Source organism: Solidesulfovibrio fructosivorans JJ] (assembly GCF_000179555.1).
GTDB lineage: Bacteria > Desulfobacterota > Desulfovibrionia > Desulfovibrionales > Desulfovibrionaceae > Solidesulfovibrio > Solidesulfovibrio fructosivorans.
The window spans coordinates 54,801-110,594 of sequence record NZ_AECZ01000012.1; the positions used below are offsets into that span (position 1 = coordinate 54,801).

50 protein-coding genes, 1 tRNA gene, 2 pseudogenes and 1 riboswitch (2 of these 54 running past the window's edge) are annotated in these 55,794 nt (G+C 61.0%); of the genes and pseudogenes, 18 read left to right on the top strand and 35 right to left on the bottom strand.

Going from position 1 to position 55,794, the window contains the following annotated elements:
* The 4 genes in view from DESFRDRAFT_RS10295 to DESFRDRAFT_RS10310 are tightly spaced (at most 46 nt apart) and all read left to right on the top strand, a layout consistent with a single transcriptional unit that may run on beyond the window.
* A protein-coding gene (locus DESFRDRAFT_RS10295) for a ParA family protein (protein WP_005993648.1) crosses the window boundary here: on the top strand, positions 1-64 show its 3' portion. 701 nt of this gene lie to the left of the window's left edge; the window shows 64 of its 765 coding nt (coding positions 702-765); its start codon lies beyond the left edge, outside the window; the stop codon is at positions 62-64.
* The gene (locus DESFRDRAFT_RS10300; protein ID WP_005993650.1) at positions 61-780 is read left to right on the top strand and encodes a chemotaxis protein CheW; all 720 of its coding nucleotides are present in this window, start codon (positions 61-63) and stop codon (positions 778-780) included. The genes DESFRDRAFT_RS10295 and DESFRDRAFT_RS10300 overlap by 4 nt, the downstream gene beginning before the upstream one ends.
* A gap of 12 nt (positions 781-792) precedes the next feature.
* Positions 793-1,161 carry a response regulator gene (locus DESFRDRAFT_RS10305; protein ID WP_005993653.1) on the top strand — a complete coding sequence of 123 codons (369 nt, stop codon included), beginning with the start codon at positions 793-795 and terminating at the stop codon, positions 1,159-1,161.
* Between the two features lie 46 nt (positions 1,162-1,207).
* Complete coding sequence (locus tag DESFRDRAFT_RS10310; protein ID WP_005993655.1) at positions 1,208-4,252, top strand: chemotaxis protein CheA; 3,045 nt, start codon at positions 1,208-1,210, stop codon at positions 4,250-4,252.
* A gap of 227 nt (positions 4,253-4,479) precedes the next feature.
* On the opposite strand, the gene DESFRDRAFT_RS10315 is transcribed toward DESFRDRAFT_RS10310, so the two are convergent.
* From DESFRDRAFT_RS10315 to DESFRDRAFT_RS10335, 6 genes are all read right to left on the bottom strand, one after another.
* Positions 4,480-5,217, bottom strand: a complete 738-nt coding sequence (locus DESFRDRAFT_RS10315; protein ID WP_005993656.1) for a DUF2231 domain-containing protein — start codon at positions 5,215-5,217, stop codon at positions 4,480-4,482.
* Entirely contained in the window at positions 5,198-5,647 is a 450-nt protein-coding gene (locus DESFRDRAFT_RS10320) for a response regulator (RefSeq protein WP_005993657.1), read from the bottom strand. The genes DESFRDRAFT_RS10315 and DESFRDRAFT_RS10320 overlap by 20 nt, the downstream gene beginning before the upstream one ends.
* 234 nt (positions 5,648-5,881) lie before the next feature.
* Complete coding sequence (locus DESFRDRAFT_RS22700) at positions 5,882-6,055, bottom strand: hypothetical protein (protein WP_005993658.1); 174 nt, start codon at positions 6,053-6,055, stop codon at positions 5,882-5,884.
* Between the two features lie 16 nt (positions 6,056-6,071).
* Positions 6,072-8,276 carry a SpoIIE family protein phosphatase gene (locus DESFRDRAFT_RS10325; RefSeq protein WP_005993659.1) on the bottom strand — a complete coding sequence of 735 codons (2,205 nt, stop codon included), beginning with the start codon at positions 8,274-8,276 and terminating at the stop codon, positions 6,072-6,074.
* Between the two features lie 37 nt (positions 8,277-8,313).
* Complete coding sequence (locus DESFRDRAFT_RS10330) at positions 8,314-10,491, bottom strand: ATP-dependent helicase (RefSeq protein ID WP_005993660.1); 2,178 nt, start codon at positions 10,489-10,491, stop codon at positions 8,314-8,316.
* On the bottom strand, positions 10,470-11,795 hold the full coding sequence (locus DESFRDRAFT_RS10335) for an alkaline phosphatase family protein (protein ID WP_005993661.1): 1,326 nt from the start codon (positions 11,793-11,795) through the stop codon (positions 10,470-10,472). Before DESFRDRAFT_RS10335 ends, DESFRDRAFT_RS10330 begins: the two co-directional genes overlap by 22 nt.
* Before the next feature lie 86 nt (positions 11,796-11,881).
* Here DESFRDRAFT_RS10335 and DESFRDRAFT_RS10340 point away from each other — a divergent pair.
* Positions 11,882-11,968: transfer RNA gene (locus tag DESFRDRAFT_RS10340), tRNA-Leu, on the top strand.
* 549 nt (positions 11,969-12,517) lie between these two features.
* Positions 12,518-14,605: a PP2C family protein-serine/threonine phosphatase gene (locus DESFRDRAFT_RS10345; RefSeq protein ID WP_005993662.1), complete on the top strand. Its 2,088-nt coding sequence runs from the start codon at positions 12,518-12,520 to the stop codon at positions 14,603-14,605.
* 100 nt (positions 14,606-14,705) lie between these two features.
* Here the strand turns inward: DESFRDRAFT_RS10345 and DESFRDRAFT_RS10350 are convergent, their stop codons facing one another.
* The 8 genes from DESFRDRAFT_RS10350 to DESFRDRAFT_RS10385 all read right to left on the bottom strand — a co-directional run bounded on the left by DESFRDRAFT_RS10350 (position 14,706) and on the right by DESFRDRAFT_RS10385 (position 21,847).
* On the bottom strand, positions 14,706-16,040 hold the full coding sequence (locus tag DESFRDRAFT_RS10350) for an MFS transporter (RefSeq protein WP_233489596.1): 1,335 nt from the start codon (positions 16,038-16,040) through the stop codon (positions 14,706-14,708).
* Complete coding sequence (locus tag DESFRDRAFT_RS10355; RefSeq protein ID WP_005993665.1) at positions 15,970-17,346, bottom strand: sensor histidine kinase; 1,377 nt, start codon at positions 17,344-17,346, stop codon at positions 15,970-15,972. The genes DESFRDRAFT_RS10350 and DESFRDRAFT_RS10355 overlap by 71 nt, the downstream gene beginning before the upstream one ends.
* Complete coding sequence (locus tag DESFRDRAFT_RS10360; RefSeq protein WP_005993667.1) at positions 17,333-18,010, bottom strand: response regulator; 678 nt, start codon at positions 18,008-18,010, stop codon at positions 17,333-17,335. The genes DESFRDRAFT_RS10355 and DESFRDRAFT_RS10360 overlap by 14 nt, the downstream gene beginning before the upstream one ends.
* A gap of 76 nt (positions 18,011-18,086) precedes the next feature.
* Positions 18,087-18,608 (bottom strand): hypothetical protein, encoded by a 522-nt coding sequence (locus tag DESFRDRAFT_RS10365; protein ID WP_005993669.1) that lies wholly within the window; start codon positions 18,606-18,608, stop codon positions 18,087-18,089.
* The gene (locus DESFRDRAFT_RS10370) at positions 18,605-19,372 is read right to left on the bottom strand and encodes an ABC transporter permease (RefSeq protein WP_005993671.1); all 768 of its coding nucleotides are present in this window, start codon (positions 19,370-19,372) and stop codon (positions 18,605-18,607) included. The genes DESFRDRAFT_RS10365 and DESFRDRAFT_RS10370 overlap by 4 nt, the downstream gene beginning before the upstream one ends.
* Complete coding sequence (locus DESFRDRAFT_RS10375; protein WP_005993673.1) at positions 19,369-20,280, bottom strand: ABC transporter ATP-binding protein; 912 nt, start codon at positions 20,278-20,280, stop codon at positions 19,369-19,371. Before DESFRDRAFT_RS10375 ends, DESFRDRAFT_RS10370 begins: the two co-directional genes overlap by 4 nt.
* Before the next feature lie 17 nt (positions 20,281-20,297).
* Positions 20,298-21,092: a COG4705 family protein gene (locus DESFRDRAFT_RS10380; protein WP_005993675.1), complete on the bottom strand. Its 795-nt coding sequence runs from the start codon at positions 21,090-21,092 to the stop codon at positions 20,298-20,300.
* A gap of 188 nt (positions 21,093-21,280) precedes the next feature.
* Complete coding sequence (locus DESFRDRAFT_RS10385) at positions 21,281-21,847, bottom strand: PepSY domain-containing protein (protein ID WP_005993676.1); 567 nt, start codon at positions 21,845-21,847, stop codon at positions 21,281-21,283.
* Positions 21,848-22,363: 516 nt separating this feature from the next.
* Here DESFRDRAFT_RS10385 and DESFRDRAFT_RS21290 point away from each other — a divergent pair.
* Positions 22,364-22,689: pseudogene (locus DESFRDRAFT_RS21290) on the top strand (5-methyltetrahydropteroyltriglutamate--homocysteine S-methyltransferase); the annotation flags it as partial.
* Between the two features lie 51 nt (positions 22,690-22,740).
* Here the strand turns inward: DESFRDRAFT_RS21290 and DESFRDRAFT_RS10390 are convergent.
* The 6 genes from DESFRDRAFT_RS10390 to DESFRDRAFT_RS10415 form a co-directional block, all read right to left on the bottom strand.
* Entirely contained in the window at positions 22,741-23,547 is an 807-nt protein-coding gene (locus DESFRDRAFT_RS10390) for an ABC transporter ATP-binding protein (RefSeq protein ID WP_005993678.1), read from the bottom strand.
* On the bottom strand, positions 23,544-24,554 hold the full coding sequence (locus tag DESFRDRAFT_RS10395; protein ID WP_005993680.1) for a FecCD family ABC transporter permease: 1,011 nt from the start codon (positions 24,552-24,554) through the stop codon (positions 23,544-23,546). The genes DESFRDRAFT_RS10390 and DESFRDRAFT_RS10395 overlap by 4 nt, the downstream gene beginning before the upstream one ends.
* Positions 24,551-25,420 (bottom strand): ABC transporter substrate-binding protein, encoded by an 870-nt coding sequence (locus DESFRDRAFT_RS10400; RefSeq protein ID WP_005993681.1) that lies wholly within the window; start codon positions 25,418-25,420, stop codon positions 24,551-24,553. Before DESFRDRAFT_RS10400 ends, DESFRDRAFT_RS10395 begins: the two co-directional genes overlap by 4 nt.
* A complete protein-coding gene (locus tag DESFRDRAFT_RS21295) occupies positions 25,417-26,241 on the bottom strand; it encodes an adenosylcobinamide amidohydrolase (protein ID WP_081458455.1) in 825 nt (274 codons plus the stop codon). Before DESFRDRAFT_RS21295 ends, DESFRDRAFT_RS10400 begins: the two co-directional genes overlap by 4 nt.
* Positions 26,141-28,147, bottom strand: a complete 2,007-nt coding sequence (locus tag DESFRDRAFT_RS10410) for a TonB-dependent receptor plug domain-containing protein (protein ID WP_005993685.1) — start codon at positions 28,145-28,147, stop codon at positions 26,141-26,143. Before DESFRDRAFT_RS10410 ends, DESFRDRAFT_RS21295 begins: the two co-directional genes overlap by 101 nt.
* Positions 28,148-28,255: 108 nt before the next feature.
* A riboswitch (cobalamin riboswitch) is annotated at positions 28,256-28,452 on the bottom strand.
* 85 nt (positions 28,453-28,537) lie between these two features.
* Positions 28,538-28,804: a hypothetical protein gene (locus DESFRDRAFT_RS10415; protein WP_043794474.1), complete on the bottom strand. Its 267-nt coding sequence runs from the start codon at positions 28,802-28,804 to the stop codon at positions 28,538-28,540.
* 513 nt (positions 28,805-29,317) lie between these two features.
* Here DESFRDRAFT_RS10415 and DESFRDRAFT_RS10420 point away from each other — a divergent pair.
* The 7 genes from DESFRDRAFT_RS10420 to DESFRDRAFT_RS10450 all read left to right on the top strand — a co-directional run bounded on the left by DESFRDRAFT_RS10420 (position 29,318) and on the right by DESFRDRAFT_RS10450 (position 37,179).
* Complete coding sequence (locus DESFRDRAFT_RS10420) at positions 29,318-29,782, top strand: MarR family winged helix-turn-helix transcriptional regulator (RefSeq protein WP_005993687.1); 465 nt, start codon at positions 29,318-29,320, stop codon at positions 29,780-29,782.
* 60 nt (positions 29,783-29,842) lie between these two features.
* Positions 29,843-32,308, top strand: a complete 2,466-nt coding sequence (locus tag DESFRDRAFT_RS10425) for an efflux RND transporter permease subunit (RefSeq protein ID WP_005993689.1) — start codon at positions 29,843-29,845, stop codon at positions 32,306-32,308.
* A gap of 64 nt (positions 32,309-32,372) precedes the next feature.
* Positions 32,373-33,206 carry an outer membrane lipoprotein-sorting protein gene (locus DESFRDRAFT_RS10430; RefSeq protein WP_005993691.1) on the top strand — a complete coding sequence of 278 codons (834 nt, stop codon included), beginning with the start codon at positions 32,373-32,375 and terminating at the stop codon, positions 33,204-33,206.
* Positions 33,206-34,495: a hypothetical protein gene (locus DESFRDRAFT_RS10435; protein ID WP_005993692.1), complete on the top strand. Its 1,290-nt coding sequence runs from the start codon at positions 33,206-33,208 to the stop codon at positions 34,493-34,495. Before DESFRDRAFT_RS10430 ends, DESFRDRAFT_RS10435 begins: the two co-directional genes overlap by 1 nt.
* A 57-nt stretch (positions 34,496-34,552) precedes the next feature.
* Entirely contained in the window at positions 34,553-35,143 is a 591-nt protein-coding gene (locus tag DESFRDRAFT_RS10440) for a methyltransferase domain-containing protein (protein ID WP_005993693.1), read from the top strand.
* A gap of 55 nt (positions 35,144-35,198) precedes the next feature.
* Positions 35,199-35,747, top strand: a complete 549-nt coding sequence (locus tag DESFRDRAFT_RS10445) for a hypothetical protein (protein ID WP_005993694.1) — start codon at positions 35,199-35,201, stop codon at positions 35,745-35,747.
* Positions 35,748-35,970: 223 nt separating this feature from the next.
* Positions 35,971-37,179: an IS256 family transposase gene (locus tag DESFRDRAFT_RS10450; protein WP_005993695.1), complete on the top strand. Its 1,209-nt coding sequence runs from the start codon at positions 35,971-35,973 to the stop codon at positions 37,177-37,179.
* Positions 37,180-37,384: 205 nt separating this feature from the next.
* Here the strand turns inward: DESFRDRAFT_RS10450 and DESFRDRAFT_RS21300 are convergent, their stop codons facing one another.
* Positions 37,385-38,272, bottom strand: coding sequence for a LysR family transcriptional regulator (locus DESFRDRAFT_RS21300; RefSeq protein WP_005993696.1), 888 nt, complete (start codon positions 38,270-38,272; stop codon positions 37,385-37,387).
* A gap of 137 nt (positions 38,273-38,409) precedes the next feature.
* Between DESFRDRAFT_RS21300 and DESFRDRAFT_RS10455 the strand changes: the two genes are divergently transcribed.
* Together DESFRDRAFT_RS10455 and DESFRDRAFT_RS21305 are read left to right on the top strand one after the other, a co-directional pair.
* Positions 38,410-38,781 carry a hypothetical protein gene (locus DESFRDRAFT_RS10455; RefSeq protein WP_199533118.1) on the top strand — a complete coding sequence of 124 codons (372 nt, stop codon included), beginning with the start codon at positions 38,410-38,412 and terminating at the stop codon, positions 38,779-38,781.
* Positions 38,782-39,592: 811 nt separating this feature from the next.
* A complete protein-coding gene (locus DESFRDRAFT_RS21305; RefSeq protein WP_005993697.1) occupies positions 39,593-41,878 on the top strand; it encodes a PocR ligand-binding domain-containing protein in 2,286 nt (761 codons plus the stop codon).
* A gap of 357 nt (positions 41,879-42,235) precedes the next feature.
* Here DESFRDRAFT_RS21305 and DESFRDRAFT_RS22530 read toward each other — a convergent pair whose 3' ends face one another.
* The 3 genes and pseudogenes from DESFRDRAFT_RS22530 to DESFRDRAFT_RS22925 all read right to left on the bottom strand — a co-directional run.
* Positions 42,236-42,397, bottom strand: coding sequence for a hypothetical protein (locus DESFRDRAFT_RS22530; RefSeq protein WP_005993698.1), 162 nt, complete (start codon positions 42,395-42,397; stop codon positions 42,236-42,238).
* Between the two features lie 317 nt (positions 42,398-42,714).
* Entirely contained in the window at positions 42,715-45,024 is a 2,310-nt protein-coding gene (locus DESFRDRAFT_RS10470) for a TonB-dependent receptor (RefSeq protein ID WP_005993699.1), read from the bottom strand.
* An 838-nt stretch (positions 45,025-45,862) separates the two neighbouring features.
* Positions 45,863-45,946, bottom strand: a pseudogene (locus DESFRDRAFT_RS22925) (site-specific integrase); the annotation flags it as partial.
* 88 nt (positions 45,947-46,034) lie between these two features.
* Between DESFRDRAFT_RS22925 and DESFRDRAFT_RS10480 the strand changes: the two are divergent.
* Positions 46,035-47,152, top strand: a protein-coding gene (locus DESFRDRAFT_RS10480; protein ID WP_407918615.1) for an IS3 family transposase whose coding sequence is annotated in 2 segments (ribosomal slippage) — positions 46,035-46,292 and positions 46,295-47,152 — 1,116 coding nt in all. Because the reading frame shifts where the segments join, the coding sequence is not laid out codon by codon here.
* A 118-nt stretch (positions 47,153-47,270) separates the two neighbouring features.
* Here the strand turns inward: DESFRDRAFT_RS10480 and DESFRDRAFT_RS10485 are convergent.
* From DESFRDRAFT_RS10485 to DESFRDRAFT_RS10505, 5 genes are all read right to left on the bottom strand, one after another.
* Positions 47,271-47,483 carry a helix-turn-helix domain-containing protein gene (locus DESFRDRAFT_RS10485; RefSeq protein ID WP_005993702.1) on the bottom strand — a complete coding sequence of 71 codons (213 nt, stop codon included), beginning with the start codon at positions 47,481-47,483 and terminating at the stop codon, positions 47,271-47,273.
* 25 nt (positions 47,484-47,508) lie between these two features.
* On the bottom strand, positions 47,509-48,186 hold the full coding sequence (locus DESFRDRAFT_RS10490) for an RES family NAD+ phosphorylase (RefSeq protein WP_005993704.1): 678 nt from the start codon (positions 48,184-48,186) through the stop codon (positions 47,509-47,511).
* Positions 48,183-48,632, bottom strand: coding sequence for an MbcA/ParS/Xre antitoxin family protein (locus DESFRDRAFT_RS10495; RefSeq protein ID WP_005993706.1), 450 nt, complete (start codon positions 48,630-48,632; stop codon positions 48,183-48,185). Before DESFRDRAFT_RS10495 ends, DESFRDRAFT_RS10490 begins: the two co-directional genes overlap by 4 nt.
* Positions 48,633-48,781: 149 nt before the next feature.
* On the bottom strand, positions 48,782-48,994 hold the full coding sequence (locus DESFRDRAFT_RS23265; protein WP_081458459.1) for a tyrosine-type recombinase/integrase: 213 nt from the start codon (positions 48,992-48,994) through the stop codon (positions 48,782-48,784).
* 232 nt (positions 48,995-49,226) lie between these two features.
* Entirely contained in the window at positions 49,227-50,114 is an 888-nt protein-coding gene (locus DESFRDRAFT_RS10505; RefSeq protein WP_005993707.1) for a LysR family transcriptional regulator, read from the bottom strand.
* Between the two features lie 299 nt (positions 50,115-50,413).
* Here DESFRDRAFT_RS10505 and DESFRDRAFT_RS10510 point away from each other — a divergent pair, with 299 nt between their 5' ends.
* On the top strand, positions 50,414-51,259 hold the full coding sequence (locus DESFRDRAFT_RS10510) for a DUF169 domain-containing protein (RefSeq protein ID WP_005993709.1): 846 nt from the start codon (positions 50,414-50,416) through the stop codon (positions 51,257-51,259).
* 219 nt (positions 51,260-51,478) lie between these two features.
* On the opposite strand, the gene DESFRDRAFT_RS10515 is transcribed toward DESFRDRAFT_RS10510, so the two are convergent.
* The 6 genes in view from DESFRDRAFT_RS10515 to DESFRDRAFT_RS10540 are tightly spaced (at most 27 nt apart) and all read right to left on the bottom strand, a layout consistent with a single transcriptional unit that may run on beyond the window.
* Positions 51,479-52,207 (bottom strand): FeoA domain-containing protein, encoded by a 729-nt coding sequence (locus DESFRDRAFT_RS10515; RefSeq protein WP_005993710.1) that lies wholly within the window; start codon positions 52,205-52,207, stop codon positions 51,479-51,481.
* Positions 52,201-54,357 carry a heavy metal translocating P-type ATPase gene (locus DESFRDRAFT_RS10520; protein WP_005993711.1) on the bottom strand — a complete coding sequence of 719 codons (2,157 nt, stop codon included), beginning with the start codon at positions 54,355-54,357 and terminating at the stop codon, positions 52,201-52,203. Before DESFRDRAFT_RS10520 ends, DESFRDRAFT_RS10515 begins: the two co-directional genes overlap by 7 nt.
* A complete protein-coding gene (locus DESFRDRAFT_RS10525; protein ID WP_005993712.1) occupies positions 54,354-54,593 on the bottom strand; it encodes a hypothetical protein in 240 nt (79 codons plus the stop codon). Before DESFRDRAFT_RS10525 ends, DESFRDRAFT_RS10520 begins: the two co-directional genes overlap by 4 nt.
* Positions 54,574-54,912, bottom strand: coding sequence for a YtxH domain-containing protein (locus tag DESFRDRAFT_RS22705; protein ID WP_005993713.1), 339 nt, complete (start codon positions 54,910-54,912; stop codon positions 54,574-54,576). The genes DESFRDRAFT_RS10525 and DESFRDRAFT_RS22705 overlap by 20 nt, the downstream gene beginning before the upstream one ends.
* A 13-nt stretch (positions 54,913-54,925) precedes the next feature.
* Positions 54,926-55,315, bottom strand: coding sequence for a magnetosome protein MamC (locus tag DESFRDRAFT_RS20755; protein ID WP_005993714.1), 390 nt, complete (start codon positions 55,313-55,315; stop codon positions 54,926-54,928).
* Between the two features lie 27 nt (positions 55,316-55,342).
* Positions 55,343-55,794, bottom strand: partial view of a hypothetical protein gene (locus tag DESFRDRAFT_RS10540; protein ID WP_005993715.1) — the 3' end only. Its footprint extends 706 nt past the window's final position; 452 of the gene's 1,158 nt are visible here — the last part of the coding sequence; the start codon falls outside the window, past its right edge; the stop codon is at positions 55,343-55,345.

Consider the following 55,794-nt stretch of genomic DNA (forward strand, 5'->3'; position numbering starts at 1 on the left):
GGCCCCGGGCAGCCGGGGCGCGCGCGAATACGGCGAGTTGGCCAAAGAGGTGTTGTCCCTGTGAGCGGCCCCCTGGAGGAATATTTCAAGGAACACGTCACGCTGCCCGAGAAGGGGCAGGGGGCGTTTTCCGATGCCGAGCGGGCCTTTCTGGCGCGCTACATGGGTGAGGATTTCGAGGCGGCCCTGTCCCGCGAGGGGCTTGACAAGCCCGCCCGGGTGGAAACCGTGGCCGGGGCGCTTGCCTCCGGGCCCGGCGACGAAGTGGCCCCGGCGTCGCAGGCCGCCGGGGCGGACGCCCCGCCGGAGCGGGACGCGGACGCGGCCCTGGAAGCCGGCCTGCGCCGCGCGGAGTCGCTCAAGCTTGTCGGGTTCCGCCTGGCCGGGCAGGAGCTGGCCGTGCCCATCGCCCAGGTGCAGGAAGTGCTGCGGGCCATGCCCGTGACCAGGCTGCCGGCCGCGCCGCCCCAGATCCTCGGCATCCTCAATCTCCGCGGCCGGGTGGTCCCCATGGTGGATTTGGCCGCGATCGCGGATTTTTCCGGTGCGCGGGGTGAAAACCGCTTCATCATCGTGTGCCGTTGCCGGGAGATGCTGGTGGGACTGATGGTGGAAACCCTGTCCACCATGTATCAGGCACGGGGAGAGGAGATCGAATGGGGGGTCGAGGCGCGGGTGGGCGTGGCCTCGGACCTTGTTTCCGGGCTGCTCAAGGTCGGCGAGGGGCTGGTCGCCATTCTCTCCGTTGACAGCCTTTTCCAAAAGGTTTTGAAGAGTTGAGGAGGTAGGTCGATGCCCAAGCATATCCTCATCGTGGACGACTCCAAGACCGTGCGCAACCTTGTGGCATTCATCATGCGCAAGGAAGGCTTCAAGGTCACCGCGGCCGAGGACGGCCTCGACGGTCTGGAGAAGCTGTACACCGATCCGCAGGTCGATCTCATCATCACCGATATCAACATGCCGCGCATGGATGGCATCACCTTCATCAAAACCGTGCGCGAGCAGGATGCGTATCGGGATATCCCCATTGTGGTGCTCTCCACCGAGGGCGAGGAACGCGACATCCATGCCGGGCTTTCCATCGGGGCCAATTTGTATATGGTAAAGCCGGCCCAGCCCGAAGTCATGGTGCGCAACGTGAAGATGCTTTTGGGGTAGGTAGAGTGACGTCCCGAATCGACGTCGATAGCCGTGAGGTGCCTTGATGAGCCAGGATTTCATGGATCCGGAATTGTTTGCCGACTTCATCGTGGAAGCGCGGGAGCATCTCGAAACCATCGAGCCCAATCTTCTCGAATTGGAGCGCAACCCCGGAAACCTAAGCCTCCTCAACGACATTTTTCGCCCCATGCATTCCCTCAAGGGGGCCTCCGGCTTTCTTGGCCTCAATGCGATCAACGGGCTGGCCCACAAGGCCGAAAACATCCTCGACGAGCTGCGCAAGGGCAACATTCCCGTCACGCCCGAGATCATGGACGTGATCCTGGCCGCCACGGACCTGCTGCGCACCATGATCGAGAATCTGGAGCAGACCGGGGTCGAGGGCGACGTGGACACCGCGCCGGTCATCGCCCGCATCGCGGCCCAGCTCGAGGGCGGGCCGCCGGCCGCGCCCGAGGTGCCGGCCGCGCCCACCGATTTCCCGGCCGAGGATGTCGCCCCGCCCGCCGCCGAACCGACTCCCGAACCCGAACCGGAACCCGGGGCCGCCCCGGCCGTCGAGTCCGCACCCGCCGCCGGCAACGGCGCGGCCGCCGCGGCCGCCGAGAAGATCGCCAGGATCACCGAGGAGCTGCCGCCCTTCGTTCCCGACACCTACCAGCTCACCTCCATCGGCGAGGGCCATATGGCCGATTTCCTGGAAGAGGCCCGGGAAATCATCGAGCGCTTAAACGCCGCCCTGCTCGAACTCGAATCCGCCGGCGAGGGCCGCTCGGAAAGCATCAACGACATTTTCCGTTATTTCCACAACCTCAAGGGCAACAGCGGCATTATCGGCCACAAGGATTTAAACGCCCTGACCCATGAGGCCGAAACGCTGCTCAACCGCGTGCGCAAGGGCGAGATCGCCACCAGCCCGCTGATGGTGGATCTGCTTTTGGCCGTGGTCGATCAGGTCGAGGCCCTTGTCAGCGACATCGAGCCCGCCACGAGCATGGCCACGCCGCTCGACATCCGGCCGCTGGTGGCCCGTCTCAAGCAGGCCACCGAGGACGGCGAGGTGTTCGAGTCGCCGAGCGCCGGGACGGCGGCCGACCAGCCGGAAGAGGAAGGCGAGGCCGCGTCCGAGGCGGAAGGCGAACCGGAACCCGCGCCGCAGGAAGCCGGCCCCGCCGCCAAGGAATCCGCCAAGCCCGCCGCCACGGGCTACGACCCCGAGGACGTGGCCGTCTTCGAGTCCACCATCGACCAGCAGATCGTATATATGGGCCAGGCCCTGGCCGGGCTGGCCGAGGATCCCGAATCCAAGGAGATGGAGGACGGCCTTTACCGCGCCCTGGTCACCATCCAGAATTCCTCGGGCTACATGGGGCTTTCCGACCTCAAGGTCCAGGCCGAGCGCACGGCCGGCCTCGTGGACCAGGCCCGCAAATCCGGTCTTTCCTTCGACATCCTGCTCGACATGCTGCGCCAGGAGTGCTCGATCCTGGGCGACATGCTCACCGCCGCCCTGGCCACGCTTCGCGGCGGCAAGGCCCCGGCCGCGCCCAAGGCGGCCCCGCTGCCGGCCAGCGAACCGGCTCCCGCGCCCAAGGCCGAGCCCAAGGCCGCGCCCAAGGCCGAGCCCAAGGCCGCGCCCAAGGCGGCTCCCGCGCCGGAATCCGAACCGGCCCCCGCTCCCAAGGCAAAACCCAAGGCCGAACCCCAGCCGGAAGCCAAGCCCACGCCGCCTCCCGCCGCCAAACCCGCGCCCGAGGCGAAACCGGCGGCCAAGTCCGCGCCGGCCCCCGCGTCAAAGCCGGCGGCCAAGCCCGCCAAGCCTGCCGCCCAGGCCGCGCCCGCCGCCCAGGCGGGCGAAGCCGGCGGCAAGCCCAAGGTGTCGGCCACCATCCGCGTGGACCACGAAAAGCTCGACCATCTGATGAACCTTATCGGCGAGCTCATCATCAACCGCAACCGCTTCGCCATGCTCGCCCGCTCCCTGGAAGAGGGCAAAAACGACGTGGCCCACATCGGCCAGCAGCTGACCGAAACCACCTATTCCATGGCGCGTATCTCCGACGATCTGCAAGACACGATCATGAAGGTGCGCATGGTGCCGGTCTCCACGGTCTTTTCCCGCTTTCCGCGCCTGGTGCGCGACCTGTCGCGCAAATCCGGCAAGGAAGTGAACCTCATCACCGAAGGCGAGGAAACCGAACTCGACAAGTCCGTGGTCGAAGTCATCGGCGACCCGCTGGTGCACCTCATCCGAAATTCCGTGGACCACGGCATCGAGACCGAGGCCGAGCGCGTGGCCACCGGCAAGCCGCCGGTGGGCCGGGTGTGGCTTCGCGCCTACCACCGGGGCAATTCCGTGGCCATCGAGATCGAGGACGACGGCAAGGGCATCGACCCGGCCAAGATGCGCGAAGTGGCGGTCAAAAAAAATCTCATGTCGCCCGAGGAGGCCAAGGCCCTCGACGACCGCGACGCCATCGACATCATCTTCATGCCCGGCTTCTCCTCGGCCGAGAAGATCACCGACATCTCCGGCCGCGGCGTGGGCATGGACGTGGTGCGCACCAACATCAAGAACCTCAAGGGCACGGTCAACGTCACGAGCGAAGTGGGCAAGGGCACCAAGTTCACCCTGTCCCTGCCGCTGACCCTGGCCATCATCGACGCGCTGATGGTGGTGGTCGCCGGCCAGATTTACGCCATCCCGCTCGATTCCGTCTCCGAGACGACCAAGATCGAACTCAAGCGCATGACCGAGGTCAACAAGCGCAAGTGCGTGACGCTTCGCGGCGAGGTGCTCGGCATCGTGGAACTGGCCGAAATCCTCGAGCTGCCGCCTGAAGAGAGGGAACGGGAAATCGTCCCCATCGTCATCCTCCAGGACAACGAGCGCCGCCTCGGACTTATCGTCGACCGGCTGCTCGAGCGCCAGGAAATCGTCATCAAGCCGCTCGGGGCCTATCTCTCGGAATTCGATATGCGCGGCATCTCCGGCGCGACCATCATGGGCGACGGCTCGGTCGTGCTCATCCTCGACCCGCACGAAATCTACATGATGTCCACCCCGGGCGTTCGCTCGAAAGGGTAGGCAAGCATGCCTCCGGCGGCCAGGGGGAAACTTTTTGAAAAAAGTTTCCCCCTGGACCCCCTTCCAAAACTTTTAATGGGAATAACCAGTGAGCCCCTATCCGACGCGAATCGGATAGGGGCTCTTGTTTGGCGGACCCTATGAAAAGTTTTTGAAGGAGGGGGTCCGGGGGAGGGGACTTTTTTCAAAAAGTCCCCTCCCCCGGAAGCCTTTCCTCTTCTCCTCCCCTAGTCTTCGTGCGGCGGGAAGGTCAGGGCCGCGCCGAACCAGCCGATCAGCGAGACCAGCGGGAAAAGCGCCAGGACCACGATGATGAAGCCGGGGTGGCTGCCGGGGTGGGCGAGCATATCCGGGGCCTTGAGATGGGCCACGAAGGCCCACAGCGCGGCCAGGAAGAGGATCGGGGTGGCGATGAGCTTGACGATGACGGGGGGGATGCGGGCGGAGGCGTAGTTGAGCCACCAGGTGAAAAGCCCGGTGACGATGGCCACCGGCGTGAAGACCACCGCCGCCCCGAGCAGCACGAGCAGGGCCGCGTCGAATCCGGCCCAGCCGGTGACGAGCGCCAGCACCAGGCACAGCGGGGCCAGCACGCAAAAGGCGATGGGAAAGTGCACGGTCATGGGGTGGGGGTGGCGCTTGAGCATGGGAAACCGCGTCATGTACTTGGAAATCCAGGCCGGCACGCGGTTGGCCACGGGTTCCGGGGCCAGAACAGGCGCTTCCAGGATGCCGACGCGGGGGAAACGCGTGAGCAACTCGGCGGAATGCGGGGCCTGGGCCAGGTCGAGGCCCATGTCCATGCCGGCGTGGTGCCGGTTCATGTGCTTGCCGTCTTTCCACCGCTTGCTGGATGAAATGTCGTAGACCACGCCTTTGTAGGCCACGTAGGCGGGCTTGCCGTCGCTGCCGTCGTAGCCGGCCAGTTCTTGGGGCGTGAAATGTTTATCGGGCGTCTGGCTCATGCATCGCTCCTGGATGACGTTTGTGGGGGGCGTCGATGAGATCGAATTTGCGCAATTCGTCGAGCACGGTGTCGCAGCTGAAGGGCTTGGCCAGAAAGGACATGGCCTGGCCCTGGAAAAAGGCGCGGTAGACGGTCACGTCGTCGTCCTGGGCCGAGATCATGATGACCTTGGCCGCGTCGGATGACGAGACGCCCTGTTGGTGTTCCAGGTGGCGCATGCCTTCAAGCGCCTGGTGGCCGTCCATGCCGGGCATCAGGACGTCGACGAAAATGAGGTCGTAGGGATCGCCCGCGGAGAGCGCGCGACCAAAGGCGGAAAGCCCGTCCTTGCCGTTGGCGGCCGTGTCGCAGGCGGCATACGGGGACAGGATTTCCCGAAGGAAACAGGTGTTGACTGGATCGTCGTCGACGATGAGCGCTCGCAGCATGTGGCTTCCCGAAGCTGGCGGACATCCTGCCCGCCTCGCCGGAGAACCCTAACACAACATTGCGCCGCGTCAACACAATCCACGAGACTGAAAAGGGAAGTGCGAGGGGAGGGAATTACAAAAAGGAAGCGCGAAAGGGGAAATCCCTTAAAAAAGGGGGCCCCCTCTCGCGCGGGCCCTTTTCCCGAATTTTTTCCCACGGGCGTTTTCATGGGGAAGAGACCTCGGACAGGGTTACTTCCGCCCCTCGAGACCGGCCGGGTGTCCAGCCAGGCCGCAATACCCCGTATCCGGGCCGGCGGCGCGCCACATCATGCACATGGTTCCCTGGCAGAACTTCAGCTTGTCGTCGTGGGTGGTTAAAAGCGGACAGTATTTGAACTTGGCTTCCTTTTCGGTCACGGGCATGGGGCGTGCCTCCTTTTTAAGCCTGGTCGGTTACGGCGACGACGACCAGGGTCACGTCGTCGTCCAGGGATTTCGCCCCCCGGAAGGCGTCCAGGGCGGCGAACAGGGCGTCGAGAACGGCTTGCGCTCCGTCCGGGGCGGCTTTGGCCAGGATGTCGCGGGTGCGCTCCTTGCCGAACATCTCCCCGGCGGCGTTTTCGGCCTCCCACAGGCCGTCGGAACCGATGAGAATGACCTGCCCCGGGGCCAGGGCCGCCGCGCCGGTTTCAAAACGGGCCTCCTCGGCCACGCCAAGGGCCATGCCCCGGGCGGTGAGCGCATCGATGCCGCCGGTCGCCGGATCGTAGCGCATGGCCGGGTCGTGGCCGCCCCGGGCGAACGTCGCCGTGCGGGCCGCCGGGTCGATCTCCATGTAAAAAAGCGTCATGAACCGGCCGGTGCCGTAGACGTCGCGGGTGAGTTCCCGGTTGACGTCGCGAAGCACCTCGCCGGGCGCGCCCGGGTGCTTGGCCCTGGGACGCAGCAGCGCCCGGGCCGTGGTCATGAGCAGGGCCGCCTCGAGGCCGTGCCCGGACACGTCGCCCAGGGCGATGGCGAGCCGCCCCGCCTTGTCGCCCTCCAGAGGAATGAAATCGAAATAGTCGCCGCCGGTCTCGTCGCAGTAGCGGCTGGCGGCGGCGAACCGAAGGCCCGGGACCATCGGCGGTTCGGCCGGCAGCAGGCTGTGCTGGATTTCGCTGGCCAGGGCCAGGGTTTCGCTGAGGCGCACATGGGCCTTCAGGCGCGGGGCCATGGCGTTGAACATGCGGCCCAGCTCGCCGATTTCGTCGCGGCCCGTGGCTTCCACCCGGGCGTCGAAATCGCCTTCGGCCAGCTTGCCGGCGGCGTCGGTCAGGGCCCGGATGGGGCGGGTGACGGCCTGCGAGGCGCGAAGCGAGATGAAGATCAGGGCCAGCATGACGGCGGCCACGACGAAGGTGCCGAAGGTGAAAAGGTTCATGATGCTGCCCTCGACGTCTTCGCCCACTGCCCGGGAGGCGGCCAGGACGTCGGCCACCGAGGCGATCTGCATGAGCGCCTCGCCCTCGGCCGTGCGGGCATAGGCGGCCAGGGAGTCGCGGCCGTCGTAGGTCAGCCGTCGCACGCCGGAAACGCCCTTTTCCACGTCCTCGGCCATGGCGGCAAGCGTTGCCGTATCCGGCGAGGGCAGGGGCGACGGCGTAACGAAGGCGTGCCAGCCGTGTCCGTGTTCCAGGCGCTTTTGCCCGGCTTCGACCATGAGCGTCGGCCGGCCGGCCGTGTCGCGGTCGCTTATGACCAGAAGCGACCGCACGTTGCCGGAAAAGTGGCTCGGCATGCTGACCGAGGCGAGTAGGGTGTCGAGGGGGGTGAGGATGGCCGCGACCCCGGCGGTGGTGCCTTCCGGGCCGACGATGCGGCAGGAGACGGCCACGGCGATGCGGCCCGTGCCCGGTTCCGCCTGGGGTGGGGTCCACACCGGCCCGGGGAGTTCCATGGCGGCTTGATACCAGGGGGCCCGGGTGGGGTCGAAACGCTTGGGCGATCCGGCCAGGGCCGGGTAGATGGCCATGAGCCCCGAAGGAAGGGCCGTTATCTGGAAGTGGGCCAGCCGGCCGGCCAGGGCGGCGATGCGGCGGCTCGGGGCAAGCAGGGCGGCCAGCCGTCGCGGCTCGGGCGCGTCCAGGGCATTCGCGGCGTTCGAGCCCGCCGGCAGACGCAGGGTGATGCGGTCCGGGTCCACGGGAAGGGGCGTTTGCGTGCCGGCCGGGGACAGGCGGAAGTAGTCGGGCAGGTCTTTGAAACCGATCGGGGCGTCCGGGGACGTTTCCGCATCGTGGCTTCGGCCCATTCCCATGCCCATTCTCATGCCCATATGCGCGCCCCGCATGGCTTCGACCGTGACCACGTCGTCCGGGTCCGGTGCCGGGGGCTCGGGCGCGGCCAGGAGGTTTTCGGCGGCAAGTCCCTGCATGGTCACGGCCACGGACAAGGTCTTTCGCCGACTGTCGAGGAGCCGGGCGTGGTCTTCCACCAGCCGGCGCAGCCGTGTTTCGGCCTCGGCCACGAGTTGGGCGGCCACGCGCCCGGCCAGCTTGTCGGCGAGACGGTGCAGGGCGAACTGGCTGTTGGCGCGCAACAGCACGATCGGCGTGAGCGAAAGGGCGGCCAGAAGCCAGAACAGTTTCCAGCGGATGCGCACGGGCGTCCTCGGGCTTGGCGGTCAAGGGTCGGCGATTTTAGGAAGCATCCTCCATTTCCAGGTAATCGGCAAGGATGACCTTGGGGCCGAAATCCGGGAAATTGACGCGGCACTTGCCGTCGTCGAGCATGGCGATGATCTTGCCCCGGCCGAAAATCTTGTGGCGGCAGTAGCCCATCTTGCCGGTCGGGGCCTTGCGCGGCGCGGGGGCTCCCGTCAAGTGGGGCGCTTCGGCCGGGCGCGTCAGGCGGGAGCGCACGGCCGTGGCCGGGGCCGAAGGCGGCGGGCAGGCGGCAAAGGCGGCGGCCGAACCGCCGCCGAGCCGTTCCCGGCGCTCGGGAAGCGTCCCCGGGGGCAGCTCGCGCAGGAAGATGCTCGGCAGGGCGGGAGCGCAGCCGCCGGTCTGGCGCTGGTAAATAGTCTCCGGCGCGAAAAGGGTCAGGTGTTCCCGGGCCCTTGTGCAGGCCACGTATAACAGCCGGCGCTCCTCTTCCAGGTCCTCGGGCCGGGACAGGGCGTGGCGCGAGGGAAAGCGTTCGTCCACCAGGTCGATGACCAGCACGGCCGACCATTCGAGGCCTTTGGCCGAATGCACGGTGGAAAGCACCACGTGGTCCTCGCGGGTCTTCTTGCGGTCCTCGTCCGGGTTTTCGAGCACGAGGTCGGCCAACATGGCGTCGAGGTCGGCGTAGGCGGCGGCGATCTGCTGGAGCTGCTCCAGGCCTGCCTGCCTGCGCGGGTAGTCCTCGGGGTATTTCTCGGCCAAAAGCGGCGCGTAGGCCTCGATGACCCGTTCCAGAAGCTGGGCCGGGGAGGGGGGTAGGGCGCGCAGGGTGTCGAGGAATTCGATCAGCGCGCGAAATTCCTGCGATTTGGCCGCCATCTTGCCGAGTACGGCCCGGTCGCCGGACTGGATGGCGTTGAAAATCTTGGTGGCGGTCTTGGGGCCGATGCCTGGCACGAAGGCCAAAACGCGTGACCAGGCCGGAAAATCGGCGGTGTTGCGCACGAGCCGCAGGTAGGACAGCACGTCCTTGACGTGGGCGGCGTCGGAGAATTTCAGTCCGCCGAACTTCTGGAAGGGGATGCCGGTTTTGCCGAGCTCCACTTCCAGGGCATAGGATTGGTAGCCGGCGCGAAAAAGCACCGCGATCTCGTGCAGCGGATAGCGGGACGAAAGTTCGCGAATTTTGGCCGCGGCCATGGCCGCCTGGGTCAGGTCGGAAAAGGGCCGCAGCAACTCGGGCTGGGGCCCGTCCTCGCGGGTGGTGAAGAGCTTTTTGTCGTACTTGCGGCCGGCGTTTTGCAAAATGGCGTTGGTAAGCGACAGGATCGGCTGGGTGGAGCGGTAGTTCTGCTCCAGCTTGACCACGAGCGTTCCCGGGAAAAGTTCCGGGAAATCGAGGATGTTGTCCACTGTCGCCCCGCGAAAGGCGTAGATGGACTGGGCGTCGTCGCCAACGGCCATGACGTTGCCCGAGGTGGGGGCGAGAAGGCGCGTCAGCCGGGCTTGGACCCGGTTGGTGTCCTGGTACTCGTCCACCATGACGTAGCGGTGGTGCTGCCGCAGGTAGTCGAGCAGGTCCGGATGCTCGGTCAGGGTGCGCTCCAGGGTGAAAAGCAGGTCGTCGTAGTCGAGCAGGCGGTTTTCGGCCTTGAACGCCGTGTAGCGCTCGCCGATCCTGGCGATGTCCCCGGCGTAGGGGAGCAGGTGGAAGGCCTCGCGCGAGAGCACGTCGCCGACGTCGAGCTCCTTGTTGCGGGCCTTGGACAAAAGCCCGAGCACCGCGCTCTTGCGGGGAAAGGAGCGGTCGCCCTTGCCGATGCCGAGCGTGTCCTTGGCCTGGCCCAGGATGTCCTCGGAGTCGGCCTGGTCAAGCACGGTGAAGCCGTCGGGAAAGCCGGCCGCGGCATGGTAGCGCCGCAGCGTGGCGAAGGCGAAGGCGTGAAACGTGCCGCCGGACACGCTGGCCACGCCGCTTGGGCCCATGGCTAAAAGCATCCCGGCCCGGGTAAGCATCTCCTGGGCGGCCTTGCGCGTGAAGGTCAGAAGGAGGATCGCGGCCGGATCCACGCCGTCGGAGACCAGATGGGCCAGCCTGTAGACAATGGTGCGGGTCTTGCCGGACCCGGCCCCGGCGATGACCAGCATCGGGCCTTCGGTGGTGAGGGCCGCCTGGCGCTGGGCCGGGTTCAAATCGCGTTCGAAATCCATGCCGGCTCGTTTTGCTCGGGAAGATTGAAGAAGTCGGCCACGAGGCGTCCGGCCTCGGTGGTGGTGGCCGGGCGCGCGCCGGCCGTATCGCACCAGATGGCCCCGTGAGCGCTGTGGCAGCCGGTGCGGCCGAAGCGGCCGAAAATTTTCGTTCGGTCGAACTTGCCGGTCAGGCTCATGCCCGGCCGGCCGACACAGACGAGATTGGGCGCGCGGCGCAGTTGCGGACCGTCGTAGATTTCCTCGGCCAGATGCACCGCCTCCATGACGGGTTCGCCTTCGTAGCTCAGGGTCAGCAGTTCGTCGCGCAGCTCCCGGGCCAGCTTTTCGGCCACATGCTCGTGAAAGACGCCCCGGGCGAAGCGCTCCTTGATGTTGATGTAGATGCGGCCCGGGTCCAGGGCGAAGGCGGCGGTCTGGTGCGGGGCGATGCGGGCGTCCCACTCGTTTGCCGCTCCGGGATGGGTTTTGAGCAACCCCTTTCCGGCCAGCCAGACGTTGAGGTCCACTTCGGTCACAAGTTCGGTGAAGCCGTGGTCGGCCAGGGCGATGAGCCGCTTTTCGCCGGGCAGGCTGTCGTAGCGGTCGAGCAGGTGGCCAATGGCCTTGTCCCAGTCGGCGAAGAGGTCGAGGACCGCCCCATGCAGGGCATGTTCGGGATGGGCCACGGCCGGGAAGAAGAAGTGGAACAACCGGTCCGTCTCGGTCAGGACGAGCATGAAGCAATCGAAGTCGCCGCCGGCCCAGAGCATGTCCAGGCCGGCCCGGCGCGAGGCCAGTGTCTGCCGCAGCCCCCGGGCCAGTCCGTCGAAATCGGCCGCGCCCCTGGTCGTGTCGGCCTCGATGCGGTAGCCGGCCAGGCGCAGGTTGTTGGCCAGTTCGGGCGGATAAACGGCCCGGGAAAAATCGGTTTCGGGAAAGCCGGCGATGATCGCGCCGTTTAAGGGCTTTACCGGCGCGGCGCAGGGGAAATTGATGATCTTGGCCGTGAGCCCGGCGGCGCTTAAGCGGTCGGGCAGGGTCGGGACGCGGATGGCCGTGGCGTCGAGGGGGCCCAGGGTGTAGGCGGCCGGATCGATGCCGACGAAGCCGAAGACGCCGTGGCGGCCGGGGTTGGCGGCGGTTGTAAACGAGGTCCAGTTGACGGGCGAGAGTTCGGGCAGCTCGGCTTCGATGGTGGCCGGGTGGAGCTTAAGGAGCCGTTGCAAGTTGGGGAGCCTGCCGGTTGCGGCCAGTGAGGTGGCCAGATCGAGGGGCAGGCCGTCGAGTCCGAGGACGATAAGGCGTTTACGGTCGTGCGGCATGGGGGAGTGGTAGCAAAAACGCGGGACGAAGGCTACGGCATGAATTGACGCGACGTGGGCTCATGGGGCAAAGAAATCGTTTGCGTGCCCGAGTGGCGGAATTGGTAGACGCCAGGGACTTAAAATCCCTTGTTCTTCGGGACGTGCCGGTTCGATTCCGGCCTCGGGCACCAAAATTTCAATGGGTTACTGACTCGATCAGTAACCCATTTTTTGTTGTCTTGATTTTTCGCTCCAATTTTTTTCCACTCGCTCCAGGAAATGGCTCAGGAATTTCCATTCGGAAACCCCCTTTTGTCCTGGGGTATGCTTGGGAGACGTGTATGGAGCCACGGCAAATCATCGGCACCTTGTTCCGCATCGAATCCCCCGGCCCCCTTACCGCTTGATCATGAGTGGAAGTGACCTGCCCGGGACTTTTCGGACCAGTCAATTCTTGGGGGTGCCTCCCTGGGTTTGACGTATTGTTCAGCGTCTAGGCAAAGGCTCGCGGCGTCTCTTCCCGAGATCCAGGGGAGATTTTTTAGCATCCGTCGTGTGCAAGAAGGATATCAAATGCTATTGCAACGCTGTATAGTATATGCAAGCAATGCTTTATGGTGGTCGCTGTACCTTGGCCATTGAGTGCTGTGCAAGAATATTCAGTAAAGTTTGCTTGCTTGATGGGGTAACGCTACCATGATCAACTTAGTGAAGAATCTTTTTCTAGCAGGTTTTTCCCTATGCGCATCCGTACCAAGCTTTTGATTTTCCTTCTGGCGCTTGTTCTGCCGCCGTTGATCGTTGTCAGCACCTATGCCGTGTGGGAATCGCAGAATCTTGGGCAAAAACTGGCTGACGGCGCTGAGGAGAACCTTGTTCGGACGGCCCAGCAGCACCTCCAGCTCTCTTTGGCGGTCATGCGTTCGGATATGCGCAGTCGCCAGCACAAACTGGAGCGTTCCCTGAATCTTGTGGTCAAGGAAGCCGAGGCCTTGTTGATCGGCCCGCCTCGTCATGCGAAACCTGCCATCTTCGATACAGAATCTGAGCGGCAGGCCGTTTTGCCCTCAAGTCTGGTACGAGAGGGGGAAGAAGCCGCCCCGCTTGTTTTCCATGCTCCGCCCGATATGGACCACAGTGTCTATTTGGAGGATGCCGGTCGCCTGCTTGGGCTGGAGCCGGCCTTTACGGTACTTTTTCCGAGAGAGGGCGGGGTGCGCCCCCAGGGCTGGGTTCGGCTGGCTTCCGGGTTGGGCTGCTACGTTCCAGAACAAAAGGAGCTTCCTGTTCCACCCCCGTCTCTCGATACCGCTTGGCACGATGTCTCGCAGGGTATCGTGCGGGGACAAATCAAACGGGCCATTGGTCAGTCCGATGGGCAGGTCACGGCGACGTTGCGAAAAGGCATATACTTCCCGGACGGCCGACTGGCCGGGGTTGCCGGCGTCGAGTCTCCCATTTGCAGTGCAGCCCCTGATAAGAAATGGTCTTCCCTCTTCGATATCCAGATGCGGTTTTTGCTGCTGGAGGCCAGGAGTACACCGGCTGGCGGCAGTGCGTTGCATCTTGTCGGAAACGGAGAGCTCCAGGGGCGCAATCTCGTCTGGGAAACCCCGCACGATGGGCAGCAGCTGCACCCCGGACAATCCCCAAACGAGGCATTGCTCATCCAGGACATCCAGGCCGGGCGAAGCGGTGTCCGGGATGTGCGGCTTGCCGGAGTGCCTGTATTTCTCGCCTATCAGCCGCTCTTGGATGGCTTGACGCTCGCTGTCGCGGCTCCCCGGGATGCGATCCTTGCGCATGCCGACCGGGCCGAAGACGCGATCATGGGGCAAACCTGGAAAATCTTATCGTTAACGGCGGCGGTCGCCGTACTCGCCATCTCGGCCGTCGTGTTGCTGGCCGTAAGCGGCTCCAGGGTAGTGACGCGTCCGGTTGCCGCGTTAGCCACAGCCGCCAAGCGGTTGGCGGAGGGTGACTTGGCGACGAGCGTGTCGGTTGCGGGGCGCGATGAACTCAGCGACCTGTCCCGGGCTTTCAATGCGATGGTCCCGCAACTGGCCGAGCGGTTGGTGCTCAAACAGGACATGGAACTGGCCATGGAAGTGCAGCAGACCTTGCTTCCGCGTGAGGCCCCCGTTTTGCCGGGACTCGATATCGCGGCGGCGAGCGTCTTTTGCGATGCGACTGGCGGGGACTACTATGACTTTCTGACCTATGCCGCCGCGGACGGACCGTGTTGCGACATCGTCATAGGAGACGCGACCGGGCATGGCATTGCGGCGGCCCTGCTCATGACCACCAGCCGGGCTCTTTTGCGCGGGTGCGCCACACAACAGGTGTTGCCCGGGGCGCAACTCGCCAAAGCCAATACCCTGCTCTGCCGGGATACCGATATGACGGGACGATTTGTCACCTTGTTCTACCTGCGACTGGAAGCCGGAGGGATTGCGCCAGCGGGAAAACTCCTTTGGGCAAGGGCTGGTCACGATCCTGGCATGCTGTTCGATCCGAAGACGGACACGTTCCGCGAGCTTCAGGGCAAGGGAATCGCTTTGGGCGTTTCTCCGGACTACCTCTATGAAACATTCTCTTGTGGAGGATTGCTTCCCGGCCAAGTCCTTGTCCTGGCAACGGATGGAGCCTGGGAGGCGAGAAACGGTCAGGGAGAAATGTTCGGCAAGGAGCGCTTCAGGGACGTCGTGCGTCGGTATGCCGCGAGGACATCCAAGGATCTCGTGGAGGCCTTGCAGCAGGCCATTCGGGAATACCAAGGGGGTGCGCCGGTCGAAGATGACGTGACCGTGGTGGTGATCAAAGCATAGGGGAGGCAGTGTATCGGTGAGGCATACTTGATGACCTTTCTTGGTCGGGAGCGCCTCTTTGCCTTGGAAAATGGCTGCGGCGCATGGCGGAGAGGTTGCTTTATGGCGAAGGAGCCGGCTTGGCAGTGCGCATGATCAGGCGACGACTGAGAAGAAAAAGCAATACGGCAAGGAGAGCGATCGAGCCGCCGAGTATGAAGGGAGCTTTCGGGCTGATGCTGTCCCAAAGCAGCCCGGCCACAATGCTTCCGGCTAGTGAAGAAAAGCCGAGGGACATATGAAAGATGCCCATGGCCGTCCCTTTGTGCGCTTCGTCGATGTTGTCTCGAATGAGGGCCTTGCCGATGCCTTCGGTGAGGCCCATGAACAGGCCGTAAAAGGGAAACAGCAACCAGACGGCGGACATCCCTGAAAAAGCAAAGCCAAAATAGACGATGGAGTAGAGCATCCAGCCGGAGACGACCATGCGCCATCTCCCGAAACGATCGCTCAACAAACCGAGAGGGTAGGAACTGAGGGCATAGACGGCATTGAAAAGGGTGTAGGCAAATATGGTTTGCAGATCGGACAGGCCGAGATTTTTTGCCCGCAAAATGAGAAACGTGTCGCTGGAATTGGCAAAAGCGAAAATGCCAAGCAAGCCGAGGGTGATCCAATAGCCCTTTGAAAGTTTCGGCAATGCTCTCTTTTGTCGGGGAATGCAGGCCCCTGCCGTCGTATCCAGTCGATTTCGTGTGTGCCGCTCTTTGAGGCCGAATGTCAGCCAGACAGCGGCGATGCCAGGAATCGTGGCAATGAGGAATATTGTCCGATACCGCCCTGGAAGAAGCGCCAGCAACCCCATGCTGCAAAGAACGCCGATAATGGCTCCGGACGTGTCCATCATCCGGTGGAAGCCATAAGCCTTGCCTCCTCGGGAGGCCTCCACCGTATCGGCAATGAGCGTGTCGCGGGCGGTCGTGCGAAGCCCTTTCCCGAACCGGTCGATGGATCTGGCGAGAAAAACAAGCGGCCAGGAGAAGGCCAGGGCCATGAGCGGTTTCGACAACGCCGCCAGCCCGTATCCCCAGCGAATATAGGGCACGCGACGCCCGATTCGGTCGCAGTGCCAGCCGGAAAGGCCCTTCATGAGGCTGACGATGGCTTCGGCCACGCCTTCGATGATGCCTAAGACGACAACCGGAGCGCCGAGCGCCGTGGTCAGGAAAAGCGGCACCACGGGATAGAGCATTTCGGAGGCGACATCCGTAAAAAAGCTCACCCAGCCCAGCTTTATGACGGTCTGGGGTAGGGAGATATTGGAGATTTTCGTTTTCATGGTGTCTTTTTGCGGGCGGACCTCTTGTTTTCGGTGCGTGTCATCCTCATGAAACAGGAAAGCGCACACGGAATCGAAGGCCAGGGGCGGCATCCGAAAGTTCCATCGTTGCGTCATGAATATCCGAGACGGCCTTGACCAGGGCCAGTCCCAGACCGGAACCGCTGGTGCTGCGGCTCCGGTCCAGGCGGTAGAAACGTCTGAAGACGTTTTCCCGTTCCTCCGGAGGAATGCCGGGCCCGTTGTCGCTGACCGAGGCCAGGATACCGGCCGGCTCCCGGCTGACGGACAAGGCGATTTGCGTGCCTTCCGGGCAATGGCGGATGGCGTTTTCCAGGAGGTTCGCAAACATCTGGGTGAGCAGCGCCCGGTCGCCCCGGACGATCGCCCCCGAGGCTATCCGGGTCACGATGGTTTGCCCCCTGTCCTCGGCCACGGCGACGTAGGCCTCGGCCAGGGTCTCCATGATTTCGGAGAGATCGACCGGTACAAACGCTTTTCGCCTCGCCCCGGATTCGATCTGGGCGATGCCCAGGATGGCGGAAAAGATGGACAGGATGTTGTCGGTGTCGCCGATGGCCGCGTCCAGAACCTCCTGGCATTCGGCGCCCGTGACGTGCCGCAGCCTGGCCCCTTCGAGGTGTTGCCGCAGCCGCGCCAGGGGCATGCGCAGGTCATGGGCGATGTCGCTCGAGACCTGGCGCAGGCTTTCCATGAGTTCCTGGATGCGGTCGAGCATGCCGTTGAGATTGGCCGCCAGTTGATCCAGTTCGTCGTTCGTGGCCCGGGTGGGAACGCGGTCCTCCAGGTTGCCGGCCATGATGGCCCGCGTGGTGCGGTTTACGGCGTCGATGCGGCGCAAAAATCCCATGGAGACCAGGATGCCGCCGCCTATGGAGAGCAGTAAGACACTGCCCATGCCCCAGCCAAAGGCGCGCAGGATGGCCTCCTTGGCTTCGTCAATGCGGTGGTCGTCTTCGCCGACCAGGAGATACGCGCCGCCTGGAAGCTCGCGGCCAAAGGCGATGACCTCGTGCTCACGGTCCTCGTCGTGGTCGGATTTCCCTGGCTTTTCCCTTGGTCGAGGCAAGGTCGTAAATCCCGCCACCTGCTCCGTGCGTTCCATGTTGCCGGCCAACTTGCGACCGGAAGCGTCCAGGAGCAGGGCATAGGTCGGCGGCAGGCCGGACTTGCGCAACCGTTCTTCAAGGGACTGGATCAAGTCAGCCATGCCCCCGGTGCGCAACTCTTCGGAAAGGGTCGCGGCCTCCCGCCTCAGGGCGTCATGGACTTGTTGCTGGAGGGCCTGGCTGGCAATCCAATAGATAATGCCGAAGACCAGGGTGGCCGAAACGGAGAACAACCCCGCGAAGAGCGCGGCCAGCCGGAAGCTGGTGTTGCGAAAAAGCCTACTTCGGACCATGCAGCATATACCCCGCGCCACGGACCGTGTGGATGAGATCGCAGCCGAACCCCCGGTCGACCTTGGCCCGCAACCGACTGATGTTGGTTTCCACGACATTGGTCTGGGGATCGAAATGGAAATCCCAGACTTTTTCCAGGAGCATGGTCCTGGTCACGATCCGGCCGGCGTTGCGCACAAGGTATTCCAGCAGTTTGAATTCCAAGGGCTTCAAGTCCAGGCTGTGGCCGGCCCGGCTGGCGGTGCGGGTCAGCAGATCCAGCTCCAGATCGGCGATGCGCAGTTGCGTGGTCACGTCGGCCAGCGGGGGCCGCCTGGCCAGCGCCTGCACCCGGGCGAGCAGTTCCGAAAAGGCGAACGGTTTGACCAGATAGTCGTCGCCCCCGGCTTCCAAGCCCTCGACGCGGTCCTCGATGCTGCTTCGGGTGGTCAGAAAAAGGATCGGCGTCTTGGTGCCCGCCCCCCTGATCGTTTTCACAATGGCCAAGCCGTCCAGGCCAGGGAGCATCCGGTCCACGATCATCACGTCATAAGGACCCTCCGCCGCCAAGAACAGCCCCTCGCGTCCTTCGGCGGCATGGTCCACCACATAGCCCTGTTCCTTGAGCCCCTTGGCCACATAGGCCGCGGTTTCGGCATCGTCTTCGATCAAAAGTATTTTCATGGCACGTCCTCGTTGCCGGCAAAAGGGAATACAGAGTACCTCGGGGGCGTATCGCCTGGCAACGCACGGTTGCCTTTTAGCGGCTGCGACGCCACCGCCAGACGAGCACCCCCCCGAGCAGCAAAGGAATTCCCAAGGCCACCGGCAGCACTCTGGCGGAGGCGACCACGGGCTTGCCGCGCACCGTAAACGCCGCAACCGGGCTGGTGACAAGCTCCCGGGTCTCCCGGCTGGCCAGGCAGACCACCAGGCGGTAGTGCCCGGCCGCGATCAGTCGCATGGGCCAGGTCGCGTTTACGGTCTGCCCTGGCTCCAACGTGGCGGCCGTCACGGCTTTGTGGGCGCTCCAATCTTCCAGATCCACGGGCTGTTCCTTGCCTGGGTCGGTCTGGAGCAGACTGATCCAGGCCACCAAGCCATGCTCCGGCATTGTGCCCGTGTTGCGGATGGACGTTTGAAAACTGAGCCGGTCGCCCATCCGGGGCGTGTCGGGATTGCCGGGAGCGGGCGTCAAACTCACGCTCAGGCCCGCCGACGCGGGAGTGGCTCCCCAAAAGACCAGTATCGCCAACACGCCCAGGATCCGTAAGGTGTTCATAAGCCGCCTCCGCTGCGCAGCAGACGTTGAAAGGCATGGCGGGCAAACAGGACGAAAAGCGCCAGCCAGGCAAGGATTACCAGGGCGTGGGCCCATTGGGACAGGAGGGAGGCGGAATCGATGACGACCGCGTCGTAGGCATTGATAGCCGCCGCAAAGGGATTGATGGCGTCGAAGGCCATGCCCACCGTTGTCTGGCGCAGACTCGGCCCGAAGATGAGGGGGCTGGCCGCCAGGAGCAGCAGGACAAAGCTGGTCAAGAGTCCGCTTCGGGAGGAATCCAAGCGCGCCCCCAGGCCGAGGGCCAGACAGCCGAACCCGATGACCACCGGGGACCCGAACAGGGCCAGGACGGCGATACCCCCCATGAGGTTTTGTCCGGTGCTGCCGACCGCCCAAAGATATGGCAGGGCGAGCGCGAACAGCACGGCCCAGACGATGACGATACCGCCGAGTTTGCCGAGCAGGATGCTCTCCGGGGCCACGGGCGTCAGCAACAACGGGGGAAGGCTGCCGCGATCCCGTTCGCCGGCCAGGGCATCCACGCCGAGGATCACGGCGAGCAACGCCCCAAGGGCCGTGATCAAGCCGGCCATGTCATAGACGACCTGGGCGTTGTCGAGCAGGCTCAATTCGGTATCGCTGACCAGCAGCAGACAGAAGATCGAAAGCGCCACGGCCATGGCCACGAGCCAGGCGAGGCCACGCGGGCTTCGCAGCAACGTTCCCGCCTCTTTTCGGGCAATGAGCATGGAGCTGTTCATGTCGGCCTCCCCTCGGTCATGGTGAGGTAAAGGGATTCCAGACCGCCGCCTTCCCGCATGACTTCCGCCACCGGCCAGCCCGCGAAAAGCATCTCCCGCCAAGCGTCGGCGGCCGGGAGCCCCGGTTCGATCTCCACCAACCATGCGTCGCGATCCCTCGCCAGGATCGACACATGTCGCGGCATTCTCGTTGCCGGCGGCAACTCCCCGGACCATTTGATCCGGTAACGCACCCGGCCGCCCTGGCTGTCCAGAAGTTCGGATACGGCCCCTTCGATGACCGTGCGGCCTTCCATCAGGATGCCGATACGGCCGCAGAGGCGGTCCACGTCGTCAAGCAGGTGGGTGCAAAGCAGGATGCCGATGCCCTGGCCGGCCAGATCGCGCAGGAGGTCATGGAGCTCCCGGCGTCCGCGCGGATCGAGTCCGTTGGTCGGCTCGTCGAGGATCAGGAGCTTCGGGGCGGGCAGCAGCGCCCGGGCCAGGGCCAGCCGTTGCCGCATGCCGCGCGAGAACATGCCGATGATCTGGCCGGGCTTCGGCGAAAGCCCCACCGTTGCCAGTTTGCGGTCGATTTCCACCGAGGCCGGATGGCGCTCGTAGAGTCTCGAGAAAAAATCGAGGTATTCCGAGGCGGTCATCCAGTCATAAAAGCCGAACCGTTCGGGCAGCACGCCCAGTGCGCCGTGAATCGCCCGGGCGTCGGTTTGCGGATTGCGGCCAAGGACCCGAACCGTGCCGCTGTGGGGAGGCAAAAGCCCCAGCATGGCGGCGATGGTCGTACTTTTCCCCGCCCCGTTGGGGCCGAGCAGGCCATAGATGTCCCCGGCGTCGCAGGCGAGGTTGACGCCACGGAGCACGTGTGTGCCGCCGCGATGCAGATGCAGGTCGTTTATGGACAACAGCATGGCGAGCCTCCTTGCTGTCAGGCGTTGATCCGTTCGTCGTCAGCCCTGACCGCTTCCGGGTGACAGCCCGGACGGGTCGAGGTGAAAAGGAGGATGCAGGTCAGCATGCCCCCCACCAGAATGAGCGACGACGTTATCCGGCTGAAGTGGAGCCCGCCGCTGGCAAAGGGCTTGGTGAGCAGATCGCCGACGGTCGCGCCAAGAGGCCGCGTCAGGATGAAGGCCGCCCAGAACAGGAACGTGCGCGAGATTTCCGTCTGGAAGTAAAGGACCGCCAACACCAGCAAGGCGAGGCTGAAGACGACGGCGCCTCCGCCGTAGCCCAGGCCCGAGGTGTCGGCCAGAAAGTCGCCCAGCGCGGTGCCCAGGGTGTTGGAAAAAAGGATGGTCACCCAGTAGAAGAGCTCGACCTTGGGCGTGTGGATGTCACTGACCGACACCGAGCCGACGGAAAGCCACCACAGTCCGAGGATCAACAGCAGGGCCGTGAAAAGCAGCGACGAGCCGCCGACATAGCCGATGCCCAGGGACCGGTCGGCAAAATCCGCCATGGTCGTGCCGACCGTGGTGGTGGCGACGATGACGGCCCAATACAAAAAGCGGTTGAAGGTCTTGGACCGTACCTGCCAAATGGCGACGACCACGAAAAAGGCGAAAAAGATCACCGTGCTGACGGCATAGCCCAGGTGCATGGTCATGGAGAGGGCATCGCCGCCCGTTTCGCCAAGGGTCGTGGCCAGGATCTTGATGATCCAAAAGGTCAGCGTGACCTCTGGGACCTTGCTCATGTGCCGCTTAAGGGTGTCATTCATGGCTGGCTCCTTACGGCCTCTGCCGTGATTGTTGGTTGCTTCCCGCCGGTCATGCCAAGCATGGTCGCAGCGCCCCTCCGCCTCGTTCACGCGTTCCACGGTCGCGGCGGGATGATGCGGGCAGTTTCCCCGGGGAGCCCTGTCAGTGGCTTTCGCATGACGGGGCCCGCCCGTTATGTGCCCTCCGGCTAATCGTCGTCCTCGTCATTGTGGAGCCTGGTCTTGATGATCTGGCCGGAGGTCCCGTCGATGACGATTTCCTGCGAGGCCCCATTCTTGACCAGCGCGATCTCGAAACGGGGCTTGCCGTGCTTGTCCTTGAAGCCGGCTTCGATGGCTTTGCCGCCGGTTTGCTGTTCGGCCATGGTTACAGCCGCGCGCAGCGTAAGCTTCGACGCTTTGATCCCCGTCTGTTCATCGGCTTCATCGTCGAACAGGCGGCTGAAAAAGCCTTCCTGGTTGGTGCCCAGGATATTTCCGGACATCGGGTCGACAAGCGTTATTGACTCTTTGCCATTGGACAGGGAGGCGACGACGTAAACCGGCGTCCGGTTACGCATGTGGTATTCGGCCTTGACGACCTGCCCGCCGTTTTTTTGTTCGACGGTGCCGATTGCCTGGATCAGGGAGGTCTTGACGCTGGCAAATGCCGCGATGTCTTTTGCGTGTTCCCGCTCGGCCCTGGCCGTGCCGCCGAAGAATCCGGTGAGACAAAGTGCCGTAGCGATGATGCTGACCATCTTGAAGTGTTTCATGGCATGATCTCCTTTCGGGGTTACCCCGAGTGAACGCTGCTGCGTTCGTTGGAGACAACATAGGAGGGGGAGATCACGGAGAAGTGGGGGAGACTATACACTGGCGTAATATTTGCGGTCATAAAGCCAGTCGCGCTTGTTGATCGTTTCAATATGCCTGTGGCCTTCGAAAGGTTAAAAAGGTGAACCTCCTTCTCAGGAGGTCCACCTTCCCCACCTATACCGCTGCTGTCTCCTTCAGCTTCTGCCACGCACCGGTCCCGACGACGCATCTGAAGCCCTCGCTCACCTTCGGCACCTCTCCTTGCTTTCCCATAAACCGATCCCAAAGCATTTCAATATCATCGAGAAGGACCGCGAGTTCGATGAGGTGTAACGCGCTTCGGAAGGAATAGTTCCTGCGAAGCGGGATATAGAATTCCTGGGTATCCGAAGTAAAATCTTTGCAAAATCAGCAGGAAAAGTAGAATCGCCAGCTTCAGCTGGCAGCACCCGCCACTGATGCGCCAACTGAGTATCGTACTGGCGATCGCCGCCATGGACGCTGACGTCATCAGCATTGAAGCCAGCCGAAGCCGCATGGAATTGCTCTCAGTGTTTGCCGACTTCCACTATCCTAATGAGATCGGACCGGGCTCTACGACATCCACAGCCCGCGCGTGCCTTCCGTCGAAGAAATGGAGGCCATGCTGCTCCAAGCGGCAAAGGTCATCCCAGCCGAACGCTTGTGGGCCAATCCGGATTGCGGCCTCAAGACCCAGGACTGGCCGGAAACCCTGGCCGCTCTGAAAAACATGGTGGAAGCGGCCAGACGCGTGCGGACAACTCTTCGCATGTGCTAGGCCGTTTCGGGATAAGCGCATCCTCAACCGCTCATCGGAGTAACTGCATCGTTATCCCGATGAACGGGAAAAGCATCCCCCTGGCAAGGCCGTGACACGAGGTGTTCCCGTAAACGGATTGCTGTCAACAGCTAGGTTCCAGTCATAAGCGTCGGCCAGATGGCCTTCGCTGAGCACGTCAACCGGGCATCCCTCCGCGATGAGGGTTCCCTCTCGAACAAGCAGCATCCTTTCCGCATAGGCCGAAGCCAAGTTCAGGTCATGCGACACCATCACGACAGTCAGGCCGTGTTCGAGGCGGATATGTTCCAGCAAGTCCATTACGCGCATCTGATGTCCTGGATCGAGACTGGCCGTCGGTTCGTCCAGGAGGAGCACATCCGGTTCCCGACACAGCGCCTGGGCCAAGAGCACCCGGGCGCGTTCACCTCCGCTCAAGGTTCCCAGTCCTCGCTTTGCCAGATGCGCCACATTGGTCATATCCATGGACCGCTGCACCGCTTCCTTGTCTCGCCGTGTCTCCAGGCCCAACCAGCCCATCCGAGGGGCTCGTCCCAGCCGGACCGTCATCTCCACCGTAAATGGAATGTCCGCTTCGGGAGACTGTGGCAGATGCGCGACGGACCTCGCCATTCGTGCCGGGGGAAGGCTGGAGAGAGCGACACCCAGAAGCGTTATTCGCCCCTGGCAGTGCCGCTCGTGCCCGGCCAGGGCTCGCAGCAGCGTGGATTTCCCTGATCCGTTCGGCCCGACGATGATGCAGCATTCCCCTTTTTTCACGGTCAAATCGAGAGGACCAAGGATGCGGCGGCCAGAAATATCGACCGTTAGGCCCTGGACGGCATAGACTGTGGTCATGCCCCGCTCCGCCTGAGAAGATAGAGGAAGATCGGTGCGCCGAGCATGGCGGTGAGCACGCCCACCGGCATGGCCCCTTCATGAGAGAGCAGTCGAGCCAGAAGATCACACGATACGAGAAAGCACGCACCGAACAACAGGGAGCCAGGCACCAATACCCGTTGGTCATGACCGCAGATCAGCCGTAGGATATGCGGGCAGACGAGCCCCACGAACCCGAGCAGTCCGGTCTGGCTGACGACGGTCGATGTCATCAGTGCGGCCGCGACAACGAGCAGGGCTCGAACCTGCCGGACTCGCACTCCGAGATTAGCGGCCGCCTCGTCGCCAAGGAGCAGAAGGTTCATAGGCTGGGACAGGACGAACACCACCCCGGTTCCGGCAACGACGCAGGGGGCAAGAACCGTCAGGGAATTCAGGGTGGCCGAAGACGTATCACCCATGAGCCAGACCAGGGTGGCGTGCAGTGTGTGATCTCTGGCCACGGAGAGGAAAAACATGATGGCGGCCGAACAGAAGGCATTGACCATAACGCCGGATAGAACCAGGGAAGTGACGGACACGCGGCCTTCCCGCAGTGAGAGGACCACGGTGAGCGTGAAGGCTGCCATGGCTCCGGCAAAGGCGAGAGGGCCGGCTCCCAGGAGGAAGGGCAACCCGAGCAGCACGCCACCCACCGCGCCCAAGCCCGCTCCGCCGGACACGCCGAGGATATAGGGGTCAGCCAAAGGATTGCGCACCAGCGTCTGAAAAACGAGGCCACTAAGGGAAAGCGCACCGCCAGCCAGGGCCGCCAGCAGGGTTCGAGGCAGGCGCAACTTCCAGACAATGGCCAGGATGGTCGGATCGCAGGTCTCGCGTCCCAAAAGCACCGGCAGCACCTGATCCAGGGCGAGAGAACTTGATCCCACGATCAGACCGGCGACCAGGACCGCTATGAGCAGTCCACCAAGGGGCAGACACGTCAGGAGCAGCCGAAGGGGCAAGGAGGCATCTCTCTGTCTCATGGTTGTTTTTCCGTCGCCGGAACCGGCGGAATATGCAGCAACCGGGCTAATTCTTCCAGGCCCTGGGTCAATCGGGGGCCGGGACGGTCGAACAGGTCGGAATCCAGGATGAAGATACGACCGCTGTGCACGGCGGGCACCTCGGGCCAAGCGTTCCATCGTGTCCTGGCCGCTTCGAAGGCTTCACGGCCCATGGTGGGGATGAGAACGACATCAGGTCGGAAGGCTACAGCCTGTTCAGGCGTCAGTTGCGGGTATCCTCGCATGGTGGCACAGACGTTTTTTCCTCCAGCCAGTTCGATAAGTTCGTTGATGAACGTTCCCCCGCAAGCGGCATACATGGGGGCATAGCCGATCTGGTAGAGCACCGACGGTTGGAGGCCGTCGCCCCGTTTCCGGGTGATACGCGCCACGGTTTGGCGCATGGCGTCGGCCAATGCCACGGCCCTTTCCGAAGCGGCAAGGAGGTTTCCGATCTTCTCAATGGAGGCAAAGACGGCCGCAAGCGTATTTGTATCCAGGATATGGACAGGGACGCCAAGAGAGATAAGCCGTTCGGTGGTCTCCTGGGGTGTCATACCCTCCACGGCCAGACAGCAGTCGGGGCGCAGGGCCAGGATGCGCTCCAGGTCGGGGTGTGCATACGACCCCACCCGGGGAAGACGCTTGGCCACTTCCGGAAAGTCGCTGTACGTGGATGCCCCGACGAGTAGGTTTCCGCGATCCAGGGCGTAGACGATTTCCGTCAGGCTGGGGGCCAGGGCGATGACGCGCACGGGAGACCCCGCCGTCGCCTGTGACGGGAGAAACCAGGGGAGCCAGCAAACAGCCAGGATGGCCGCGGAAAGACGCAGTGCGGTCTTCATCTGTTCACTTCCCAGGCAATGGAGGAGGAAAGCGCTTCCATGACTGCCCTGCCCAACATCTCCCCGAAAAGGACATGCTTGCCGCACCAGCGAAGCGGGGGGCCCTCCCCACAGGCCAAGGTCGCACAATCGGTGCCCGTGCCTGTGGCTACAAGCCCGCTGACCGCGCTTTTGATACCATACTCCGAGAGCACGGCGGCCTTCGCTTCGGTCATGATCATGAGGGCCTCCAGCAGGGCCGCATCCGTGAGCTTGGCATTGGTAGCCGCCAGGATATTGATAGTACCCGCCGGCAATGCGTGGTCGTTCTTCTCCTGGTAGTCGGCCCTGTCTCCGGCCCGTCTGGCGTTGGCCAGGCCAGCCGTCAATATGACCCCCACAGCCACTCCAGCCTCATTGCGCCACGCCCAACGACAGGAATCCATAGAGGCAGCGGTCATCATGCCAATGGTCGGGCTAGACCAGTGGTGTTCGCGACAATACCGATCAAGGGTCGTCTCGGGAGGTGGATACTCACTCGGAGCGCGTGACCCGTCCTCATGAACGCGAAGGATGAACATATTCCTGGCCCTGGTCAGGCCTCCTCCAAGAGGGGACCAGCCACACGTCCGCCACCACCCCGGCAATATCAAGCGCACATAGTGGTCTGTGCGCTCCAGACTCAGGTCGGCCAATTCCGGGGGGGCCCCGGGGATTGCCGTCACGGGCCGATCCGCCGGCTTAGAATTCGTAGCGGACCCCGACACCAAACGTCCTCCCAGGCATGGGATAACCATCGACATAACTGTACCGTTCATCACCGAGATTGTTTGCAAACACATACGTCTCCAGTTTTTTGGCTGGACGTATGGAGAGTCTAGCATTCATGACGAAAAATGGGTCTTTGTCCACGACCTTGCCATAGTTGGCGGAATGCGTATCCCAGTCATACACCTTCTGGGGCCCCTGCCACTGCCCGTTCAGGTTGAGGGTGACCCGGGAGTCAAATCCGAACTGCACACCAGGGTTCAAGCTGTATTCCGACAGATTGAGTACCGTGTCCGTCCCGCGCGCGCTGACCAGCTTGGAATCCTCGACCTTGCGCTGAGCATACCAGATCCAATTCAGAAAGGGGGTCACCGACAAGCGATGGCTGCCAATGTCGAACTTGTGGCTGTACCGGGTGAACCCTTCCAGACCGGCGAGTTGCGAACCAGCGGAATTGATCCAGGTTTGCCAATAGGGGTTACCGTTGACTGTGGTTGAGGTCGTGGTGATGGCATCGGTGTAGAGCGTGTAGAAATAGGTTCCGGAGATTTCCAATCCCTTCCAGTTGATGTCGAGCCCTCCTTCCCAGGTCGTGCTCGTCTCCGGGGTCAGATTGGCATTGCCGATGTAATTGCTCCAGGAATCATGGTAACGGCCGCAGAATTTATAGGCATCCGGTGGCGTGAAGGCCGAGCCGGCCGACGTCCGCAAGGTCAGCCAGGACAGCGTTCGCCAGGTGATGCCGCCCCGCCAGCTCAGGTGGTCCATGGTGCGTGGCTGGGTGGTGGCATCGGTGAAGCTGTCATTGTCGAGAATACGCAGGTTGTACTGATCATAACGCAGGCCGGCCAGGAACGTGAAGTCGCCGATATCAACCTTCTCTTCTCCATAAATGGACAAGTTTTCGTAGTTGGAGTCGGGGGCGTAGACACCGTCGCCATCACGATGCTCCCTGATGTCGCGATATTGCCCGCCGATGGTAAAGCGCCCCAGAGAGAAGGTGGGCACGGAAACGCGCCCATCAATCCCAACCTGATTCGTGGTGAAGGAGGAGCGTTCGTAATAGGGCGTATCGGTGTTGGCATAATCATGCTCGTTGACCCAGGTCGCCAAGCGCCATTGCACATTGCGAGACTCGGTTGCCCCATCATAGATGGCGGCAAAATTTTTCATGGCGTCCTGAATCCTGGCCGTGTGGGTGGGCGAATAGGTCGGACCGGGATCACCCATGTTCCAGGCGTTGAAATAGTTCCCGAAGAGATGGAAGGTATGGTTTTCAACCGGAGTCATGGTCACGGTTCCGGAGGTGGCGAGATCATGATAATCGGTGTTGCGGTACCGCCAACCGCCGCTTGCGTCGTATTGCTCCACAGTGGTGACCCGTCCGGCCAGGGAAAAACCCAATCGACTGTCCTGGGTCCCCCCCTGGGCGGAGGCCTTGGGCTGGAAGCGGTTGAAGCTGCCGTACTCGGCCTCGACAGAGCCGGAGGGGGTACCTTTTCCACGCTTGGTGATGATGTTTATTACCCCGCCCATGGCCGAGGCCCCGTACAGGACCGAACCGGGACCGCGCATGATTTCCACGCGTTCCACGTTGCCAAGGGGTATCAAGGTGAGATTTCCGGACCCGAAGGGATTGCCGTCCACCAGCACCAGTGTCTTGGCATCCATGTTCGCCCCGGGTGAATCGTAGGTGTTGAAGCCACGGAGACTGAACCCCATGTAGGCCCCGGGATACTGAACGACCGTGCCCGGCGATTTTTGGATGATTAATTCGCTCAGGGTATCCACGCCGAGTTGATCAATGTCGTCACGGCTGAGGACCTCGACATGAACAGGCACTTCCCTGGCCGGAGCTGGCGTCGCCGTGGCCGTGACCAACACCTCGGGAAGGTTATAGGAGTTCTCTTGGGTGTCAGCCGCCAGTCCCAGGGACGGCAAGGCCAGGGCCACAGCCCAAAAGACCAGTAAGCAACGCATAAAAAAACCTCCTGCTTCGTGAAAGAAGAGGAGGGCCCGAGGAAACACAGAGACGACACTCCATCAATCAGACGGGGTGTCGTCCATGGGTTGGCTCTGCCTCGAAGCCCACCATGAATCTCGCAGGCTGGTCTCCCGGCTCAAGGATCGTCCTACTCGCCGCGCCTTCCCATCCGCGCCTTTTGCGTGGACAGTGGCGGTGTGCGGTTTTCGTCCCCTTTCACGGTTGCGGGCCAGCGCCGGTTTTTCACCGGACTTCCCACTTAGCCGCATCGGTGCTGCGGACCTGCAAGATCAACAATGCGGAGTAGCTGCCTGCTTTATATGGATGTTGTCAAGTCGATTCACGTTTTGGAAACAACCACATCCCTGAACGCGGCATGCCATTTCTCAAATGTAAAGGAGGAGGCGCCTATCACCGCGTGATGTCAAACCGGATCGGCAGGATGACCCACACAGCCCTCCCCCGGACATCTTGGCGATGTTGTCCCCCATGGTCTTCTTCATGGTGGCCGGGGAAGTATTCTTCTTCACTTCCTCAAAGGACTCGGGGATACCACCCGTCCCCCCAGTGCAACCATGGAACTCGCGCAGCGTCATGTCGAACGAAAACTCGTCCACGCTCAAATCATCGTCCAGCAGCGGCTTCAGGTCCAACGGCTCCTTCGGTCCGCCAGAGGGACTGCCGGGATTGTAGTGTTTCGCATTGGTGGGTTCCGGGTCAGGGGGGGGCCTTCACCAGTAGAACCGGGGCCACCCGTACCGATGATGTCCCGGACAAAGTCTGTAGGGCTGGGGGGCATTGCTGTCCTTGGAGTGGCGCGCCTTCATCGCAAGCATCTCTTCAATGTCCGCGTTGGTAATGATCTCGCCACACAGCCGTCGGATAACGCCGAAAACGGAAGTGACGCAGAAAACATCCCATCAGGTCCAGATCCATGGCCGGCTCGCCTTTGGGGCGGTGGTGTCAAGTCGACCTCGCCAGCCCGGGGAGGACGAGCGCTTGGCGGTCCGTCCAATTATTCGCGACACCTTCGGTGCCCAGCGACGAGGGGCACGGAAGGCAGGGCGCGCAGGGTTGACAACATGGTTTAGCTAATTTACCGTTTGACGCAATCGAGGTTCACCCGGAAGTCGGGCAGGGGATATCAGGCGGTTTTGCGAGGCGATATGGAAACAAAGGACGATCTCATCCTGGGCACGGTGCGCCAATTCCAGCGCGTGGCCGCCAAATACGCCCGCATCGAGGAGCTGCCGATCCCGGTCGAGGACGGCATCGAGGTCACGACCCGGGAGGCCCATACCATCGAGGCCGTGGGCAACCGGAAGCAGATGAGCGTCACCGACGTGGCCAACGCCTTCGGCATCACCAAGAGCGCGGCCTCTCAGATGGTTTCCAAGCTGTGCGACAAGGGTTTTCTCGAGAAAAAACAGGCCCCGCACAGCAACAAGGAATTCCAGCTGACGCTCACGCCCCTTGGCCGAAAGGCCTTTGAGGCCCATGCGCGTTTCCATGGAGAGGACAAGGAGGCCTTGATGGAACGGCTTCGTGGCTATTCCCTGTCCCAGATCGCTACGATTTCCGTGTTGCTCGAGGCCATCGGGGAAGTCATGGACAATCGGTTGTCCCGGTAGGCGGGGTATTTTTTTTCACTCTAAGGTTAAGCAGCTTAACTAAAGACGCAGGAGTATCCCATGAAAAGATTTCGGGCCGCGCTCGTGAACTTCGCGGTCGAGCATTCCAAACTGGTCGCTTTGGGGCTTTTGGCGACCATGGTCTTTTTCGCCGCGTTCTTTCCGAACATGACTATGGACACGGACCCGGAAAACATGCTGGAGCCCACGGAACCCGCGCGGGTCTTCCACAACGCCGCCAAAAAACGCTTCGACTTGAGCGAAACCATCGTGGTCGGCGTCATCAAGGAAGATGACCCCAACGGCGTGTTCAATCCCCGGACCCTGGCCCATGTTTACGAACTGACCCGGTTCGCCAAAACCCTTCGTTTTGCCGATCCAGAACACCCCGGCAAAACCACGGGCGTCATCGAAGTGGACATGGTCGCGCCTTCGGTGGTGGACCACATGCACCAGGCCGGGCCGGGCACCATCGTCTTCGACTGGCTTATGCAACGTCCGCCGGCAACACAGGCCGAGGCCTTGGCCGTACGCGATAGGGCCCTGTCCAATCCGCTGCTCGTCGGCCAGATGGTTTCGGCCGACGGCAAGGCGCTGTGCCTGTACCTGCCGCTGACGGACAAGCTTTTAAGCTACAAGGTCTATACGGCGCTGCAAGAGAAGATACGGGAGTTCGGCGGCTCCGAGGATTGGCATATCGCCGGCCTGCCCGTGGCCGAGGGGGCCATCGGCGTCGAGATGTTCAGCGAGATGGTTGTGGCCTCGCCGCTGACCATGGCGCTTATTTTCGGCATGCTCTACGCGATGTTTCGCAAATGGAGCCTGGTCATCCTGCCCATGCTCATCGCCTCGGTGACGGTGGTGGCAACTCTGGGCTCCATGATCGCCCTGGGCTTTCCGGTGCATATCTTAAGTTCCATGCTGCCTATTTTCCTGATGTCCATCTCCATCTGTGACTGTATCCACGTGCTTTCGGAGTTTTTCGATGTCTACACCGTGGAAAAAGGGCGCAAGGAAAGCATCAAGGAGGTCATGCACACCCTTTTCATGCCCATGCTCTACACTTCGCTGACTACGTCGGCCGGTTTCTTCTCCTTTGTCACCACGGACATTCCCCCGGCCAGGGTTTTCGGCGCCTTCGTCGGTGTCGGCGTCCTTTTTGCCTGGATCATCACCATTCTCTTCGTCCCAGCCTATATCATGCTGCTGCCTGAACGCATGCTCCGCAATTTCGGCTTGGCCGCGCATTGTGGGGACAAGGAATCCTTTCTCACGCGAGCACTGCATCGGCTGGGAGAATTGGCCTGCCGACGGTCCAAGACGGTTCTGGCCTTGTTTGTGGCCTGCGCCGCCCTTTCCGTCTGGGGCATGTCGCAAATCAACATCAACGACAACTATGCCAAACGCTTTGCCGTGGGCCATCCCATCCGCGAGGCGGACACGGCGCTCAACAGGCATTTCGGCGGCACCTATACGGCGTCCCTCGTGTTGGAGGGCAAAGACGGCAAAGAGATCTTCAAGCGCCCGGACGTCCTCGATTACATGGCGTCTCTGCAGGCCTGGCTGGTCAAAAACGGCTACATCGGCAAAAGCACTTCCCTGGCCGACATCGTGCGCAAGGTGCACCAGGAGCTCATCGACGGCCGCCCCGAGAACTTTCGGATACCGGCAAGCGCTCCGGCTGTCGCCGAATGCGTCATGCAGTATCAGCAAAGCCACAAGCCCCGCGACATCTGGCATTTCGTGACGCCGGGCTTCGATGCGGCCAACATCTTCATGCAGTTTCAAAGCGGCGACAGCATGCGGACAGAGGAAGCCGTCCAGGCCATTGCCGGCTATATCGAAGCCCACAAACCGCCTGTCGACCTGTCGTACAAGTTCGCCGGCCTGCACTACATCAACTACATCTTTCAGGGGAAGATGTTCTGGGGGATGCTGGGGTCCCTGGGCGGGAGCTACGTCATCGTGCTGGCCATGATGGTCCTGCTTTTCCGCTCCATCATCTGGGGATTTCTCTGCATGATTCCCCTGACGCTCACCATCATGTTCATCTACGGTGCCCTCGGCTTTCTCGGCCTGGACTACGACATGCCCGTGGCCGTGCTCGGGGCCATCTCGCTTGGCATTGCCGTGGATTTCGCCATTCATTTCCTGGAGCGCAGCCGGCAGTTCACTGCGGAAACAGGCTCCTGGATAAAAGCCGCTCCCCGGATGTTCGGCGAGCCGGCCCGGGCCATCAGCCGCAACGTCATCATCATCGCCATCGGCTTTCTACCCATGCTGGTCGCCTCGCTCGTGCCCTACAAGACGACCGGCATCCTGCTTTTCTCCATCCTGACCATTTCCGGATTCGTCACGTTGGTGCTGCTGCCGGCGATTTTGACGATCGCCCAGGATTGGCTGTTTCGGGCCAGACGGTTCCGTGTCCAGGACAAGGTCGCAGCTCCGGATGACGACCCCGCCCTGGTCCTGGCCAGGACAGGCGATCCGAAACCCGATCCGGCAAACGGCATCGGGCGACAATAGGCTTCGTCGTCGGAGAAAAAGCAACGGCGCACAGGCCTACAAAACACCGTAAGGGAGATCGACCATGAAAATCGTATTTGGCTTCTTGTTGTTGTCACTGGCCCTGTTTGGCACTTCAGGCCGCGGCAACGCGAGCGACGACACCCCATCCATCGAAACCATCATCGCCAAATCAAACCATGCGTCCCTCTATCAGGGAACGGACTGCCAGGGGACGACAACCATGACCATCACCGACAAGCAGGGCCGCGTGCGCAAGCGCCAGTTCAACATGCTGCGCAAAAACGGCGATACCCAGGACAAGGAGCAGAAGTACTTCGTGTATTTCATCGAACCGTCCGATGTGCGCAAGATGGTCTTTATGGTGCACAAGCATGTCGGGGAGGGAAAAGACGACGATCGTTGGCTCTATATGCCGAGCCTTGACCTGGTCAAACGCATCGCGGCCAGCGACAAGCGCACCAGCTTCGTCGGTTCGGATTTTCTTTATGAGGACATCTCCGGCCGCAGCCCCGACGAGGATACCCATGCGCTGGTTGAAACAACGGACAAATTTTATGTCGTGAAAAACATTCCCAAAAAACCGGACGCCGTGGAGTTCGCCTTCTACGTCGCCCATATCGACAAGACGACCTTTCTTCCCATGAAGATCGAGTACTTCAAGGCGGAGGGCAAACCCTACCGGGCCATCGAGGTCTTGGCCGTCACGTCCGTGGGAGCCACGGAAAACGGGAAACAGGTCACCTATCCGACGGTTGTGCGCTCCGTGGCCAGGGACCTGGAAAGCGGTGGGCAGACGGAAATGGTGTTTGCCAACCCGCGCTACAACGCAGGGCTCACGGATGATCTTTTCACCGAACGCTATCTGCGGCGCGCACCCAAAGAGGTTCTGCAATAATGAACGCGCCCGTTTGGGCCGGGACCAGGCAGGGAATCCTTTCCTGCCTGGCCCTGGCGGCCTTTTGGCTGGCTTTTGCCGGCGACAGTCTGGCGGCGTCCCTTTGGGACCGGTTCAGCACGCCCGAGGTGCATGGTTTCCTGGAGGTCCGGGCCGGCTGCCGCACCCAGCCCGATCCCTATGAAAAGGAAGCTTCCGTCCTGGAAACGCGGTTGCAGGCGGAAGTGTCCACGCGGACGAGCTGGGCGCAGTTCAAATACAAGGGGGATATCTGGTACGACGGCGTCCTGGAACAGGCGCGCTACGACACCCGCGAAGCCTGGATGTTCCTGCGCCCGGCCGATTTCCTCGATATCAAGCTCGGGCGGCAGGTGCTGACCTGGGGCACCGGCGACCTGGTCTTCCTCAACGACCTGTTTCCCAAGGACTGGCAGTCCTTTTTCATCGGCCGGGACGCCGAATATCTCAAAGCGCCCTGTGGTAGCGTCAAGGTCAGCCTGTTTTTTGACTTTCTCAATGCGGATTTCGTGTTCACGCCGCTTTTCGCCAGCGACCGCTTCATTACGGGCCAATACGTCTCGTACTGGAACGGCGCGCTGGGACGCCTGGCCGGCAACGAATCGGAGCTGGACTTCGACAAGCCCGACCAGTGGGTTACGGACGCCGAATACGCGGCGCGCCTGTACCGGACCGTCGGCGCCTACGAGCTCGCCCTCTACGGCTACCTCGGCTTTTGGAAGAATCCAGGGGGCATTGCCGCTTCCGGAGAATACATCTTTCCGCGTCTGCGCGTGTACGGCGTAAGCGCCAGGGGGCCAATGGCCGGAGGCATCGGCAATATCGAACTGGCCTACTACGATTCCATTGAGGACCAGGACGGGCGCGATCCGAACATCAACAATTCCGAGATGCGCTATCTCGTCGGGTTCGCCCGGGAGATCTGCCGGGATTTCAACGGAAGCGTTCAATACTACGTGGAGCAGTTGCTGCGCTACCAGGACTACCGGGCCACCTTCGAGGGCGACCATCCCCGGGACGAGTTGCGGCATGTGCTGACCCTGCAACTCACCAAACTGCTCATGAACCAAAATCTGGAGCTTTCCCTTGCCGGCTACTGGTCGCCAAGCGACCATGACGCCTACTTGCGCCCGAAAATCCTTTATAAGTGGACAGACCACATCAGGCAGGAGGTCGGAGCCAATATTTTCTTGGGGCAGCGAGACGATACCATGTTTGGCCAATACAAGGCCGACACGAATATCTATATGGCGCTACGGTACAGTTTTTAGGCACAATAAACCAAAACGACATTCAGTTAGCACCGCCGCGACAAGGGGAGGTTCACCATGCGGACATGTCATCATTGCGATTCGACCACCGGCAAACGCCGCCACCCGTCGAGTTACGACATGCAGGCTTCGCAAATCGTCTTTGCCGGTCTGGACCTGCAACCGGGGGACGTCTTTTTGGACGCCGGCTGCGGCCTGGGGGAGTACGCCCTGGAAGCCGCGCGCCGCGTCGGGCCGACGGGCATGGTCCATGCCTTTGACGTCAACCCCGGCTGCATAGAGGACTTGGCGAGCCAGGCCGCCGCGCTCGGCCTTTCCCACCTGCATGCCGCTGTCGTGGACATCACCCGGCCGCTGCCCTTGGCCGATGCTTCGATCACGGTCGGCCTGCTCGGCACGGTGCTGCACATTCCGGCGGTCACCCGGGCCATGGCCACGGTGTTTACGGAGATGCGCCGGGTACTGCGTCCGGACGGGCGGCTGGGCGTCGTCGAATGCAACCAGCATTTCTTTCATGGTCCGCCGCTCCCGTTGCGGCTGGCCGCAGGGCGGATCACCGGGGAATTGGAGTCGTGCGGCTTTCAGCCCCTCGGGATCACTGACATGGGATACAATTATCTCTCGTTGTATCGAAAATCGATGCCATAATCCAAAGCCGCTTACGAAGCGAAGGCCATGTAACATCCAACAGGAGATGCTTATTATGAAAACGCTTGTTTTTTACGATTCCCTTGGCGGCAACACCGAACGCGTGGCGCGGGCCATCCATGATGTTGTGGCCACCACCTGGGGCGATGCGGAAATTCTCAAGGCACACAAGGAGATCGCCGTCAACTTCACCGACTATGACCTCATCCTGATCGGCTCGCCGGTCATTGACTGGTTACCGACCAAAAAGCTCATGGACCACGTCATGGGATTCATGAAGTCCGAAAACGCCGCCGGCCGCATCAGGCCTTCCTCGCCCATCGTGCCCGGCAAGTTCGGCGTGTGCTTCGGCACCTTCGCCGGGCCGCATATCGGCCGGACCGAGGCCGTGCCCATGACGGCCTGGCTGCGGGCCTTTTTGGAACACCTGGGCTATCTCGTTCTGGACGCCTGGCATGTGCCCGGAGCCTTTCAAAAGCGCGACGAACTCAACCGTTACGGGCGGTTGGGCGATATTCGCCACCGTCCGAACGAGGCGGATCTTGCTGACATCAGGAACCGCACCACCGGGTTGCTCACGACCTTGAGTGCCTACCGGAGTTGACTGCTTTCTTGGCCATGCAGATGTCCGAAACAGACCGGGATGCATGGCCAACTTGGCACCTTGGCCGAGAGTCCTGGGTAGAGTCCACGGAGGTGGTGTAAATTCTGGAGTCGTCCAGGCCGGAGGGGGCCTCCAGCCTGGACGGGATGGGCGAGGTGGCCATCGGGCCGATTGGCTGTAAGGTGAAGTTGCGACGCCGCACCTGCAACCAAAGGAGATCACGATGGCCGAGGATAACATGGCATTAATCGAGTTGATGCAAAAGGCCGATGGCGGTGATTTTCTCCGCTGCCTGGCGGAAGCCGTCTTGCAACTTCTCATGGAAGCCGATGTGGATGGCTTGATCGGAGCCAGCCGCCACGAACGAAGCGCCGAGCGAGTCAGCTACCGCAACGGCTACCGGGACCGCAGCCTTGATACTCGCGTCGGCTCCCTACAACTGCGCATCCCCAAGCTGCGCCAGGGCAGCTACTTTCCGCCCTTTCTGGAGCCGCGCAAGACCAGCGAGCGCGCCTTGGTAGCCGTCATCCAAGAGGCCTGGATCGGGGGCATATCGACGCGGCGCGTGGACGATCTCGTCCAGGCCATGGGGCTTTCCGGCATCTCGAAATCCCAAGTGTCCAAGCTGTGCAAGGACATCGATGAACGGGTCCATGCCTTTCTTTCCAGGCCGTTGACGGGAGAATGGCCCTATTTGTGGCTGGACGCGACCTACCTCAAGCAACGCGAAGGCGGCCGGGTGGTCAGCGTCGCCGCCATAATCGCCGTGGCGGCGAACACGGAAGGCCGCCGGGAAATCGTGGGATTGCATATCGGCCCCAGCGAGGCCGAGCCGTTCTGGTCTTTTTTCCTCAAAGGCCTTCTTTGTCGGGGACTTACTGGCGTGAAGCTGATCGTCTCCGACGCACATGAAGGCCTCAAAGCCGCCATCGCCAAGACGTTCGGGGCCACGTGGCAGCGTTGTCGAGTCCACTGGATGCGAAACGCCTTGGCTCGGGTCCCCAAGTCCCAGCACGCCATGGTTTCGGCCGCCCTGCGCCAAGCCTTTTTACAGTCGGATGCTGCCAGCGCCAGCCAGACCTGGCGGCATGTCGCCGACCAGCTTCGCGGCAAATGGCCAAAACTCGCCAGCTTCATGGACGAAACCGAGCACGACGTGCTGGCCTACATGACCTTTCCGGCACAGCACCGGGTCAAGCTGCACAGCACCAATCACCTGGAAAGGCTGAATAAAGAGGTTAAGCGTCGGGCGGACGTGGTCGGGATCTTCCCCAACGAGCAGTCCATCATCCGGCTCATCGGGGCCATCTTGCTGGAGCAAAACGACGAGTGGCAGCTGCAAAGCCGCTACATGCAGGTCGAATCCATGGCCGAACTCAACACCCAACAAAACGAGGCGCAGCCAGCCCAAATTCCACCCAGGGCAGCCTGACCAATGGCCACCTCAAGCACACCAGAATATACACCACGTTGACGGATGTAACCTTCTACTTTTCCAGTTGATTTTTCAAAGATTTTGCTTGGGATGGGGTTTGGATGGCCACATCTTGGAGCAAGTATGCGGCCCTACGCGGCAGGAGTGTATCTCCTGGGTCGGATGATCACGAACAAGTTAAAATGATTGGATAAATTTTTTGTTATTGCAGACTTTGAAAATGCTCGACAACATGATCCACAAATAGACGGATACGCTTCGGCATCCGGTCATTAGGCAGGGTCAGGTTGATATCAACCTTGGCCAAAGGCCAGTCAGGAAGAAGTTGAACAAGATCGCCATTTTTATCAAATACTTTGGCGAGTTGGGGAATAACTGTCGCCACACCCTGGCCGGCAAGCAATAATTCTAAGGCAAGGCCAACGCTTTGTACCGTGTGCTTGGGATGAAGCACAACAGTCTTAACGTCATCACCTTTGCTGCATGTTAATGTGTAGCGCCCCTCCTGTGTCTGTGCAATAAACGGCAGTCTTTTCAAGTCGTTGGGGTATTTTGGTTTAGGATGGTTCTTTAAAAAATCAGCTGTGCAATACAGTGCAGGATGTAAGGACAAAAGTTTTCTGACTTTCAGTTCAGGATATGGCACTTGTCCTGTTCTGATATCCAAATCGAATGGCTCTCGGTGCAAGTCTTTCCATTCAGCTGAAAATATAGTGTGTAAATCGATATTTGGATATTTTTTTGTAAACTTGCCAAGTGCCCCATGCATACAACAGTGATAAACAAAGGCTTCAACGGAAAGCCTAATTGGGCCGGATGGCTCTATTTGCTTTTGTGAAAGGCGTTCTTTGACACCGTTCGCTTCTGCCATAATAAACTTACAGCTTTCCAAAAATTCTTTCCCATCCTCTGTCAGCGCAATTGTCCTGGTAGTCCGAAAAAACAGCCGTACCCCGAGCGATCCTTCCATTGCCGCTATGCGACGTGAAAGCGTTGCAAGGGGAATGTCCAAAGCCTCTGCCGCCTGGGTAAAGCTGGAACGGTTTGCTGCTTCGATGAAGTAAGGGATATCTGCCAGGAGTTTACGCATAGTTTCTCTCATTTAGGACAATAGTGTATCTTTATTTTGTCATATGCTAACGTTTTTTGCAATGATACATGGTTCTCACCTGAAGTCAACCAAGTCGGCTAGGAACAGCGCTAACTACGCAAAATAAGGAGAGAAAAGTGGACACTGAAATCCAAGTTGATGAAAAGCTCATCGAGGCTTTTCACCTCATGTTTGACCATTTTCCGGAAGGAGCACAGTTGGCGCACAAGTCAAAAAAAATTGTGGCTCTTAACCCAGCCTGCGAAGCAATTGGGAGGAAAGTCGGGATGATTTGCGCCAAGCATGGCCCGCCGGAAGCGCATAAAGGATGCCTTGCCAATAAGACGATTAAAAATCATAAAGCCACTTGGGCAATAGTCGCTCAAGCGGTCCCCGGTGGTCAGGTGCCGGTGACTTTCTGGCTTCCCATCGACGGATACCCAGATTTCTTCATCCACTTTGGTGTAGGGTATATGAAAGACTATGCCGTCCCGCCAGAAGTTGATTGAACTTATCTAGCCATCTAACGCAAAGCCCCCTGTTTCTTATGTTCGTAATAGTTCGGGGGGCTTTCAAGATATCACATATGTACTCATCACATTGATTTGTTCCACGTCTTGTACCTTTCTAAAGCTGGGTATCAGAGGTAAACCTCCGAGCCAGGGAGGTCCATCTTCACATACACTGCTGTCGCAGTCTTCTTTAGCTTGTTACACCCGGTAGTCCCGACGACGCTTCTAAAGCCCCTGGAGTTGCCCCCGCTTACCTTAAGCTTTTCCGCAAACTTCTTCTTGAAGTTATCCCGAAGCATTTCAATATTATCGAGAAGAACCGCGAGTTCGATGAGTTGTAACGCGCTTTGAAACGAATAGTTTCTTCAAAGCGGGATATAGAACTCTTGGGTATGGGTAGGGCAGAGGGTTTTCCGGGGTTCATTGCGCGATGCTCGAGACGCATGCGGCGATGCCACGCGTGCTCAACTGACCTCCGCACATCCCGCAAGAGCATTTGAGTTCTAACTCGTTTAGATTGAATGATTTGATTTCCAATGTGCCTATCTCTGCCGCCGCCTCCCTGTCTCCGGCACATAGGGGCCTGCGTTTTGTATCCGCCGATTTTTCAGTAATCTTGTTGAATTTTTCGGTTTGCAGTTTGTCGATGATGACTGTCTGTCTCCCGAATCGTGCAGAGCAGCGATTTTCCGTCCCAGAGGTGTTGTGGATGTTTCGCATTTGGAGCATGTTGAAGAAGTGGGGTCGGCTAATCTCTGTCCACACTCCGCGCCAGGGGGGCTTTCTGACGGCAAATGGGGAGGGGGATATGGCGGATATTAATAAAACAAAAAAACAATTACTCTATGAACTTGGTCAGGCCAGGCAACGTATCTCCATACTTGAGTCCATGCTGCCTGAAGCAATCTCAAAAGAGAAGGCTCAAGAAGGGCGCATTGGTGAAAGATCAGGCGAGTATCTTCGTAGTGTTGTAAGAACCATCCCTGACCTTGTTTGGCTTAAAGATCCCGACGGGATTTATCTGGCCTGTAATGCCGCATTTGAAAGTTTTTTTGGTGCAAAGGAATGTGAAATAGTTGGCAAGACAGATCATGATTTTGTTTCCAAAGAGCTTGCTGATTTTTTCCTTGAGCATGACAGAAAGGCAATGGAGGCTGGGAAATCAAGCATAAATGAAGAGTGGTTGACGTTCGCAGGTACTGGCAAGAGTGGCTTATTTGAGACCATTAAAACGCCAATGCTTGACCCAAATGGAAATGTTATTGGAATTTTGGGGGTTTCGAGAGATGTGACCGAGCGTAAAAATGTAAGTACGGCCCTCGAAGAACGTTTGGCTGCCCTGACTAAGCCCTTGGACGATTCAGGCGAAGTAACATTTGAAAATTTATTTAATATAAAAGATATTCAACAGCTACAGGATGAGTTTGCTCTGGCGACGGGTGTCGCATCAATCATTACACGTCCTGACGGCACTCCAATTACAAAGCCTAGTAACTTTTGCAGGTTGTGTAATGATATTATTAGAAAGACAGAAAAAGGTTTGAGAAATTGTTATAAATCAGATGCAGTACTTGGGAAGTTAAAAAAGGACGGGCCAACTATCCAACCTTGTATGAGTGGTGGACTGTGGGATGCCGGTGCTGGCATTTCCGTTGGCGGTCGACATGTAGCTAATTGGCTTATAGGGCAGGTTCGAGACGAAAGCCAGACCGAAGAGAAAATACGCGCCTATGCTCGTGAAATCGGAGCGCAAGAAGAGGACATGGCGCTCGCATTTTCAGAAGTGAAGTCCATGCCTCTTGAACAGTTTGAGAGAATCTCCAGGGTGCTTTTTACAATTGCGAACAAGATTTCAAGTATTGCCTATCAAAATTTACAGCAGGCTCGCTACATTAATGCTCTTAAACTAGCTGAGTCAGAATTGGCCACGACACGTAATTATCTTTCTAATATTATCGACTCCATGCCTTCCGTGCTCATTGGTGTTGATACAGGTTGCAAGATAACGCAATGGAATGTGAAGGCTTCCAAAACTACAAGACAGGATTCGCATGAAGTGCTTGGAAAAAGAATTGATGAAGTTTTGCCAAGATTGTCTTGTGAGTTGGAGCGGATAGAAGAGGCAATGCGCACTCGAACAGCTATATCCGACTCTCTGCAAACTGTTGTAAATGGAGGTAAAATATATGAAGATATTGTAATTTATCCTTTGGTTGCTAATGGCATAAACGGAGCCGTTATGCTTATCAATGATGTAACCGATCGTATTAGACTTGAACAGATGATGGTTCAGTCTGAGAAAATGGCATCTGTCGGTGGATTAGCTGCCGGTATGGCACACGAGATCAACAACCCGCTGAGTTCTATTCTTCAAGCGGCTCAAGTCTGTCTGATGCAGGTCAATCCGGAAAGTGCCTCCAATAAAAATGTAGCTGAGACTTGTGGTTGCACCATGGAAGCTGTGCATTGCTACCTTGAAGAACGTCGCGTGCTCAAATTCCTGGATGGCATCCATGAAGCAGGGAAGCGCGCGGCTGGTATTGTGTCCAGTATGTTAGAGTTTTCCCGCAAGAGTGAATTGCATAGGGCTCCAACCAATATTCACGATATTTTGGACAAGAGTGTGAAACTGGCGGCAACTGACTATGATCTTAAAAAGAAATATGATTTTCGACATATCACTATAGAGCGATACTATGAGCCAGGGCTGCCCCTTATTAACTGTAACCGCACCGAAATCGAGCAGGTTATTCTTAACCTCCTAAAGAACGCGGCTCAAGCCATCGCGGGCCAATCACAGCACGAAAAAGTACCGACTATCAGCCTACGTACCAGGCGAACTGCCAGCGCTGTTAGAATAGAGGTGTCCGATAATGGTCCCGGTATGACCGAGGCGGTGCGCCGGAGGGTCTTCGAACCCTTTTTTACCACCAAGGAAGTCGGTGAGGGCACAGGACTTGGTTTGTCGGTCGCGTATTTTATCGTTACCTCCAATCATGACGGCTCGATCTCTGTAGAATCGGAGCCAGGAAAGGGCGCTACGTTCATTGTGGAACTTCCTCTCTCAGAGGGAGGGGGCGGTGTTCCTGGTTGATTGGGCAGTTTGGCGGCGCGCTTAAGTGATAGTCCGGTTGCTGCTCATGCCGCCTTGGCGGCCGAGTGGCCATCCCGGGGTACGCCCAGGGGATGGCGGCCGTCAAAAGCCGTATGCGGTCGCTGCTCATTGTAGAAGCGGAACCAGTTTCAGAGCGCCTGGCGAGCCTGGCTGCCGGTTTCGAACTCTCGCAGGGAGGCGCACTCCCCTTTCACCGCGCGCCACTTTCGCCTTAAACTCCGCTGAAACTTCCGTCGCTTGGACATCGAAAACTGTCCTCCCTCGTCGAGGACGAGAGCGCAACAGGCTGTCCCAATTTTCCGCGACCGCCTCAAGGCCGCCCGGGCGGGCTTGCGCTCACGGTCTGGCGGCTCCGGCCGGTTCCATCAGGGCCCGGGCCTCGGTCAGGTCCTTGTTCCAGAAGAGTTTGAAGAACCCCCTGGTTTCCTTGACCATGTCATAGGTGAAGACGTCGGGATAGAGGGCCTGGGCCACGAGCTCCGGCGGCGTGTAGGCCACGCCGCCCCGCCCGTCGGAGAGCCGTACTCCGGTTGCCCCCCCACCAGCCTGTCGATGCGCAGCTCTCCCACCTCCGGGCCGAGGTGGCGCGACAAGGCTGCCGCCGCGACCTCAAAGAGCCACTCCCCGGCGGGAAGCGGCGACTCCCAGGACTCCGATGCGTCGTTCATGACGCCTCCTCTTGCCGGCGCGACGTTGCCATGGCCCTGGCCTCGTATCGTGTCCTCGGAGAACACGACTTGCTCTTCGAGGATAACATGCTTGAATGGTTTATTTTAGCCCTAAAAAATATGTCCGTGTATTTTAGGGGGGCAACGCTAGAATTCCAACCGGATGCCGGCCACGGCGTTAAACGGCGCGCCCGGGTAGTAATAGATGGAGGAATTCGCCGTGCTGTCGTCGCTCGAGCGGATGACGGCGATATAACGCTGGTCCAGAATGTTCTGGAGATCCAGGGTCAGGGTTACCTTCTTGCTGCCGAGCACGTTGGGGATATCGTAGGCCACGGAAAGGTCCACGATATGGTAGCCGTTAACCGACTGTTTGTTCTGGACGTCGCCGTAGCGCAGGTCCATGTAACGGTAGGTAGGCGTGAAGGTGAGCTTGTCGTACTTGGCGATCGCCCCGAATTTCGCCTGCCACAGCGGGACGTCCGGCACCTGGTTGCCCTTGATGTTCAAGGTGGTGTTGAGCGCCGTGTTCAGGTTCTTGGTGAAGGTGAAACGGTTGTAGGAACCGGCGCCGAAGAGGGTCAGCCAGGACGTGGCCTTCCACGAAGCCTCCAACTCGCCGCCGATGGATTCGGCCTCGGCGTTGGTCTGGCTGTAGGAGCCGCCGACCAGACTGTCATAGACGGTGACTTGCTTGTTGTAGTGCCTGGAGTAGTAGAAGGTCGGCGACAAGCTGAACGTGCCGTTGGCGAAACGCAGGCCGACGTCGAAATTGTCCGCCGTTTCCAGCTTCATGTCGTCCCACAGACTCTGGAACGTGATGCCGGCGGCCTGGAACTTGGCCAGGTATTTGGAATAGCCGTTGTAAAACGGCCCCTGGGGCGGGCAGGCGTAGGTGCGGCCGTACATGAAGCGGGCCGAGAGCTGGTCGGTCAGGTCGTAGCTGATGCCGGCGTTGGGCAGCCAGACGTCCTTGGCGGTCTTTTTCGCGCTCAGGTTCGCATTGGGCGTAAGCAGCGTGTCGAGGACATCGTCGTAGGTGCCGTCCGGCACGCCGGCGGTGTTGTAGGCGGTGACAGACGGGAAATTGACGGACAGGTAGCGCAGGCCCGCGGACAGATGCACCTTGCCGAGGTCGGTCTTGGTTTGCAGATAGGGCGAATGGAAGATGCGGTCCCCGACCTCGGCCAGGTTGCTCCAGCTGCCGAAGTAGGAGCCGTAGTCCTGCAGGTTGAAGGTCCGTACGCTGGCCGGCACGGGAGGATACAGCGCCAGGTTCTGGTACCAGTAGCCGAGCTTGACGGTCACCGGGTCGAGCTTCTGTTCGATCTCGGCGAAATAGCCGAACTGCCGCTGCTCGTAGTCCATGACGGTATAGGTGTAGCCTTTGCCGGACGCCTTGGCGCTGTTGGCGGCCGTATTGTAGCGGCGTCCGTCGTTGCCGGCGTAGTACGGCCTGAAGGACGCCGTGGCTCCCTGCCAGAGCTTGGCCTCGAGCTTGCCGAACATGGACCATTCGTCGAAGTACTGCCGGTTGTAGCCGTAGTAGGCGTAGTCCACGGACGGAGTGCCGGTCATTTCGCCCGTGAAGTCGAAGCCGCGATAAAAGCTCTGGCTCCTGGTCTGGGCATAGGTGAGCGGACGGTACTCGTCCTGGTTGAACTTGTTGTAGAGGGCGTAGACCTCGAGGTTGAGGCGATTGTCGAAGAGGGGCTGGGCCAGGCCGCCCATGAAGTTCAGGCGTTCGGCGTCGCCCGTGCCGCGCCACTTGTCGGCCAGGGCATGGGAAAACGAGCCGAAGACGCGCGTCCCGGTGGCCAGTTCTCCGGAATCCAGCCGGCCGTAGGTGCGGTTGAAATTGTAGGTGCCGAGCTTTTGTTCGATGATCGCCCTCCGCGTGTAGGAGGGCCCCAGGACCTGCATGTCCAGCACGCCGGCGGCGTCGCCGAAGCCGAAGCCCTTGTCGGCCGGGATCGGGCCCCTATAGAGGCTCATGGTATTGATGTTTTCAAGGTCGATGTAATTGCCCGAAGCGCCGTAGCCCGTGGAGATGCCGATGGGCGCGCCGTTTACGGTCTGGGACAGGCTGCCGAAGCTGAAGGCCGACTGGCCGCGAATGCGGATGTTGGACTCTTTGACCAGCCCGTAGGCGTCCATGGATTCGCTGTTGACCGAAGGCATGAGCTTGTTGAGGACGGTGTAGGGATTGACCTGGGCCGGCCCGCCGAACGTCTCGATGGTTTGGCGCGGCAAGGTGCTGACGCTGGCCGGTTCCGATTTGTCTTCCACGACGGGGCCGACCTGCTTCGGCGCCGCGACCTCGATGTCCTGAATTTTGTAGTACTCATGCTTCTCTTGGGTTTGTTCCGATCCCCCCTCCTGGGCCCGGGCCGCTTGCAGCGGACACATGCACGCCGACAACAAGGCGGCGACGCAGATGATACGACAAAACCGCATACTCCCTCCCTTACAACTTGGTGTTCCGACACCCCGGATGCCCCGCAGGCCGTAGGCCGGTCGGGAGCTTTTCCCCACCTTCGCCCCCGTCCCATGGCCCGGCATCCGGCCTTGACGCGTTGCCGGCCGACGTATTCGCCGGCCGAATTTTCTCATGCGCCTTGCCGCCAGCCACGCGTGTCACGCCGCTGGCGCTCACCAGGCGCGGCGCTCCCCGGGTACGCAGTCCCCTCCGCGTGGCGGATCGACGCGCCAATACGGTTGCAGGCAGGCCCGCAACGCCCTGCCTAGTGCAGCGAGCTTTAAGCGATAGGCCTATCCCGTCCATTGGTGCACACGTCACATGCTACGGAACAGGCGATGAATACCTTTGCAACATAAGTGCGTACAACTAGCGATACTCAAACAAACAGTCAATACATCACGATTTTTGCGCAAGGCGTGATTGTCGTTGCTGGCGATTTCTCTGGCAAGATGTAGGGAGTTCGCTTTGAATACATGTGTGTACTGTATTAAATTTGCCCTATGTTGGTGACATATCTTGATCGTGGTAGTGTGGTATTCTGTTGAGGTTGGATCTCCAAGAGTCACTTCATGGTTTGCGAGTGTCACTTGTATTGTCAATATCGTGTTATTGTGCAGGTGATGATGCGGTTTCGGCCTGTTTCGCGCGTCTGCCCGGGCGCTCTCTGAACCTTACGCCGCGGACGCCGGGACAGGAGCCGGTTTCGACAGGAGCATGGGCCGGTGCTTGTATGGGGGAAGAAGCGAGAGGAGTGAGCCGGCTTACCGCCGGCGGGCCGGAGGGGGCGCCGTAATGCGCCCAGGCTCGCAGGGAAGAGCTGCGCTGCTCGTCGAGAGCGGTTTTGATCTCCTTGTTCATGATGAAGACGTTTTCCTTGCCAGTTTTCTTTTCCTTGAGACAGTGAGGTGGTCGCGGGAAATTGGACAGCCTGCTAAGCTCTAGTCCTCGACGACGGAGGACGGTTTTTGATGTCCAAGCGACGGAAATTTCAGCGGAGTTCAAGGCCAAAGTGGCGCTTGAGGCCCTGTCGGGCGAATTGACCTTGGCGGAGCTGGCCAGCAAGTATGATGTGCATCCGACGCAGATCGCCGGCTGGAAGCGCCAGGCCAAGGGAGGTATGGTTGCGGCCTTTTCCGGGAGGGCGGCGACCGTGCAGAAGGATGCCGCCGCTGAGATCCGGGAACTCCACGCCAAGATCGGGCAACTGACCGTGGAAAAGGATTTTTTAGAGCGAGCCTTCGCCAAACGGTGAGTCCCGGGCGAAGGCGTGGGATGGTCGAACGCGGGCATCCCCGACTCAGTATTTGCCGGCAGTGCCACATCCTCGGACTGGCCAGGTCGACTTGGTACCATCGCCCGAAGGGCGAGTCGGCCACGAATCTGGACCTGATGCGGCGGATCGACGAGCAGTTTCTGGAGACGCCGTTTTACGGATCGCGCCAGATGCAACGACATCTACGGCATCAGGGCCTCGAGATCGGACGTGGCCGCGTACGGCGATTGATGCGTAGGATGGGACTGATGGCGATCTTCCAGAAGCCCAAGACCAGCCAGCCGCATCCCGGGCACAAGATCTATCCGTATCTGCTGCGCGGCCTTGCGATCAAACGGCCGGATCAGGTGTGGTGCGCCGATATCACGTATGTCCGCATGAAGCGGGGCTTTCTGTATCTGGTGGCGGTCATGGACTGGCACAGCCGAGCCGTGCTGTCCTGGCGGCTATCCAACACCCTGGACGCCCATTTCTGCGTTGCCGCCTTGGAAGAGGCCATGAATCGTTACGGGGTGCCGGAAATCTTCAACACGGACCAGGGATCACAGTTCACTGGTCAGGACTTCACCCAGGCACTCAAGGATGCCGGCGTCGCCATCTCCATGGATGGCAAAGGCAGGTGGATGGACAACGTCTTCATTGAACGCCTGTGGCGCTCGGTGAAATGGGAATGCGTCTACCTGCGGGAATTCGAAACCGGCAGTCAGGCTCGCCAAGCGCTTGGAGACTGGTTCCGCTTCTACAACGAGCAGCGGCCGCATACGGCTTTTGACGGTCGCCGCCCCATGGACGTATACCGGGATGCCCACTCGGCCTCCAAGGCGGCATGAGCACCAACCGGACTATAGCTTAACTGCGCCGCCAACCTGTCCAACCTACCCGGACCACCTCAAGGCGGTGGGAAGTTGCCAAGCCTTGCTGGCGTGTGATGTCGACTATTTTCAATTGTCAGAGGAGCAGGCCAGTAGTGGCGATTTTCTTCCCGATGGGCCGGCGGCCGTTCTCCATTTCGCTGATATGGCAGCGCGGGATGCCGGTTGCCTCGGCAAGGGCGGCTTGGGTCATGCCTTCCTGATAGCTTGCCCCGACCAAGAACACACCAGGCAATTCCTCCTCCTTGAAGGGCAGTACTTCCCACCAGGGGATGGAATGGGTGTCCATGGGCTCTCCTCTCGCCGGATCTGCTTTACTCCCGCCACATCGGCGCAATGCCGTTTCCTCGCCACACGAACGACCATGTTTTTGACTGACGCACATTGCCGACCAGCGCCGGGCGGAAACAGGCAAGACAGGTGCCGCCTGGAGCGCGAACGCTCGGGTAGACGATGCCAAGGGAGCCGGCCTTCAACAACTCCATGGCCAGCCCCTGCGAGGCGTAGTAGCTGCCGGGGTCCAGACAGGCCGCAAAAGCCGCCTCGCCTCGGAGGTCGTGAAAGTCGGCGTCGAAGTTCGCCAAGTAGTCGTCGTAGGTGACGACATCCTCTTTTTCCCAGCCGATTTCGCGGTAGTCCTGGCTCTTGTGGAAGCCCACTTCGGTTTGGCTGGTTTCCAGTTCAAAGCCGGCGTACCACGCGCCCCGATCCGGGCCGTTGAACCGGCCACCTTCGGGCGAGGCATGGCAGAATGAAGCGTTGATGGTCGATGCATAGGGGAGGGCGGCAACAAGTTCGTCCCTGCCGATTCCGGGCAGCAGGTCCATTTCTCCCTGCAAACGGTCATTCGTGGCGTCATCCAGGTCGAACAGGTCTTCTAGGTGGGCTCCAGTGTCGGCAATGCGCGTGAGCGCCATCTTTCCTGAATATTCCGACGGGATGAGGCGATGCGTGTCCTGGACGCGCAGAGAAGAGCAACCGGGTAGCGTCACTCCAGCCCTCCACGTCGGGCGTCAAGCAAGCGGCGCACAGTCTGGAAAGCAGGCAGGCCGCCACGGATCATGTAGGCCAGCGGGGGCGCTCCCCCGAATATCCGGTTTTGGTTCGGCAGTTGTACCCAGGCGTCGGCCAACTCTTCCCCGAAAAGGATGTTCAGGGCCTTGAAGATGCCCACCAGGAACGACACGCGCTGCAATTCATCCTGATCGAGCACAGCGCCCTCGGGGGCCTTTTTCATGGCGTAGAAACGGCCGTTGGAGACGCCGCCGAGCAGCCCCATGGCGTCAACGTCCCGAACACTCCACTTTGCCATGATATTCAGGAAACCTTTCATGGCGGATGGGCTCAGACGGTCGCGGTCGGCCTTCACGGACAGATCCACGATGGGCGATGCGGCATACCGAGAAGCGGGCGCTCGGGCTTCGCAGGTGGCGGGCATGGTGTCTACTCCTTTTTAGGAGTAAATAAGATTCTATTTAGGAGTAGGCAAGTTTTTTTCGGTAAAGGGTAGAGCATTTTTATTGGAAGACGGCTATTCCCCCTCGGCCTTGCCGTCAGGGAACGGCACCACCTTGCCTCCCTTGTCTTTTATGAACGCATTGGTACGCCCTTTATGACTCTCCGCTGCATGTCCTCGGAGCCCTTGGCGTACCTGGAAACCATGCTCGGGGTTTTCCAGCCGAAGATGGTCTGCATGTCCTTGACCGGGACGCCACGTCTGGCCGCGGAGGTGGCCGCGCTATGCCGCAAATTGTGGAAGGTGGCCTTGTTTCCGTGGGGCGCGCCCCTCGTTGAATCCAAGGCGTTTCAGGGCGTTTTTGAAGGAGGAGGGGGCCGCATCGTAGGGCGTGCCGTCGCGCTTGGTGAAGACATACTCGCCGGTCCTGGCGGGGCCTCGACGCTTGAGCATCGCAATCAGGTCAGGGGCCAGGAAGACTTCCCGAGGCTCCCGGTTTTTCGTTTCAGGGAAGAGGGCGGCCTCGCGCCCACACATCATATTCGCGTGAACAACGACAAAGCCGATCTCCTCCCGTCATGAGCGCGAGGCATAGTTCGCCTGGATGTGATCCACGAACAGACGGACTCTCTGGGGGAGCTGACCGGGCCCCGTCACCATATAGACATCATGCTCGAATCCCCCGCTCCACTGCGGGAGTACCCGCACGAGACGTCCCGCTGTCTCATCCGGCGCGGCCAGCAGGTCCCGGAGCAAGGCGATGCCATGTCCGGCCAGGGCGAAATCGCGGCACATCTCCACGGAACTGAAGGTGTATTTAGGTTCTATGTCGACGATGACCTGCCGGTTGCCGTTGTGCATGGGCCAGCGGCGTCCGAAACGTTCGAGCACGATGCACGGGAGCCGGTGCAGATCCTTCGGCTCCACCGGCATGGGGTGATGTTTGAAGAGTTCGGGGGAGGCGTACAAAAAAGGCTCGATGGTCAAGAGCTTTCTGGCCACAAGCGGTGGGGCGATGGAAGGCCCGATGAGAAAGGCGACGTCATAGGGATCGATGCGCAGATCCACCGAGTGCTCCGCAAAGGTCAGGTCCATCCGGATGTCGGGCCAACGCGTGGCGAAATCGAGCAGCATGCCCCGCATGTGCTCCTCGTACATATCCCGGAACATGCAGACGCGAACAAGCCCGGAAGGCTTTCTCATGTTTGTCACTACGGAATCATAGGCTTTTTGCGCTTCGTCAAGAATGAATTCGCACCGCTCTATCAAAACCGAGCCGGTATCCGTCAGCTTCACATTGCGCGTGTCCCTGTAAAAGAGCAGCACCCCCATCCGTTCTTCCAGCAACTTGATGCGCCTTGAGAGTGTCGAAGCGCTCATCCCCAATATTTCAGCGGCCTTGGAGAAGCTTCTCTGCCGGGCGACAGCTGCCAGGAGCGGCAGGTCTGTCAGAAACGCTTGCATGATTATGCCCGTTTTTGGGTTAGAGTTTTCTGTTTAGGCTGTTTATTTATTTTTTGAGGATGGTAAAAAAGACTACCGCGGAAGGCAAGGAGCGCAAGGCGGCGCTGCCGGCCGTCGGCGAGGCCTCGGACACGGCCAGGAGGTCCTGGGTCACCGCTTCGGCTAACCTCCCGGGGCGTGTCTGGGTTCTGGAGGCGGTCTTCAGGCGAAGCATCGATGAGGCCCGGCACCGTATCTCATTTATACGACGGTTGCGCGGCACATACCGTTTCGGCAACCAAGCAAAGGAGTGAATGAACATGGCTATGCAGTCCGTTCTTGATGACACCAAAACATTTCTGGAACATCTCGGCACGAAGGAAGAGCCGTTCGGCGTGTATTACGCCGATATCAAGCCGGAAAAGGCTGTCGGGCCGAAAGTGGGGGTGCCCATTTCGCGCGACCAGGAGGATCAGGGCAAGTTGGATATGCAGGAGGTCTTCAAGACGTTCTCCTGCGTCATGTGCAATGTCTGGCTGGCCAGAAAACAACATCGCGCGGCCTTTATCTCTGCGGAAGAATACGGCTGCATCGGGGGCGTGTACTACTGCTCCATGATGAAGCCGCCCCTTGCCTTTATCGAACATTACGTGGGTACGGGCATCAACGGTACGCCGATTCATGGCGAGCGGTATATGCCGGGTCGCGAGAGCGTGCGAAACTTCCTCACCAAGGTCAACCCGCGCCAAGCACCGGCGAAGTACTGCATCTTTAAGCCGCTGTCCCTGTTCACCAACGACGAGCAACCGGAGTTCGTCATCTTCTTCGCCCGGCCGGAAGTCTTGACCGGCCTGTTCATTCAAACGGTTTTCACCACGGGCGACGTGGACTGCGTGGCCTCCCCCTTTGGCGCGGGGTGCACCAACATGCTCGCCTGGCCTCTGTATTACCAGCAACAGGGGCTGGAGAAAGCCGTTCTGGGGGGCTTCGATCCCTCGGCCAGAAAGTGTATGAAGCCCGACGAGCTGACCTTCACGGTGCCGTTGAGCCTTTACAGGAAAATGTTGGCCGCCCTGCCGGAGTCCATGTTCAACGTGGACGGGGAATGGAAGAACATCCGCAAGAAAATCGCCCGCAGCGCCAAAGCCTGGGGGGAAGAGGAATAGGGAGGGCGATTGCCTGATGGCCTGACGCCGTTTTTTGGCCAGGGCCACTGCTGGGAAAAGGGGTTGCCCGGAAGCGGACAACCCCTTCCGTGTTTTCCATGGGGACCGCGTTCAGGCAGGCCTGGGATAGAAATCCAGGCCGCCGCGGAAGAAGCGGGTAGCGGTCTTGAAGCGCTCCCGGTTCCGGTAGCCGCGCGCGGGACCCGGGCATCCCGCGATTCATCCAGGAAGAGCGCAAGAGGAAACGTAAATCCTTGCGGCGTCCTTTTCCTGGAAATACAGCCGCAGTCCGTCCCGCGTGCTGCAAACGACGGGCGTCTTGTGCGAAAAATGCACCACCTGGCCGGCGGCCACCTGGGTCAGGGTCAGCCGGCTTCCCGGCTTGACGTCCAGGGCGGCGAGGCTTTCGCCGGCATGGGCCCCGGCAAGAATGCGGCGGACCGTGAATGCCTCGCCCACGCCGACCGAACAGAACTGGGCCGGTCCGCTCGGGGTTTCCCCGTGGATCTTCGCGGCCAGTCCCTCGTTTATCTGGATGCGCTCCTTGCCGTCGACCACGGCCTTGTAGAGCATGGGCGGCAGCCGGCGCAAAAACGTGATGCGGTCGCCTTCCCCGACGCCGAGTACGGCCAGGTCCTCCTCGAGATCCCGGTGCCCGGTCACGCCCTCCACATGGCCGCTGTCGCCCGGCGCGCATTCCAAAAGGGGGAGCCTGCGGTCGTCGTCGCGGTGCATGACCACCTTGGCCGCCAGCCAGCCGCCGAGCGTTACTTCGCCGCCCGGTCCGACGATCTTGGCCGGGCCGATGGCCACGCTGTCATCCAGGCGGGTCAGGCCCGTCCCTTCGTAGAGCCCCAGGCGGGCCAGGCGCGAGGCGAACCCGCTGCCGGCGATCCGGTCGATGACCAGGGGAACCCCGACGGGAGCCGCGGCAAGGGTCGTCAACATAGTTCCTTCCTCCGGGGCGCGTCCGCGCCCGCAAGCGGTCGTTGCGCCAGCGGCCGCGACGCGGCCATGGCGGCATAACCCAGGATGCCGATGGTCGAGGCGTTGTGCAAAAGCGCCGCCGCGACCGGGGACATCCCGGCCGTGGCCAAAAGCATGATCAGGGAATTGCAGCCGATGGTGGCCCCGAACGTCTGGCGGATGATGGCGTTGGTGCGCACGGCGGCCTGGCGAGCCACGACCAGGGTGTGCAGGTCCTCGTGCAAAAGCAGAATCTGGGCCGCTTCCCGGGCCAGATCGGCCCCCTTGGGCATGCAGATGCCCACATGGGCGGTGACCAGGGCCGGCGCGTCGTTGACGCCGTCGCCGACAAAGGCCAGCGTGCGTCCTTCGCCCTTAAGCCGCGCCACGATGGCGGCTTTGTCCTCGGGTTTGAGTTCGTAGTGGAGCTCGTCGACCTGGGGCAGCGCGCGCGCAAGGGCTTGCGCCGTATCCTTGTGGTCGCCGGTCAGCACCACGATGTGGCCGATGCCGGACGCCTTGAGCGCGGCGAGCACGGCGGCGGCTTCGGGCCGGGGATCGTCGCGCAGGGCGATAAGTCCGGCGAGCCTGCCTTCCCGGGCGACGTAGAGCAGGGATTTCCCTTGCCCGCGCAATGCGGCGGCGGTTTGCTCCAGGTGGTCGCAGGCCACCCCTTCGTCCTCGGCCACGAAATGGTGGCTGCCGACCAGGACGTGCTTGCCGTCGATGGAAGCGGCCACGCCGTGGGCCACGATGAAGTCGACCCGGCTGATGGGCGGCAGGGCGATCTCCCGCCGTCTGGCTTCGCCCACCACGGCCCGGGCCACGGGATGGTCGTAATGCTCCTCCGCGCCGGCGGCCAGGGCCAGCACCTCGGTCTCGGTGAGCCCCTCGCCGGGAATGATGTCCGTGACGGCGATTCGGCCGGTGGTCAGGGTGCCGGTCTTGTCGAAAACGATGGTGTCCACGTCCTGCAGGGCGTCCAGCGCCGCCGCGCCCTTGAGCAGCACCCCGGCCTGACCGGCGGCGTACATGCCCGAGCGCACGGCCACGGGGCTGGCGAGCTTCACGGCGCAGGAAAAATCCACGGTCAGAACCGAGGTGGCCCGGTTGACGTCGCGGGTGGCCAGAAGCATGAGCCCGCCGAGGCCCAGGGTGACGGGAACGAGCTTGTCGGCCAGGGCGGCGCTTTTGGTCTGGGTTTTGGACTTGCCGCGCAGGGATTGGTCGATGAAACGGCCGATGCGGGCCATGGAGGTTTCCGAGCCCACGCGCTCGACGGTAATGGTCAGCCGTCCTTCCTCGACCACGGAACCGGATATGACCGCATCGCCGGGCTGGATGTGCACCGGTACGGACTCGCCGGAAATGGAGCTCTGGTTGACCGAGCCCTCGCCCTCGGCCACCACGCCGTCGATGGGGATGAGTTCGCCAGCGCCGCACACGACCAGATCGCCGGGCGCGATTTCTCCGACCGGAAGCTGGACCTCCACGCCGTCGCGCACGGTCCAGACCTTTTCGACCTGGGGCCGCATGAGGCCCTTTAAAAGCGCCGTGGAACGCTCCTCGCTTTGCCCTTCCAGGTACTGGCCGAGCGCCAGCAGGGTCGTTATGGAGCCGGCGGTGAAATACCGGCCCCGCACAAGGGCCAGGGAGATGGCCGTGGCGTCCAGTGTTTCCACCTTGAGCCCGCGCGTGAAAAAGGTTTCCACGCCCTTGACGATCACCCCCATGGCCATGCTCCAGCCAAGGAGCGCCCGGGCCGGCCAGGGCAGGGCCTGGGAGGCGATGGTGACCAGGGCCTTTACCGCCACGTCGGAACCGGTGACCGGAGCCTCGTCGCAAAGGGCGGGGGCGAAAGCCTCGTCGGGGAGGCTGCGCAGACAGGCGGCGACCTTGTCCCAGGTTTCGGGACGGCCGTCGTGGACCACCACGAGGCACGCGCCACGGCCGTTGATCCGGACCTCGAAAACGCCAGGCAGCGCTTCGAGCAGGGCCTGAAAATATACGGCGTCGAAGGCGGGATCGCCAAGCAACGTCGATTTGAGCCGCACGCGCCGGGAAAGGGCGTGGGCCACCCGAAAGTGGCCCACGCGCGTCCCGGGCGCGGGTGGCGCCTGGGTTTGCGTCATGCGATATGTCCTCTTCTCATGCGCGCGTTTTGCTCATAGAGCGTCACATGCCAGTAGGAGAAGCCGACCAGGGCCACGCCCGCGCACACGTGCAGCGTGCGCGCCCCCGGCGTCCAGGAGCCCCGCATGCCCGAGGCGAGCCCCGTGGCCACAAGCGCTCCCAGGGAGACGGCCATGCCGAGCTTGGCCTGCCCGCGCCGCCGGGTGATGTCGTCGCTACTTTTTGTCGGCGGCATCGGCGTTCATGCTCATCTCGGCCTTGATGTCCTGGATTTGCTCCTTGACCTCCTCGACGCTGCCCTGGACCGAGGTCCAAAGCGCGACCGCGCCTTTGACCATGGCCCGCTGCACCTTGGGGTTGGTCAACAGGTAGGTGGCGGCCGCGCCCAGGAGCAGGCCCTTGAGGTAGCCGGGGTCGGACGCGGCGAACCAGCCCTGGGTCCACGAGGAAGCGGCGGGCGCGTATGCGCCGGTTTGGGCGGCGTAGGCGGCGGGGTCGTACTGGCCGCCTGTGGCGGCGTATTGGTACTGCGGGTATTGCGGAGTATGGGACATGGCGGTTTCCTGGCTAAGCCTTCTTGTTGGTGACCTTGACCGGGGCGGCGGCGGTCTTTTTGGCGTCTTTGGCGGCGCTTACCAGCCCGTCGTAGAGGTATTTCGTGCCGATGCCGACCGCAGCCATGGTGGCCAGGGCCAAGGCGCCGTTGCGAAAAACCAGGCCGCCGGCCGCCGTGCCCACGGCCGTGGCGAGCCCGGTGCCCACGGCTTCCTTGAGCACGTCGCCGGCCACCTCGGCGCGGGCCATGGACCCGGCGCGCACTTCGCGCATGTCGCGGGCGGCGGTCACGATGCCGCCGAGCAGCCCGCCGACGAGGCCCATGGTGGCCACAGCGCCGACGGGAAGGTTGGTCAGCCTCTGCTGGGAGGGGTAGTTCTGATTGTACTGCGTGGGATACATGGCGATTCCTTCTGGTTCGGTTGGCGGTTAGGCGGTCGGATCGGTGGGCTTGGCCTTTCCGAAGATCGCGGAGAAGCTGTCGCCCAGGGCGGATTTGACGGAGCCGTTGGTCAGGACGAAAGTGGCGAGCGCGCCGACGATGGCCCCTTTCCAGAAGTGGGTGCCGCTGGTCGTTAAAAACGAGGCGATTTTGACCGGATCGGCCTTGCCCTGCATGATGTCGCCACACATGGCGAGCATTTGCCCGTAGCGGTTTTGCAGATGCTGCGGGTCTTCGGTTCCGAAACCGGGCGTGCCGGCCATGGCCGCGAACGCGGGCGCGCCGAAGCCGGGCTGTCCCGGGAAACCGGCGAAACCGGCCGGGCCGCCGAAGCCGCCCTTTTTACCCTCGCAATCGTCATGTCCGGACTCGGGCGCGGGGCCATAGGCCACGCCGGGCTGGGGACCGGCCATGGGGCCGGCTGCCATACCGGGCTGCG

What these genes read in the sequence shown, in the direction of transcription:
- DESFRDRAFT_RS10305 (WP_005993653.1), top strand. Translation starts at nt 793, where the DNA reads ATGCCCAAGCATATCCTCATCGTGGACGACTCCAAGACCGTGCGCAAC.
- DESFRDRAFT_RS10310 (WP_005993655.1), top strand. Translation starts at nt 1,208, where the DNA reads ATGAGCCAGGATTTCATGGATCCGGAATTGTTTGCCGACTTCATCGTG.
- DESFRDRAFT_RS10315 (WP_005993656.1), bottom strand. Translation starts at nt 5,217, where the DNA reads ATGAGCCAGACGCCCGATAAACATTTCACGCCCCAAGAACTGGCCGGC.
- DESFRDRAFT_RS10320 (WP_005993657.1), bottom strand. Translation starts at nt 5,647, where the DNA reads ATGCTGCGAGCGCTCATCGTCGACGACGATCCAGTCAACACCTGTTTC.
- DESFRDRAFT_RS22700 (WP_005993658.1), bottom strand. Translation starts at nt 6,055, where the DNA reads ATGCCCGTGACCGAAAAGGAAGCCAAGTTCAAATACTGTCCGCTTTTA.
- DESFRDRAFT_RS10330 (WP_005993660.1), bottom strand. Translation starts at nt 10,491, where the DNA reads ATGGATTTCGAACGCGATTTGAACCCGGCCCAGCGCCAGGCGGCCCTC.
- DESFRDRAFT_RS10335 (WP_005993661.1), bottom strand. Translation starts at nt 11,795, where the DNA reads ATGCCGCACGACCGTAAACGCCTTATCGTCCTCGGACTCGACGGCCTG.
- DESFRDRAFT_RS10345 (WP_005993662.1), top strand. Translation starts at nt 12,518, where the DNA reads ATGCGCATCCGTACCAAGCTTTTGATTTTCCTTCTGGCGCTTGTTCTG.
- DESFRDRAFT_RS10350 (WP_233489596.1), bottom strand. Translation starts at nt 16,040, where the DNA reads ATGACGCAACGATGGAACTTTCGGATGCCGCCCCTGGCCTTCGATTCC.
- DESFRDRAFT_RS10355 (WP_005993665.1), bottom strand. Translation starts at nt 17,346, where the DNA reads ATGGTCCGAAGTAGGCTTTTTCGCAACACCAGCTTCCGGCTGGCCGCG.
- DESFRDRAFT_RS10360 (WP_005993667.1), bottom strand. Translation starts at nt 18,010, where the DNA reads ATGAAAATACTTTTGATCGAAGACGATGCCGAAACCGCGGCCTATGTG.
- DESFRDRAFT_RS10365 (WP_005993669.1), bottom strand. Translation starts at nt 18,608, where the DNA reads ATGAACACCTTACGGATCCTGGGCGTGTTGGCGATACTGGTCTTTTGG.
- DESFRDRAFT_RS10370 (WP_005993671.1), bottom strand. Translation starts at nt 19,372, where the DNA reads ATGAACAGCTCCATGCTCATTGCCCGAAAAGAGGCGGGAACGTTGCTG.
- DESFRDRAFT_RS10375 (WP_005993673.1), bottom strand. Translation starts at nt 20,280, where the DNA reads ATGCTGTTGTCCATAAACGACCTGCATCTGCATCGCGGCGGCACACAC.
- DESFRDRAFT_RS10380 (WP_005993675.1), bottom strand. Translation starts at nt 21,092, where the DNA reads ATGAATGACACCCTTAAGCGGCACATGAGCAAGGTCCCAGAGGTCACG.
- DESFRDRAFT_RS10385 (WP_005993676.1), bottom strand. Translation starts at nt 21,847, where the DNA reads ATGAAACACTTCAAGATGGTCAGCATCATCGCTACGGCACTTTGTCTC.
- DESFRDRAFT_RS10390 (WP_005993678.1), bottom strand. Translation starts at nt 23,547, where the DNA reads ATGACCACAGTCTATGCCGTCCAGGGCCTAACGGTCGATATTTCTGGC.
- DESFRDRAFT_RS10395 (WP_005993680.1), bottom strand. Translation starts at nt 24,554, where the DNA reads ATGAGACAGAGAGATGCCTCCTTGCCCCTTCGGCTGCTCCTGACGTGT.
- DESFRDRAFT_RS10400 (WP_005993681.1), bottom strand. Translation starts at nt 25,420, where the DNA reads ATGAAGACCGCACTGCGTCTTTCCGCGGCCATCCTGGCTGTTTGCTGG.
- DESFRDRAFT_RS21295 (WP_081458455.1), bottom strand. Translation starts at nt 26,241, where the DNA reads ATGTGTTTGCAAACAATCTCGGTGATGAACGGTACAGTTATGTCGATG.
- DESFRDRAFT_RS10410 (WP_005993685.1), bottom strand. Translation starts at nt 28,147, where the DNA reads ATGCGTTGCTTACTGGTCTTTTGGGCTGTGGCCCTGGCCTTGCCGTCC.
- DESFRDRAFT_RS10420 (WP_005993687.1), top strand. Translation starts at nt 29,318, where the DNA reads ATGGAAACAAAGGACGATCTCATCCTGGGCACGGTGCGCCAATTCCAG.
- DESFRDRAFT_RS10425 (WP_005993689.1), top strand. Translation starts at nt 29,843, where the DNA reads ATGAAAAGATTTCGGGCCGCGCTCGTGAACTTCGCGGTCGAGCATTCC.
- DESFRDRAFT_RS10430 (WP_005993691.1), top strand. Translation starts at nt 32,373, where the DNA reads ATGAAAATCGTATTTGGCTTCTTGTTGTTGTCACTGGCCCTGTTTGGC.
- DESFRDRAFT_RS10435 (WP_005993692.1), top strand. Translation starts at nt 33,206, where the DNA reads ATGAACGCGCCCGTTTGGGCCGGGACCAGGCAGGGAATCCTTTCCTGC.
- DESFRDRAFT_RS10440 (WP_005993693.1), top strand. Translation starts at nt 34,553, where the DNA reads ATGCGGACATGTCATCATTGCGATTCGACCACCGGCAAACGCCGCCAC.
- DESFRDRAFT_RS10445 (WP_005993694.1), top strand. Translation starts at nt 35,199, where the DNA reads ATGAAAACGCTTGTTTTTTACGATTCCCTTGGCGGCAACACCGAACGC.
- DESFRDRAFT_RS10450 (WP_005993695.1), top strand. Translation starts at nt 35,971, where the DNA reads ATGGCCGAGGATAACATGGCATTAATCGAGTTGATGCAAAAGGCCGAT.
- DESFRDRAFT_RS21300 (WP_005993696.1), bottom strand. Translation starts at nt 38,272, where the DNA reads ATGCGTAAACTCCTGGCAGATATCCCTTACTTCATCGAAGCAGCAAAC.
- DESFRDRAFT_RS21305 (WP_005993697.1), top strand. Translation starts at nt 39,593, where the DNA reads ATGGCGGATATTAATAAAACAAAAAAACAATTACTCTATGAACTTGGT.
- DESFRDRAFT_RS10470 (WP_005993699.1), bottom strand. Translation starts at nt 45,024, where the DNA reads ATGCGGTTTTGTCGTATCATCTGCGTCGCCGCCTTGTTGTCGGCGTGC.
- DESFRDRAFT_RS10485 (WP_005993702.1), bottom strand. Translation starts at nt 47,483, where the DNA reads ATGGACACCCATTCCATCCCCTGGTGGGAAGTACTGCCCTTCAAGGAG.
- DESFRDRAFT_RS10495 (WP_005993706.1), bottom strand. Translation starts at nt 48,632, where the DNA reads ATGCCCGCCACCTGCGAAGCCCGAGCGCCCGCTTCTCGGTATGCCGCA.
- DESFRDRAFT_RS10505 (WP_005993707.1), bottom strand. Translation starts at nt 50,114, where the DNA reads ATGCAAGCGTTTCTGACAGACCTGCCGCTCCTGGCAGCTGTCGCCCGG.
- DESFRDRAFT_RS10510 (WP_005993709.1), top strand. Translation starts at nt 50,414, where the DNA reads ATGGCTATGCAGTCCGTTCTTGATGACACCAAAACATTTCTGGAACAT.
- DESFRDRAFT_RS10515 (WP_005993710.1), bottom strand. Translation starts at nt 52,207, where the DNA reads ATGTTGACGACCCTTGCCGCGGCTCCCGTCGGGGTTCCCCTGGTCATC.
- DESFRDRAFT_RS10520 (WP_005993711.1), bottom strand. Translation starts at nt 54,357, where the DNA reads ATGACGCAAACCCAGGCGCCACCCGCGCCCGGGACGCGCGTGGGCCAC.
- DESFRDRAFT_RS10525 (WP_005993712.1), bottom strand. Translation starts at nt 54,593, where the DNA reads ATGCCGCCGACAAAAAGTAGCGACGACATCACCCGGCGGCGCGGGCAG.
- DESFRDRAFT_RS22705 (WP_005993713.1), bottom strand. Translation starts at nt 54,912, where the DNA reads ATGTCCCATACTCCGCAATACCCGCAGTACCAATACGCCGCCACAGGC.
- DESFRDRAFT_RS20755 (WP_005993714.1), bottom strand. Translation starts at nt 55,315, where the DNA reads ATGTATCCCACGCAGTACAATCAGAACTACCCCTCCCAGCAGAGGCTG.